The organism is Mesotoga sp. Brook.08.YT.4.2.5.2., from assembly GCF_003351125.1.
Classification (GTDB): Bacteria; Thermotogota; Thermotogae; order Petrotogales; family Kosmotogaceae; genus Mesotoga.
In genome coordinates this window covers 1-57,671 of sequence record NZ_JPGZ01000036.1, presented here as the reverse complement: position 1 = coordinate 57,671, position 57,671 = coordinate 1, and the positions used below count along the sequence as shown (strand labels likewise).

Genomic DNA, 57,671 nt, shown 5'->3' with positions numbered 1-57,671 from the left:
AAGTTCCTGAATCTCCGGATACATGTAACTCCACTTCAGTTCTGCCCAGTTGCCCATGAAGTTGAATGCCCAAGATGCGACATTATAGTCGAATTCCTGAAGGCTACCACTGTCATAAGCATAAGGAACGTCCGTTATTCCACAGTACATCGGCACAAGAATCGTTTCGTGAGGTGCAGCTGCTCCCCACCATACTACTCCACCGACAGGATCAGGAAGCCAGTCTCTCGACTGAGTGACGAAAACGTACTCACATCTGAAGATAGAAAGGGCTCTTTCCCAGCTTCCCTTTATTAGCTTACTGGAACCGGCATAGCGATTAGGATTGCCGAATGGACCTGCTGCAAGCCCTTCAGTAAGATCGAATTCTGTTCCTTCGTAGTGATCTCTGAAGAGATCAATAACATCTGCAACCGACAGTTTCTTGTCAGGTACGATAGAGAATGGGTAGTCTTTTGTAAAACTGTCTTCTACCCAGGGAGAAAGTCCAAGAGATGGAGAGACTCTGTCGAGAACTCTCCATGTTCTTCTCAGACTGTAGTAAGGCATAGAGTACTCGCCTGTACTAACAGTCGCCATCCAGTCGATAGGACCTGTGCTGGGATCGTACCAGCCGGCTTCTGTTGCAACATCGATAAGATTCGGCGAGAACATATTGTCAGGGCTTTCAGGATCGAGTTCTCTTATCCTGAACATGTTCGATTCTACGAAGACTTCTCCATCTGGAACCTTCTTCGCCGCCCAAAGTGCACTCTTCTTGTCTGGCGATGCACAGATTTCGAAGACCCAGGCTTCGTTTGGGTCTGTTACTGTCAGTGTTTCTCCCCAACCGTAGTAACCGTACTCAACGGCAAGCGCACCCATGAGTTCTATTGCTTCTCGGGCTGTGGTAGTTCTCTCCATTGCAACTCTCGAAAGAGCAGCAACATCGAAAATACAATCTGCACTTGGCTGCGCATAGACCTTCGCAGAACATGTACATTCACCGATTGCCAGCTGATGTTCATTGATTACGCCATAAACTGCATCAAAGTAGCCAAATGTGTGCTCGACCTGATCGATGTAACCCAGAGGCTCTGTTGCCGGAAGGTCTGGATCGTTGTAGGTCGGACCCATATCTGCACCGACATAACGTGGATATGGCTCGATGAAAGGATATACTGCTCTCTTTGCTCCCGCTTCATAATCTGCGGGTGGAACATAGACGTACCTGAAATCACAGAGGCCACAGTCAGCTGAATGGCTCGTCATTACTGAACCGTCAACAGACGCACCCTTAGTAACGATGATTGTGGTACATGCAAGGCCAATACTGACTATTGCAGCAGCCACAATCAGGACCAATAGGATCTTACGCAAATGAAACCCCTCCCAACTAGATTTTATTGGGGATATACCCCAGTTTAAGGTCGCTAGACCTCATCTATTTTCCTAACGAAATCAACCAAATATCTTTTCCGCCCTTGTTGCTTTCTACGTCTCCGTCAGATGATGTTGAATAACCACAGAAAATATGCTTTTCATCTGAACTGACACCCGAAAGAATTAGATCGTCTGCCGATCCACCTACCGATAATGATTCGACAAGCTCACCGTTTTCCTTTATTACAATTATCCACCCATCGTTCATACCTAGAGGATCTTTGACGTCAACATTCTGTGAAGTTGTGTGACCTGCAACAAGAAAGTGTCCGTTCCCGAATCGCTGAACCACGCGTGCTATATCTGTAAAGGTTCCTCCATAATTCTTCGCCCAGATTTCTTGCCCAGCTCTGTCTACTGTTACAACGTAGAAGTCTTTCCCTCCGAGTCCGCTGGAAAACATAGATACTCCAGCATCCTGTTCACCAACAATGATTATTGTGTCCTCAAAAATCATCACATCGTAACCATCTTCGAGATACATACCACCGTAACTCTTATAGGAAGAAAGGACTCCTTCATTATCGATGACCGCAAGTGCAGCCTGTTCGTTAACGTAATTACAGCTAATTCCTACGTCTTTGTAGGTCGTATAGCCTACAGCCAGTATCTCGCCTATGTCAGTAATCGTTAGCTTTCGAGCAAGATCTTCGTTGTTGTTTTCTCCATCTATTGTCCACTGCTTCAGAAGCTCTCCTGTAGAAGCGATCTCAATTATCCAGAAATCTTCTCCCCATACATGTCCTCGAACATCTCCATCTACCGATCTCGTGTAGCCTGCAACGACCACATTTCCCGAGGGCCTCTCAACAACATCGTAAGCATGGTCCTGGCCACTTCCCCCGAATGTCTTCTCCCAGAGTAGTTCACCTTCCGAGGAAAGCTTGATTATCCAGAAATCTCCAAGCTTGTTACTCACGGAAACATCGCCGTCTGATGATTCTGTCATGCCAACAACGATGAAGCCGCCGTCTCTTGTCTCAGCTATCGCTTCTGCAACATCAGAATCACTACCACCGAAAGTTCTAGACCACAACACTTCAAAAGAGCCGTCCATTTTCACTACGAGAAAATCCTCTTCCCCTTTTGAAGTCCCGAGATCTCCGGTAGTCGAAGTTGTATATCCTGCAATCAGAATACTTCCGTCTTTGAGCAAAACCAGACCGTTTGCAACGTCATCGCCTTCTCCTCCGTAAGCAATCGAATACTCAACACTAATCTCTGAAAATGTAAGTGCGCTTAACATAATAACGGCTAACAAAAATACTCTCTTCATTAATCCTCCTGTTAGTCACAGCACCTGCCGCCGCCGAAATCCCTTTCAAAGATTGAAACGAGATCTACAACAACTGGCAGCTCCACCAATATAGGGGTATCACTTTTCAGATATGGCAAGTATTGATCAGTGGGGCTCTCGGCTACTATAAGGACATCTAGAAACGGAACGATTGTTCGGACGAACTCTTCCTTTACGGGATCGTTTCCAATCCCTTCAACATCGATGTCTATTGCTAGAACCTTTCCTCCAGAGCTCTTCACTGAAGAGGCAAGCATCTCAATTCTAATGATATCTTCTGCTGATCCCCGTTCAGCGCCTCCAACAATGACAACAAGAGTACGATATGGAGTTCCGGTAACGTAGAATGGATGGAAAAATTCGTCGGGTAGCTCTCTCCCAATCCTGTATCCAGCACCAGAAGCGAGATCTTCGACTGTCGCAAACCGCGAATAGTCACGAGCAATCTGAAGACTGTCACAAAAATAGGTTATATTCTGAAGTTCTATGCTCTCGCCCCAAACTGTCATTAACAGAGGATCTTCAATAACGGGCAAAGGTTCGACTGTCAGAGAGCAAAGAATTGAACCAGCGAAAAGAATCAGCATAACCGTAGCAATTTTCAACAGTGCCATCCCCAAAATAAATAATAATCAGTCCAAGAACGGAAAACTCATTAAGTTAGGTTGTAAAACTTTCTTATAATCATTATAGCAAAGCCTTATGCCATTTTGCCCGCTTGCTCCAATCGATACACAAGTTTTAAATAGGAGGAAAAAGCTCTAGTTTCTGACTCCATGAGTGAGATTCCCTTTCAAAAAGACTTCCTGGCTCATTAAACACTTGCATCAACTTATTGACATGTCCCACATGGAACCACAGTCGCGGCTTAAGAATCGAGAAATCGACTTCAAATGAGTCTATAGTCATACGATATCAAGAACGCTTCAAGAAAAGAAGGGCGAAGATTACTCCGCCCTTCGATAGAACAATAGTACTATCTTCTGGTTGTATCTCCATAACCAACAGCTTCGAGCCACCAGGTTGGGTACCCTGCAGTAGAACCATTCACATAACCGTCGTTCAATGTGTAGATCAGTTCATCAGCGAGTTTCCACCATCTATCCACAACTCTATTAGCAAGACCGTTGCTGTAGTTCGTGATGAAATCAATCGCTGCTTCTGGACTGCTCTTGTAAAGTTCGAGCGCAACCTTTTCGATCAGTGGCTGATTCGTGAGGAACTCAGTTTCAAACTTCGTGTATTCCTCTTTGATAATCTCTATTGCGACATTGTATCTCAGATCGGCTAGGTTAGAGACGTGGTTGAATGCCCACCATGCAGAACTTCTGTCGAAGAAATTCCTTGCTCCCTGACTGAATGACTCGGGAACACTGGTAGCGCCAGCGTAGAAGGGAATGTATACAGTTGAATGAGGCGCATCTTCGCCAAACCATACCAGTCCACCGATTTCAGCAGGCATCCAGTTTCTTGCCTGTCCAACGATTACATAAGAACACCTGAACATGGAGATTGCTCTTTCCCAACCGTCGTAGTTGACACCTTCTGGCCTTTGACTGGAAGAGGTCGCATATCTGTTAGGATTGCCAAAAGGACCCGCGGCAAGACCAACCGTGAGATCGAATTCTGTTCCTTCATAATGATCGCGCTTGATCATCATAAGATCGTGAACAGAAACCTTCTTGTCTGGTTTGACTGACAGAGGGTATCTCTCTGCCCAGGGATCAAGCTCAAGTGATGGGGCTAGAAGATCCAGTACTCTCCACTCTCGTCTTGTGTTATAGAATGCATTCTTCGGCCCATAGGCTGCATAGAAGAGGAAAGTCCCTTCTCCGTCCCACAGTCCTAGATCGATAGCGGTTGAGTAGACATTTGGAGAGGCCATGAAGTAGTCGGTGTTCTCAAGATCGATTTCTCCAATCCTCGATCTGTTGGCGTGAACGAGAACATGATCGTCCGGAATTCTCTGTGCAACCCATACCGCTCCGGGTTCTTCGCTCCCAGGAGACCAGAAGGGTCCAGGACCACAGATCTCAAAGAGCCATGCCTCTTCTCCGTCGATAATTGTTAGTCCTTCGCCGCCATCGCCATATCCGTACTTCTCGGCTAGTTCTCCCATTACCTGTATAGCTTCCCTCGCCGTAGTGGCTCTCTGAAGACCGAGAACCTGCAACTGCTCGATTGTCATCCATCCCTGAGAGTTTCTAAGCGCTCTCTCACCACTCCAGGTTGTTTCTCCCATTATTACCTGGTTTTCGTTCATGAATGGATATCCTATGTGGAAGTAGGTGTACGTTACCGGTGCCTGAGGTATTTCTCCCACGTAAGATACAGTCCTTCCGGGAATACCCGCCTGACAGAGACCCTTGTAAATGCTTACGGTCTCGCCCTCTTCATGTACTCCACCGGGAATAATCTGAATTCTGGCATCGTAGCTGCCATCACAGGTGTGTGTGGTCATCGTTGAACCGTCAACCGATGCATCCTTTCCTACCAGGATAGAGGTGCATGCCATTGCGGTTACGCCAAATCCAACAAAAAGCACTAACAAAACAATAAGTACACGTCGCAATTCTTTCACTCCCCTTTCACAAAATGGGGGTCGGTCTATGACCGACCCGGAAAATATTCCAGAACTAACTTAAATCAAGGAAGCCTAAGAATCAAAGAGTCTGCTAGATCCCAATATGCTTCCTCTACCTCGATCATCAAGCTGGAAACGTAGCTAGTTAGGAATTCAACTGCCAGATCCCTATCGGTCTTGTAAAGCTCAAGTGCTGTAGCCTCAATTGCTGGCTGGACTTCGAAAATCCTTTCCTGAAGAGGTTTTCTGACAGCATCTACTCTCGGCATCATGTCCTGATACCTGACTCCGGATAACCTGTCGACAGTATAGAATGCCCAGAAAGCATCATCTCTGTTGATCTTGCTGTCCCCTCTGTTTATTGTGGTCCAAGATTCAGGAACGCTGGTCGTCGCACAGAATAGAGGAACAACAACTGCTTTGTGGGAATTTCCAAGACCAAACCACGAGACCGCACCAATCTCAGGTGGCAACCAGTCTCTCGTTTGGTTTATGAAGAAGCAGCTTGTACTCTGAACACCGATGTTCCTTACGCTCGGAATTCCAAGAAGATTTCTGAATTCACTTCCTGGCTGTGGCGATGCCAGCCCACTCTTCCTTATCTCGTCTCCGTATTCATATAACCAGGCTTCATTAGCTTCCATGTCACCAGGTGTACCAGTCATAACATCTCTGTAGAGCTCAATTATGTCATATACCGAAACCAGTTCATCAGGCTTCACAGAGAAAGGATAGTCATCAGTCTTGTCATAGGACCAGTTACCGGAAGGATTCAAAGTGCTGAAAATCCTCCAGAGCCTGGAACTCCACTTACCTTTGATGTTTCCGTAAACATACTTCCAGACAAACGGTTCACCACTAGCGGGATCATAAAGACCGAGTTCGATGGCTGTGTCGAGATAATTATCGGAGATATAGAAGTCTTCCTCTGGAACGGCCGGCGGTCTTTTTGTCTCAGGATCTATTTCTCCAATCATACTGTAGTTGACAACAGCCGAAATATGTTCATCGGGGACACGCTGGGCAGCCCATACGGCTCCTGGACCATCTCCTGGCTTCCAAAGAGGGCCTACCCCGTAAACTTCAAATACCCATGCCTCCTTGCCATCGGCTATTGTGATGCATTCCCCAAGATTGCAGGATTCGCGGTAACCATACTCTTCGGCAAGTTGCCCCATAAGCAATATAGCTTCCCTTGCAGTAGTACAACGTTGTAGTGCAAATGCCTGAAGCTGCTCAACAGTCATTATTGCTTCGGGACTATTCGCAGTTGCTCTTGCTCCTCCCAAGGTTGTCTCGCCCATAAGAAGTCCCTTTTCGTTGCCAAAAGGATACGATGTCAGGAAGTACTGGTAAGTATGCTCCACCTGCGGAATTTCGCCCAGTTTCTCGAGTGGCCTTCTATCCGCGTAAACTATCCATTCCCAAACAGGTGTCATGCTTCCCGGTTCATGGTCTGCTGCAGGCTGTATCAGAATCCTAGAATCATATGTCCCGTCAACTGTCTGCGAACAGATAACAGAACCATCAATTGTAGCCATCTTACCAGCAAGTATATCTGTGCAGGCAATCAGACTTGCGTAGAAAACTGACAGTACAAGAACAATCGTTACTAGTATCTTTCTCACCTAAAAACCCCTCCCTTTTGAGGAAAAAAACTCAACAATAATGATGCTTTACCGGTCATTCATAGTAAATCTTACTTGCACTTGCTTTAGATGGATCCTGGAAATAGAAGCCGGTACCGTTACTAACTACCTCGTCGTATCTCGGAACTCCTCCGACAAGTACCTCCTTTCCTGGATTGAAATCGCTCCATAGCTCGAGAACCATGAGAGTCGTGGAGCAGTGTCTGCCGACTCTCACATCGATTGGCCAACCTTTCTCGTCTATCTTCTCGTAAAGCAGACCGTACTTTCCGGCTGTCATAACAAATTCATCCTTACCTGTTAACAGAAGCGCCTCATCCGTGATTCCCCTAACCCTGTCCAGGAAAGGCTCGGGAGTCTCGAACAGAAGAGATATCGCGTCCGAATGATCCCCCACTTCTCTATGAGAGAGTCCGTGAAGGCTAGGAGGAGAGAACTCCATCCCGATCCTGAATTCCGAAGAAGTGAGAATCATGGAAGCCAGCCCCGCTATGTCTGCGGCCTTCTGATGAGCAACTATTGTGCTTATGACAGGGTACTCAAGCTCGGCCTCATGTAAGTCGATGAAAACGTCAACTCCTTCTTCCCTTATAAGATTCATGAAAGCGTAGTTAGTCTGTTCTGTGATCATTCCGTTCTCCCTGCCTGGCCATGTTCTGTTGAAGTTACGAATGTCCATGTAGGCAAGAAGCTGACCACTTGGATAGTGGACGTACGTCTCGGGATCCGGCCACGAATCGAGAGGGCTTGTCCATCTGTCTCCCATTCGGTATTTGCTCTCTCCCCAGGGTGTTTCGATCGTGTAATACATGGGATATGCGTCCCCCGGTCTGGTAACTCGTGATCCACTCTGGTTTGCAGTTATGGCTACGATCAGCCTTCCCTTGCTTGGCATGGCGTTCTCGACTAATATCTTTGCGGCTAGATTCGTCGCTGGTTCCTCTGGATGAGATCTACCAATCACAAGTGCCGTTCCACCGGGTACACCACTATCGATTATGTAGATATTGGTGTCGTTTATGGTGCCTTTCAAGGGCGCAAAATAGTCACCAAGAGTCTTCACATTGGTTACCCCCGGTCCAATTACAACTGGCTCCCGGAAGTTTCTGTGGTTGTAGAACTCGATCCCCGCAATAATAAGGGCAATCCCGACCAATGCAGTTGAAACTATTTTGACAATCATCAGGTTTCTGTCAGTCATACCAGCACCCCCTACTTGATTCTCAGGATTCGCAGGATGAATGGCATTAACATGACAGAAAAGAGGATTGCCTCCTGAAAATTCTTGGTCTTGATCAGGTTTCTAGCTATAACGAAAACTACAAAAGCGATTATCAAGTAGTAACAGACACTGATTATTGTATAAAGAACAGCCATTAACAACACTTCCTTTCGGCCATGACATCACCCGCCAACCAAGAAGGAAAGTTCATTACTGAAGATCAAGAACAGTGTAGTGATCAGCAGAATAAACCCCATTGGAACAAGCGAAGTCTTCAAGAAATCCTTATAGTAGTGACCCTTGAACTTGAGCTCCATAACCGTTGCCCTTCCAACAACTGCAGTAGGGGGAAGAATATCTCCCACTGGCCACATTACTGCCATTGCAGAAAGAGCGATTATTGCGTCCATACCTTTCATGTTGAACAAAAGTATAAGGGGAACTCCGAGAAGCGGTGCAACCGCGTATTGGAGCAACCCTTCAGAAACAGGCAATATTAGCCAGAGTGCAGCAAACAGAACCCACATAGGCAGTGTCACTACGGCCAGAGAGATCAACCCTCTTGCGCCACTCAAAGCCATTATCTGTATCAAAATACCCACAACTATCATGATTCCTACAAGAGGGATCAAAGTGTTTATAGTGTTTGTCGCTATTTTTAGAATCTCCAACTTCTTGGGACTGAGGAGAATCGCAAATACAGATGCTACAACGAACATGAAAGGCAACCCCAGCGTAGGAATTGAGTGGGGCCATATCCGTCCCGCCATGATCAAGAATATTAGGACCACGAAGGGAATTCCTACCCTTATCCAGTTCATCTTCGCAGGCGGTTCAGGCAGCTCCTTCAAAGCTTCTCCTAACTCTACAGGCTTGCCCTTTCCTCCCAAGAAGAACATCGCAAACAGAGACCCCGCAAGCGACAGGACAAGGAGCGGAATGAAGAAGCCTACATAAGGCATGTTAGAACCTGCGGCTGCCATCATCGCCCAGAGGTTAACAGGAGGTGCGGCGGCACTCATTGCAGCACAAACGAAAATTATCGCTGCTACTCGTTTCTCAGATATTCCCATGTAGGTGAGAACTGTCCCAACCAGCGTACCGACCGTGAGCACTGTGGTAGCACCAGAACCAGTCAAAGCACCGGGAATTAACAGGAGAAGAGTCAGGAAGAAAAGGCAGAGCGCTCTGCTCTTGTGGAAGGCAGTAACTATACGCCTTACCAGAAAGGCGACTCCCCCGGACTCCTTTATCAGATTCATGAAGAAAGTAGCAGTGATAAAGATCAAACAGACATCAAGATAAGTGAAAGAGCCTTCAACCAGATGACGAACGGGAATAGCTCCACCAGAATGTACAATGGCCGCTGCGATTGCAGCAACTAACATCGAGAGTTCAACACTAAGTTTAAGTGCCTTTGCAATCCCGAAAGAGACGGCAATTACGGCAAGTATTAGACCAGCGTGGAAGTACACCAGGACACTCCCCCTTCAGAACCGACCATGAGGTCGATTGCAAAATGATTCATTGTTTCACTCCGACTCAAACAGCTCTTTTAGAGCGGGACCGATGTCCAACGATTCCTTCACCTTGATCAGAGGTATTCCATTCTTTTCAGAGTAGTTCGTGAAGAAACCATCTGAATCGCTGTCAGCGATGACAAGAATCAAATCGGATTTTGGAATGACTGTATTTATCGACCTTTCGTCAGTAGAATCTACACGGCGCGCCATCCCCTCAATGTGTGCACCAATAATTGTCATTCCGAGTTCTTTAGCCTTAGAAATAAGAGCTTCAACCCTTTTAACCTCGAAATTCATATCAATACCGGCGGCTCCCATTCCTTTGAGGCTCGTTCCTGTGGTTATAACCAATGTCTTTGGAGCATTTTCTCCTGCCGCCATCTCGGAAAGCTGTTCGGCAGTCAAGAGATCCTCCTGAACACAGGCGATCTGGCTTCTTGTACACACCAGTCTGAACATCAAAGCACCCGGACTCTGCCCCATAGTGGTTACAACCATAGGTGGCTGAACGACCGGCATCTCAGTCTCCACTGAGAAAAGGGCAGAGCACGGCAAAACTAAAATCAGCATTACTAGAAATCCCAGGATAATCTTTCTCACAAAAAACACCCTCCTTTTAAAACTATTGAACTAATATACAGACTACCCATTCTGGCAAATAATAGACCCAAAACGATACTCTTGAAGGCTGCCGAAGAATATAGAAACAAACAATAAAATAAGTACGTAATCCTTATCGTTTACAAACTTATTCTACCATCTCTTCAATCTCTGACAAACCATGATCTGTCAAGATGATCTCCAATGTAGCGCAACTACGTTCGATTATCACTTCATAGTTAATTGATGTGTGATAAGCCAATCGGCAAATGCATTCTTGTTTAATTCTCTGCTTTCATTAGCTTTCGATCCAGTTAATTACCCGCATTGTTATGTTTATGGAAATTCTGCAGACTCATCTCATGCGTGCTACCATGGAAACCAAAAATCTCTTTCTGGAGGGTTTTGATGAAGAGCTGGAGGGTCTGGGAAGGTTACGAATACATCATGTTGAAACCAGGCGAGTTGAAGGGCATAAGGGATGCCATAAGATATTATGACCCGAAAGGAAAACTTGTCGCGGTACAGGTACTACGAAAAACAAGCGAACTGGGGCAGATGAAGATTACATAATCATCCTTTAATGCAGGTTCCCATATTCATATCCTGAACAATTATCAGTCCCATAGAATACATAACCAGGCATAAAACGAAATACAGCCCAATAGGGATTAGTACTCTCAAGACTCTATTCGAGGTTCTGGAATTCAGTTTTTCTACTAAGAAATTGACTGAGAGAATTATAGCCAAAACAAGAGTGTACTCGACTCCAAATAAGAAGAACGGTAAATCGTTTATCTGGTTAACACTGAAATAGGCTTGACCAACTTTCTCCCAGAAAGGCCATGGTGTGAACATCAAATGGCTGATAAGATAGACCGCCCACGTTCCAAACACAATCGGCAAACTCTTTGAGGTCTTCAGATAGTATTTCGAAAAGAGATAGGCGCCTATAACTATTCCCGAAAGATGCACAACGTCATAAACTATCTGGAGCATGTATACATGGTCAGAAAGATCGAGAGTTGAGAGTGCCGCAACAAGAGAGATTCCCATTGTCGCCATTGCCCCCTGTTTTGCCCACTCCCACCCAAACAACAGAGCCAACCAACCAATCAAGAATACTAGATAACATAGATAGATCAGATTATGTAAGTTGTTCGTCGAAAAATAAGTAATCCCGCCGTCAGAAGTGTGCTCGTATTTCATATCAAGAAGATCGAGATCGAAATGCTGGTTTGGTCCACTGTAACCGCAATCTCGCCACTCGTAAAGCCACCCATCCCAAGTTAAGTAGAAGATAAGAATTAGAATCCACAAAACCATGAAAAAAAAACCGAGCCTTCTCTCAAATATGTTTTGGTTTAGCTTCATAATAACTCCCGCCGAAAAGACTAAAGATAATCCTGATTTTATCATGATAGAATGCATAATAGAATTCATCCATTGGAGTGGTTTTCTTGTCTCTTGACTGGATAGATGTGACAGACATTGACATCAAGACTCTTCTGTTGTTGGAAAAGCACAATATTTCTCATCTTGAAAGAAACCATTCAGATCAAAGATCGCTTGCAGTGGTTCTGAAGGCCAATCCAGAAATTCTATGGTATTTCAAGATGATTCTGCCTGAGAGGGCTGAGACATTCAAAAGAATGGTAGAAAACGTCTCGGAAGACCTTTCTCGAGAAGAGATCAGAAAAGCAGAATTGGAGTTGCTGAAGAATGTGAATGACTGGATAGTGTACGCCGTTGATCCGTCGGTGTACGACTCTCTCGAATTCACGAAGTGGGATAACAGATTATTGACTGACTTAGTTAGCTTTAGAGGCAAGAGAGTCGTCGATTTGGGTGCGGGTAGCGGCAGACTGTCATTCTTTGCGGCGAGCGAGGGCGCATCAGTCGTTTATGCCGTTGAGCCAATGAGAACTCTGAGGGAGTACCTGAAGACAAGGGCAAGAGCGAAAGGATTAAGTGACTTCTATGTTGTGGATGGCTTAACAGAGGATATTCCCTTTGAGAGAGATTTCGCAGATGTTGTTATTTCCGGTCATGTCTTTGGTGACTTCATGGAGAAGGAATTCAGTGAAATGTATAGGGTAACAAAACCGGAGGGCGAAATCGTTCTGTTTCCGAGTAATAGAGATTCAGACGATCGTATTCACTCTTTTCTTCTCGAGAAGGGATTTGAATGGGGCAGATTCAAAGAACCTGGTGCGGGCCTTGTGAGATGGTACCTATTTAAGGTGAACAAGATATTACCTTAAGGATTTGTCTCTGAAAAACTCCCAGATCATTTCGCTGGCTTTTATTGTGGCCTCAGACGAGCTGTTGAGAGCATCTAGTCCTTTTTCTCTCCCCGGCCAGGTGTGATCACCGTCAGTTATCATATAGAAATGGACAAGACTCCTCTCGTCTTTCCCGGTGTATTCTTTCAGTATGACCAGTCCATTTTCATGCTGTGTCTCCTGTACGGTACTTGCTCCCATCTTGGTTGCCCAGAATTCCACAGATTCTTCTACCGGGGGAAAATACATTCCGTTGGCTTCGGAGCTGCTCGAAAAACCTCCCTCAAAGGGTATTATTGGGTCTTTCATCCCATGGAACACTATCAGCGGAACTCCTCTATCCGGAGGATGTATCATAACTATGGAATTTTCATCGGTTCCACCTGCCGGAGAAGAAGAGACAATTGCGCATGCTGCAAATAGCTCAGGATAGCATGATACAAGCCGATAGGCGAGCATACCCCCATTAGAAAGACCGACAAGATAGACTCTGGTCTCGTCAACGGGATAACTGTTAATTATTTCGACAATAAGCTCGTAAATGTACGAAACATCATCAACATTGTTCTCCATAGCATATCCACAACAGAAACCTGAGTTCCAGCTCAAGAAAACGCTGTTCAAAGGGCCTGTTCCCTCAGGATAGACTGACATGAAACCCTCTTTATCAGCAACTTCCGTTATTCCGTAAGTGTTCTTTGTGTAATTGCCATTGCCAAAGAGGCCATGAAAGACAAGAACTACCGGCAACTTCTCATCTTTGATTTCCGGAGGTAGATGAATTATGGTTTGTCTCGTTCTGCCGTCATGCTCTATCGTCATAACCTCATCTACTCCCTTTTTCGTGCCACTGACGAGGGAGAATCCCATGGCCAGAAGAGTGCCGATTATCATCATTGTCTTGAACACTTAGCTACCCCCCGTTCACCTTTTAATTACAACAGTTGATAACATTTCAATACTAACATTTGTTAAGCCAGAACAATTCCTCAGTCTCTCCAGAAAATCAAACACGTTGTCTGAACAAATCCTCTTCATAACTCTTACTAAACGGCATTCAAAAAGCGAAAGCCTCTCCCTTGCGTAATTTGTCGAGCGAATTTCCATAGCCTGAAACAGTTAGTTCGAAGCTGTATTAAGCTTGCCGAAGGATGGATCTCTGAGGTTAAGAAGGACTATGTCTCCGTCCGATAGAAATGATACGGGAATCTGACTAAAAAATGTAGTGGTGACGTATCTACCCATAAAAGTCGGAAAGAGACCGAGGATAGAGATGCACGAAGCCGCAACTTCCCCTGCCGCCCCTGAAACAAGCTTGAGCGAGCGTTCTTCGAGATCAAAAACCTCAGAACTGGCATCTGTACTTCCTGATACCCCTTTCAGAAAGAAATCCCTAACATCGCTTTCGAAGACGTAATTCTGTCTGGACCAGATCCGGCAGTGACGAATCTTCTTTAACTTATCCCGCAGCCCTACCGGTGAAGAGATTGTCGAACCATCCATTACTTTCAGAGTGCCGAAGAGACTCTTCACAAACTCATTTAACCGGCTAATCGCCTCCCCCTCTCCCAGCGCTTCTGCAGTCACCGTATAATATCCTGTCAGTCCATTCAGTATTATGTTACCCTTGCCGGCGAGATCACTTATGTGCTCCAAAGCAGCAAGACCTTGAAAACCGTATCCCCCGACATGTATCTTCAAAGCGTCACTCCGTTCAAGTCACATCCGAGCGTTTCTTCATACGATTCATTCATGATATCAATAAAGGATGAGAAATCCATCAAATCTATACTCCTGGTCATAACGGGAGAGATCAAAACATCTGCAGCAGCTATTTCTCTCTGCAAAATCAAATCGGCTCTGTATTCATCCATCACTCCCAATATTGAATTCGAAGTATTGAAGTAACCCTATTCGATGAAGAAAGATCTACGGCAACTAAGAAAGTACTATTCGCCTCTCTTGCGACGCTTACAGGAAGATTGTTCGGGATACCGCCATCGGCAAGTGTTAGGTCTCCTTTCTTTTCAGGTTTGAATAATCCTGGAATAGCCATTGATACTCTAAGAGCTTCATATATACTTCCATGATTGTGGATGCAAAGTTCAGCGGAATCCATGATTGTAGATGTACAAATAAAGGGGATCTTTGTATCGGTGAACCTGTACCCCCAAGCGCTTCCTAAGAAGTCTGACGTATCTCCTGGAGGGAAGAACTTCTCTAAAAGTGTTCACATATGAACACACGATCGCACTTAAGATCGGCAAGTGCGTTCTTGCCACTGATTTCGTTAATGAGAACCATCTGGCCGCCTTTCTGCAGGTCCTCAACGTAATTTTCCAGAGGCTATTTGAATCAGCCAATATTGCATATCCCGCCCCGACTAGAGCATCAATCCTTACTCCAACTATGAGGTCGGGAATGAAACCCTTCTCTTCAAGCGCACGAATAACCCCAACGGAGCTGCACCTTTTGCTCCTCCACCTCCCAGAACCAATGCTCTTTTCATTTCGACACCTCTAAGTAAAAACCACCTATGAAACACCGTTTCATTGTTCATATATTGTTGGCCGTACGCAACTTCCAGAATTGTTCCAGCTCAGTCAGAATCTAATAAGCGCCGCTACAAAGTAGATTACTGGCGCACGAATCTCTACTCACTCCTCCTTTAGCCAGGGTTTTAAGTTCACGGGGAGAAGCTCTTTCTATCAATATCGCCGTCCCATCTTCGAAAATCCAGCGCTGTCGATTCCCTTCAAAAACTGACTGCATACCTGTATCCGGCGCAACAATGACTCAATTCTTGCCACTATCTATTCCAGTACCACATCTGCCAATCGCTTAAAATGAGCCTCCCTGAACCAAAACAGGCGTACCTGACCTCATTTGCTTATCTTCAGAAGGGCCGCCAGAGAGTATAGCGGGTTTTTCTCGGTTATCCTGTCAAGTTCTCCGATAATCTCGTCTCTCGAGGTTTCTCTTATGGGTATGCCGCTTTCCAAAGAAATCGCAGAGGCTACACCAATAACCTGTCCCATGCCTGCTGACGTCAGCATTATTCTACCGGCGCTTTGCCCTTCAAAATCACTTGAGAAACATCTGCCTGCCATATTTAGATTGTCTAAGTCGCTGCTGATGAGTGTTCCTAAAGGTATCTCATAATAGTCAGAATATGAAGGTACTCTGCCTTTGACTTCCGGAGTAATCTTCTGAGTTTCAGGGGAATGGACATCTATTCCATATGTTGCTTTGGCGACACTGTCATAGAACTTCCTATGCAATCTAAAGTCTTCTCCAGTGAAGATATAAAGTCCCCTCACTCTTCTGCTCTCTCGAATTCCAATATCGCCTGCAATCTTCTCAATTCTTGACTTTTCAAATCCCCGAACGTACTTCCTAGAAAAGGCTACAAGTTGGTCGATCTGCTCAGAACATTCGAAGACCGATTTGCTCAATTCGAAAGGATTGACAGGACCTTTACCGAACGAGTGAGTTGTGTTGACGGATACTCTGTCTTCCCCGGGAAGTTCAATGAAGAAAAAGTAGTCGTGAAGATTGTTAAGTCCACTCTTTCTAGCCTTTTCGATCTCTTCAAAGTAGCCCGCAACTGAAAGAGGCTTCGAATCTGGTGTCACCCATTTGAAGAAGTTGCTTCTTCTACGACTGACGTCCTCCCTAATTCTCTCGAAGTTGATGTTACTCATAGTAAACATAAGTGTTGAGGCCTGATTTGCCCCATCAGTATCACCGGAGAAGAGCGTAGCTCCTGCCATTTGGCCTAGTGAGGCGTCACCCGTAGAATCAAGAAACATCTTTGCTATTGCAGTGAACTCCGCACCTGAAGAGGAAATGAAGCTAACTTCTTTAACTGTTCGCTCGGAAGAGGAAACTCTTGTCGGAAGTGAATGAAGTACAAGTCAAACTCCAGCCTATCACAGCTTTTCCAGAAAGATGATCTTCAGAATCTCTGAATCGAAGGCGTTTCTAAGGATTCCCCCACGCTCATGCAGGAACCAGGATTTCGCCAAAAAACCTCCCCTAATAGCACCGGTACCAGCGAACGACGATTCTCCGATACCAGAATGAGGACCAAATCATTTTGCTGTTCTTTAGTAACGTCTTCCAATCTTCATAGCTTTGTCTGTTTGTCCCGTTCGCATTCAATTACTCAACGCAGAACCTATTGACGAGTCTCTTATTTCCAATTCCGACTCCAAGAGTCTCCACATTGCTTTCTCTTGATCTTCCTTCTCTTTAGTAGAGACCGTCTTGAACCTCTTCATATTAACATCAGCGGCAGCTAGATGCTTTCTGAAAGGAGAACCCAAAACTCTAACAATTCTCTTTATCTTTTCTCAAGACTTGCACGCAAATTGAGGTATCTTTCTTGACGGGTCCCTCGACCATTCAAAGTGATTAGAACCAACACAGGTCTTGGCTTTCTTTGATCTGGGAGAGAGACGTATAATTATCTGGTCTCAATCATTCTTTCTCTAATTCTCACTTCAGTTTCTGCCAAATTCTACGGGGGGCGATTCAGAAACGTGTTGTCACGCTAGCACTTGTATTGACGACACTTCTTGTGTTCTCTGGATGTTACGTGGTTTTGAAATGTGTTGACTTTGGGGAATTCACTGTTCGAGCATAATATCATAATGATGACGTCTTTTCTGAACTGACAACACGGATGGTTATGAAAAAACCCTTCTTCTGGTTCAATGGAACTCCCACTCCAAACGGAGTAATGACCGTTACAAATGCAGGTATGGCGGGACACTCGGGAAAGGATATCAAAAAGGATATGAATATGAACAACGTCACGATCTCCTTCAAGTTCCCTGTCAATCCAACCGGCCTTATTCTCTACTATGGAGAGTACGGTGGAAACATAAATGTGGAAATAAACGGGGTTCTCGAAAACGTACAGGACTTCTCTGACATCGATGGAAAAGTAATAGGCGGAGTGAATGTAACTCTGACAAGCGTAAGCGGCCCCAAGGGAGTACTGAATCTTCAGGGAATGATCACATCTTTTTCGATAGGAGGTCAGGAACTCTGGATAGACCACATTTGTCCGAGAAAATAGAGTTATCGAAGCTCCACACTTCTGATGCCCCTTAATCTCGACAAACCAACCATAAGATTCTTGATTTTTATAGCATCGCTTTTGCTTATCTCAATTAGCAATGTGAGGTTTTCTTCATCGTCTTCAACTTCCATAGATTCTACTGTCAATCCATTGTCCTTGAACCATTCTGAGATTCTTCTGGACATTTCCTCAGTATTACTCGCAACTATTAGGATTCTCGGCAGATTTCTTCCGCCGGTGAAAAGCTCTATCCTCTTCAGAAAAAGCACGATCATTATTGCGAATACGGTCACTACGGTGGACAATAGATATTCACCGCTTCCGAATCCCATGCCAACCGCTGCAGTTACCCAAAGCGTTGCTGCCGTTGTAAGACCCTTGACCGAAAAACCCTTTTTCAGGATCGTTCCCGCTCCCAAAAATCCTATTCCAGAGACAATTTGAGCCGCAACTCGGCCAGGGTCACCGTGTTCTGCGGTTACAAATACTGTTGTAGAAAGCACCGTAATGAAAGCAGCACCAACACAGATGAGAGAGTGTGTCCTGAGTCCTGCCGGCTTGTATATTCTCTCTCTTGTCACTCCTATCATCGCTCCTGCAACAAGAGCACAGAATAGCCTCAAACACAGATCCAAATATTCCAATTTTCAACCCTCCCTTAAGTTACGATTATAACCTTTCCCTCCGATAAGTAAACACAAGAGAACAACATTTCTACACCAATCGACATTGTTTCGACTTCTCGTATGATCTCTTCCATCAGGCTAAAACGCTAGATCATATCTGCGTTTTCATGAGTTACCGAAGTCGGAATGTGATTCTTCCTTTAGGGCCACTTTCCAAGAGTAACGTAATGCTCTCTTCACTTCCAAAATGCTATTATTGGTTGGAAGGAGTGATAGATGTGCTGATTCCCGTAATCCTCGCAGCCGGAAAGGGGAGAAGACTGAAGTCGGAAGTCCCTAAGCCCCTGGTCAAAGTGAAAGGCAAGCCGATGATCGTTCACATCCTAAGAAAGGTTTTTTCAGTATGCGATAGCGTCAATTCAATAGTAGTAATAAATCCGGACTTCGAAAGCGATTTTCGGAATGTGCTCGATAGCAATACCATACTTGCATATCAAGATTCGCCTAAGGGAACTGCAGATGCGCTGAAAAGAGCACTTCACTTGGTCCCGGAAGGTTCTGAGATTCTGGTGATGTATTCTGATCTCATTCTGATCACGGAAGATTCCCTTAAGGCCCTTGCTGAACTCCATAAGAGTAATTGCTGTGATATAACATTTCTTTCCGGAGTAACCGAAACCAAATTTCCATATGCTCTTGTTGAGCGTGACGAATACGGTAAGGTAATCTCCTTCAAGGAAAAAAAGATTCCTGACTTCCCGCCTCCCTGGGAGTTCTACATTGGACCAATAATTCTGAGAAAAGATGTGGTCGAAGAATATATCGACAATCTGATACCAAATAAGGATACCGGAGAAATTTACATTTCCGATATTGTGTCTCTATCGTTGATTGAACATAAGTCTGTATGCGGCTTTGTAACCGAGAATCAAGAGGAATTCTTGGGGGTTAACACTCCTGAGGATCTTGAAATTGCAGAAAAACTTCTCTCCGACTGAACCTTTTTCTCAAGGGTGAAGTCTCATTACCAGAGACCAGAGAAACCACAGGCACAACCCCTTTAAAATGTAAGGCAAACGAAGGCGACATGGATTACCCCTGAGTTACAAAGACCGGGACAGAGTCCCGGTCTTTCCTTGTAGCGACAATCCGGATCAATACTTGTCTAGATCAGTGAACTGATCCCATTCTTCAAGATGGCTGAACTCTGGCGATTCGGTCCAGTCAAGGCCCTTTCTGATAAAGTCCATTAGATTCTCAAGAATTATCTGATGCTTGTTTTCCTCGGCTGCCAGTTTAAGAAGTATCTCCTTCTCAGATAACTCGTTTGTTAGTCTTGCCTGATCAAGATAGAGTTTGATGCTTTCCTTTTCCATCTCTACCGCATGCTCGTATGCATCAAGATTCGTTGCATCGATTTCGAAACACTTCTCATCCTTAAGCATCTCCGAGAACATATTCCTGGTAGTCTTGAAAGTGTATGTTCCCTTATACCTGTAGTTTCTGTCCTCAAAACCCCTTATTATCTCATAGTGCCTCTGCTCATCTTCCGCAAGCATCTCGAATAGCTTCTTCAACTGCTCGTCTTTAGCGCATTCTGCCTGTTTTGCGTAATAAGCCTTGCCGTCCTTTTCCAACTTAAGGGCATAATCGATAGCGTTCATCTAAAACCTCCTTTGGAGAATCGCAAAAACAGAAAACCATCCGATTCTGACAAAAAGCGGGCGGCGGTGAACCACCCGCAGAATTCACATTGAATCAATCAGAGGCAAGTCTCTTGTATGTTTCATACCTTTCTTTAGCGTCTTTCTCAGCCTTCTCGAACAATTCATCGGCAATATCGGGGAACGTCGATTTAAGAGCGCTGTATCTCACTTCACCCATCAAGAAGTCGACAAACGACTCTTTTGGTTCCTTCGAGTCAAGAATGAAGGGACTCTTACCCTGTTCCTTCAGAAGAGGATTGTATCTGTAAAGATGCCAGTAGCCTGAAGCAACAGCTCTCTTTTCCTGCTCTTGAGTTTTTCCCATTCCGATCTTTATTCCGTGGTTTATACATGGTGAATATGCAATGATTAGAGACGGTCCAGGATATTTCTCAGCCTCAGTGATCGCTTTGATCACCTGATTCTTGTCTGCTCCCATTGCGACCTGGGCCACATAAACATATCCATACGTCATTGCCATCCTGCCTAGATCCTTCTTCTTCGTTCTCTTTCCAGAAGCTGCAAACTTCGCTACAGCAGCTCTAGGCGTAGACTTGGAAGATTGACCACCGGTGTTTGAGTATACTTCGGTATCAAATAGAAGAACATTGACATCTTCCCCTGAAGCAAGTACATGATCAAGACCGCCGTAACCGATATCGTAGCCCCAGCCGTCTCCACCGAATACCCACACGGATTTCTTAATTAATAGATCCTTTCTTTCCTCAATTTGCTTCAAAAGAGCGTTGACTCTCTCGTTTCTTGATCCCTTTGATATCACATTGAGAATGCCAAGAGTAGCTGCCTTTGAGGCTTTTGCATCGTACATTCCTTCAAGCCAAGCCTTGAAAGGCGTCTTCATGTCCTCGGGAATATCCTGCTTCAGAAGCTCTTCCATTATACCGGCAAGCTTACTTCTGCCGTGCTTGACCGCCATCGCCATCCCAAATCCATATTCGGCATTGTCTTCGAACAGAGAATTCGCCCACGCCGGCCCTTTGCCGTTGCTATTCTTGCAGTAAGGAGTTGCAGGAGCCGAGGCTCCCCAGATTGAGGAACAACCGGTCGCGTTGGCTATAAGCATTCTATCTCCAAATAGCTGTGTAACAAGCTTGGCATAAGGTGTTTCACCACAGCCTGCACAAGCCCCTGAGAACTCGAGGAGAGGCTTGGAGAACTGGCTCCCTTTGAGTGTCTCAACATTCATGACATCCTTCTTCTCAGAAACTGCTGTAGCAAATTCCCAGTTTGGTACTTCTTTCTCTGTCTGCGTATCAAGAGGTTTCATGACTAGAGCCTTATTTGGAGACGGACAGATATCTGCACAGTTACCGCAACCCGTGCAGTCTAGCGGCGAAACCTGAATCCTGTACTTCAGCCCCTCGAAAGTCTTTCCACCCATTGCTTTCTTAGCTTCGAAGGTTGCAGGAGCCCTATTTTCCTCTTCTTCGTTTATCAAGAACGGCCTGATCGCTGCATGTGGGCAGACATAGGAGCATTGATTACACTGAATACAGTTGTCGATCTGCCATTCCGGAATCATGACCGCAATGCCTCGCTTCTCATATGCGGACGTCCCATTTGGGAACTCTCCGTTTTCTCTACCAACAAAGGCAGATACGGGCAATTTGTCTCCCTGTTGCCTGTTCATGACATCTGCGATGTTTCTCACGAACTCAGGTCTTCCAGATTCTTCTTCTTTAACTTCTTCTTTCGCACTCTTCCAGGATTCTGGAATCTCTATCTTCTTCAATGCCTCAATACCGCTATCTACTGCCTTGTAGTTCATCTGTACTACCTTCTCACCTTTCGTGCCGTAAGACTTCACGATCGCGTCCTTTAGATACTTAACTGCGTCTTCTATAGGTACGACATTTGCCAGTTTAAAGAATGCCGACTGCATTATCGTATTTATCCTCGTGCCAAGCCCAATCTCCATTGCAATCTTAGTGGCATCGATGCTGTAGAATTTGATCTCGTTTTCGACAAGGTATTTCTTCATACCGGCAGGAAGATGCTTGTCAAGCTCCTCGAAATCCCAGCTAGTGTTAAGAACGAAAATGCCGCCCTTTTTGAGTCCTTCAAGCAATTCATATTGATACACATAGGACTGTTTGTGGCAAGCAACATAATCTGCCTCATCTATAAGGTAGGTGGATTTGATTGGCTTCTTGCCGAATCTAAGATGCGATATCGTAACGCCTCCAGACTTCTTCGAATCGTATGCAAAGTAACCCTGGGCATACATATCGGTATGATCGCCGATTATCTTTATTGCATCTTTGTTAGCTCCGACAGTCCCATCGGAACCCAAACCCCAGAATTTGCAGCGAATAGTGCTTTCTGGAGCGGTATTTATTCTCTCTTTGATCTCCAGAGAAGTGTTGGTAACATCGTCTACGATACCTATCGTGAAGTGGTTTTTCGGTGTCGAGAGCTTCAGATTGTCGTAAACTGCCTTTATCTGAGAAGGAGTTGTGTCCTTGGAACCGAGTCCGTATCTTCCCCCATAAACCTCGGGAGCGCTCTTTTCACCATAGAAGAGAGTCTTCACATCTTCATATAGTGGCTCTCCAAGAGAACCCGGCTCTTTAGTTCTGTCGAGAACTGCTATTCTCTTGACTGATTTCGGGAAAACATCATAGAAGTGTTTTGCAGAGAACGGTCTGTAGAGATGAACCTTGATGACTCCTACCTTTTCACCCTTCTTCATCAGGTAATCAATGGTCTCCTCTATCGTATCGGTGACAGAACCCATAGCGATAATAACGTTTTCTGCATTGGGGTCACCATAGTAGACAAAAGGCTTGTAATCTCTGCCTGTGATCTTCGAAATCTCTTCCATGTAATCGGCCACAATATCAGGAACAGCGTCATAGAATCTATTTGATGATTCCTTCGCCTGGAAGAAAATATCGGGATTCTGGGCCGTCCCCATCGTCTTGGGGTGATCTGGATTGAGAGCCCTGTCTTTGAACTCCTTTAGCGCTCCATAATCGAGAAGTCGCTTAAGGTCCTCATAATCCATAACCTCAATCTTCTGAACTTCACTGGAAGTTCTGAATCCATCAAAGAAATGAAGGAAAGGAACTCTCGACTTGATTGCAGAAAGATGTGCCACAGAGCCAATGTCCATGACTTCCTGAACACTTCCTGAAGCCAGCAAAGCAAATCCTGTCTGTCTCGTAGCCATTACATCAGAATGATCACCGAAAATCGAAAGCGCGTGACCGGCAACTGCTCTAGCACTGACGTGGAATACACCGGGCAAGAGTTCTCCAGCAATCTTATACATGTTCGGGACCATTAGCAACAATCCCTGTGACGCCGTAAAAGTAGTCGTCAGAGCTCCAGCAACAAGCGAACCGTGAACCGCACCGGCCGCTCCGGCTTCAGACTGCATTTCTATAACGTCAACCGGCTGCCCAAAGATATTCTTCATTCCATTTGCTGCCCAAGCATCTGCAAGCTCCGCCATAGATGACGAAGGCGTAATGGGGTAAATAGCCGCAACTTCCGTAAAAGCATAAGCAACATGGGCGGCAGCGGTATTACCGTCCATGGTTTTCATTACTCGTGCCATCCTAAACCTCCTGTAATCCTGAAATTGATCTCATATCTATTGGAAAACATAAAATTATATTCTGCGGCAAACACATAGAATATCAAGCAAGAAATCTGGCTGCTCATTAACATTATAGAACATCTTTTCGCTGCTTACACAGATGTATCTTTTCGATTTGACAAATCAAAGATAATCTCTGTAATGTGATGGTAACAGTCATTTAGGAAAGACACAAGGTGCGATTGCCGTCTGAAGATAAGAGTTGGTCTCCTGAAGAAGGTCTCATTTGACCAAAGGTTTTATAGATCATTTCGTGTTGCTTCCAAGAAAATTATCGCCCTTCGGCATTTCACCGTTAAACTTCAGGGATTACACAAAGCGAGTGCAACTGCTGAAGATGAACTAGTTCAGATCGGTTGTCTGAAGCCACGCAATGATATCGTTTCTTTCTGAACAGTCTGGAAGCATTTCAATCGCTTTCATTATGGCAACTCTGGAAAACTCAACTCTGATTAGCTCTCGTTTCAGTTGTTCAATGAAATCCACATCCATCGAGTCTGAATAAACTATCACGTCGGATATAATTCCCTTCTTCGATGTAAAAAGCAGCTCGATACCTCCCCAGGAAAACCTATTGCCAATTTTGAAATTGAATTCCGGACTCTTTCCCAATAGCCATTCCTTAGAAGAATACTTTCCGTAAAGCGACTTCACATCGAGTGACTTCCTTAGTTCGTCAAAATCCAAGACTTCGTGTATTCTGCCGTATTCTTCAGCGAACCCCATATACATTGCCTCTTTCATTCTTTCTATGGTAAGGTCAGGTTTCAGCTCTTTTAGATTCACTACTCTAGAAACGACAGACTTAACTCCCTTCGATTCTATCTTTGCTCTGGAGACATTCAGATATTCAGAAAGTCTTCTCGTATCTACATCAACGAGGATAGTTCCATGGTGATAAGAGGCATACTGTCCATGGTAGAAAGCATTTCCAGAGAACTTCCTTCCCTCCGCGAGAATGTCATTTCGACCACTGAAATGAGCATCTATACCTACCGATTTTACCCCGTCCACAATTACCGATAGTTGCCTGTGAAGATCGTACTCTCTTTTTGGCAAGAGGAAGGTAAAGTTGAGGTTTCCAAGATCATGAAAAACCGCACCGCCTCCGGATAGTCTTCTTGCTAACTTACCACCATCTCTGTGAAGGTTGTCCAGCCTGCATTCCTGCCAAGCGTTCTGGTTTCGACCAATCACTACCGTGTTCTCGTTTTGCCATAGGTAAAGAACAATGTTTTCTTTGGCAAATGAATTTAGAAGATACTCTTCGACTGCGAGATTCAGCCAGGGATCAAATGAGTCAGATTCAACAAATATTGTACTAGGGATTTTACCTACCTCCGACACCAAGAGTTTCGATTTCTCTTCTCACATACATGTAATTCGCTCCTGTTAGATAGCTTCTTGGATCTCTACACTGATCGTTAGAGTCTACGATCTCGAAGTGGAGATGAGGCCCGGTTGCTCGTCCTGTCTCTCCAACTCTGCCGATTAGCTCCCCCCTGAGAACTCTCTGCCCTACATAGACGCTTATTCTGTTAAGATGAGCATACCTTGTCTTGGTGCCGTCATAGTGTTGGATTATTATATTCAGTCCGTATCCTCCGTTTTCCTGGGCTTCTATAACCGTTCCATCCTTCGCAGCAAAGACGGGAGCGTCCTTCTGGACTGCTATGTCCATACCGGAATGAAAGGTTGAGGCGCCGGTGAATGGATCTTTGCGCCAGCCGAACTCCGAAGAAATCTTCCCATAGACCGGCCAGGTGAACTGTGTACCGGGATTTGCATTGCCGCACACGTTTATCGAATCAAGCGGAATGAACAGACTTTGGCCGGGATATATATAGGAATTGCAGCTAAGATTGTTTGCGACCATTATATGCTCTGCAAGCGCAAAAAACAGCCGAGCAATGTAATCGATGGAATCACCGTACTGAACCTCATAGAAGAAGCCATCTCCAGTAGGAAGGTAAATGAACTCACCCGGTTCCAGCTGACGGGGATCGCTAATGCTGTTCAAATCGAGGACAGTGCTTATTCTCAGGTTATAATCCCTGATTATATTGAAGAGACGATCACCTGGCCTGACCAGGTATTTGATAAAACCAACTCCAAAGGCAGTTGCTAGGGAAAACATAAGTATAATGGTAAGCGTCAAGAGAATCTTAGCTCTCATCTGAAACCCCCAAACCATTTTTTATCCGCAAAATGATACAAAGAATTCTAGTTCATTTGAACTGATAGTAATTTTAATAATATCACAGCGACAGTCCTTAAAAGAAGCTCTCTCTTGAGTAGATTTAATTATGATGCATTACGGCTTCCAACAAACAAATTCCAGCTCCCGAAGTCTCGGTTTCTTCTTTGGACGAAAAGCCAAGTGGGCTTTGATTAAACTTAAACCAACATTTACTTCGAGTCTTGCAACTACTTGAGACTGTCATAGAACGGGATATCTCCAAGATAATCCCCTGTCTTCTTCATCTCATCAGTCCTGATAAATACTCCTTTTTCGGTCTCAACTTTTCTCAACTGAGAACCCATCTTCCAATTCCCTTTTTCATCTTTACAAATCAGACAAAACACGAATACGTCGCACTTATCAATGATCTCTTCGCGTGTCCACTCCTCACCATATTCGTGGGTCTCCCCCACATTTGGATGGATAAGTGCCGCCTCAATTAGCCAGGTCCCATTTCTGTCAGAGTAACTAGCTGCCGAAACCCAATAATCTATCTTCTCAAACATGGTCTTCCCCTCCTTATCTCAGGATACAAAAGTTCTCACCTTTTCTGCTACTCTTGAGGAGAGAGCATCTTCTTTGGAGGTGAAAAGCGTGACTTTTGTCAACGACACTTCGCGGTCACCAAGAGCGCAAGTTAGACCTATAGCGCTTGAAAGAGTCAAACTTGAGGGATTCGTAAGCAGATATCAGGAACTTATGAAGTCGACGAGTCTCTCTCTTCAATATGAGTATCTGGAATCGACGGGAAGAATAGAAAACTTCAGAAAGGCTGGACGGAAATCGGAAGGAGTCTTTACCGGGTGGTTTTTCAACGATTCCGATGTATACAAATGGATAGAGGCGGCTTCTTATTCGCTACCGTATAATGAAGATCCCGAAATCAGGGAGAGAATCGAGTCACTGATAACACTTATTGAGGAAGCTCAGGCTCAGAACGGCAACGGATACATAGACACTTACTTCATAGGTGATCGGACTTCGGAACGCTGGAAAGACCTTAAGAACATGCATGAACTCTACTGCGCGGGTCATCTTATTCAAGCAGGGATAGCATATAAGAGAGCTTCAGGTGATGAGAAGCTTTTCGTAATCGGCAAGCGAGTGGCCGACGAAATTCTGGAGACTTTTCATGACGACGACAGTGAAGTTACTACCGGGCATCCCAATCTAGAAATGGCATTGGTTGAGCTTCATCGCGAAACCGCCGACCGTGCTTATCTGGAGTTCGTGGAAAGACTCATAGATAATCGCGGAAAGGGCTATGTAGGTGGTGACGAGTATCATATTGACCATGCTTCCTTTAGAGATCTCAAAGAACTTACTGGACACGCAGTCAGAATGCTTTACTTACTCGCTGGAGCGGCCGACGTATTTCTAGAGACAGGCGATGAAACACTCCTCGCAGTTCTCGAAAGACTCTGGGTCGATCTGATCGCGCGAAAGATATACATCACGGGCGGAGTTGGCTCAAGATATGAAGGAGAATCGTTTGGCGAGGCGTACGAACTGCCAAGCAGAAGAGCATACGCGGAAACGTGTGCCGCAATTGGAAATGTATTCTGGAATTGGCGTATGTATATGATTTCCGGCGACGCAAAGTATCTCGATGTAATGGAGCGGACTTTCTACAACGGTGTCCTTTCTGGAATCTCTCTCGACGGTAAACGATATTTCTACGTGAATCCTCTGGAGGATGCCGGAAAGCACAGCCGAGAGGAATGGTATGAATGCGCGTGTTGCCCCCCCAATATCGCAAGATTGCTCACATCCTTCGGGGGCTACATTTACGGTACTACTTTGAACGAAATAAGAGTCAATTTCTACGAGGAGAGCAAGTCTGCAATTCCCTTTAGGGACGGTGAGGTGACGATCATCCAGAAGACAGCCTATCCTCATTCCGAAGAAATCGATCTTATTATCTCCACCGATCTAGATACAGACATCTCGATTCTCCTAAGAATTCCTGAATGGACCGAAGGGGAGTTTGATCTTCAAGTAGACGGCGTGAAACAGAAAACAAGACCTGAAAGAGGTTTTGTGAGACTTGAAGGCAACTGGAAGGGCAAGACAGAGATTTCGCTCACATTTCCGATGAGAATCAGGTTGATGACCTCTAATCCACTTCTAAGAGAGAATACCGATAAAGTTGCTGTCCAAATCGGCCCGCTGGTTTACTGTGCTGAAGGCGTAGACAATCCTTCTTTTGATGTGCGTACGTTGTCTATCCCTTCGAGAAAAAACTTAGAACTCTCACGAAGCGATACGCTCACGGGAAATCCAGTCACATTAAGTGGAAAGGGAATCGCTTATGATATTAACAACTGGGACAAGAAGCTTTACAACTCGCTCGGTTCTGTGAAAAGCAAGAGCGAAAATGTAAAATTCTCTCTTATTCCCTATTATGCGTGGAATAACAGAGGAAATTCACCGATGTGTGTTTGGCTTCATATGCACTAGAGATTCCTTTTCGTAACTCTGACTGAGGATTCGTACTAGCGTTTTGACTTTTCGGTTTTCGCGTTCAACTTGAACTGGACACGGATCGATAGGATAATAGTTGAGTTAAGACTCTTAGTGTATCTTCTGGAGTGTGAATGATTTGCGAAGTATTCTTGCAGTCTTTCTATTGGTTCTGTCAGCAGTCTGTTCATCGTTTTCTGGACAGATAGTCTTCAATGGGAACCTTATCTATTACGAGATAGAGGGGACCGAAGGGGAACTAGTAGTAGTAATAAGTGATGGGCCCGGTCTTGACAGCTCTTACATGACGGGTATCTTCCAGGAAAGAAGAGTCCTAAGGTACGATCACCTTGGAAGCGGGAAATCGGAGAATTCGTCCTCTATAGACATCGACTTCCAGTACTATATATCTGAACTAGCCGCACTAATATACTCCCTAGACCTAAACTCTTTCCATTTAGTTGGTCATGGCTTTGGAAGTGCAGTAGCCGTAGGGTTAGCTCTGACAAATCCTCCCGGACTCCTCAGTCTTGTAGTGGTCAATCCAAGACTTAACTATACCGCGATTGATCTGGCAATATCCGAACTAAGAGAAACGGAGCCAACGAATGGGTTCGACAAATACAACTTTTTGCTTGGCGGTATTTCTGCTGAAGACAGAGCCAAAGGTATTACGGACGATCTGATTAACAGGGCGACCTACAGCCTCTTCTGGGGTGAGGATCCAACCTCGATTGAAGGCAGACTTCGTGGACTGGACTTGTCTTCAGGTTTACCCGACCTTCGAGTGCCTATTTTGGTCTGCGTTGGGATCAAGAGCTTTCCGGGGATCGCGCATACCTCAGCCTACCAGTCTGGAGCTCCGAACAGCGAATTTGTGACATTCATGAACAGCGGTCACTTTCCAATGATTGAAGAAAAGGCTGCTTTTGAGTTGATCGTCGACGGCTTCTTCAAACGGGTTGAAGAGAACTCGAGCACAGGAATACTCCCGAAAACAAGCCGTGAGATTCTTCAAGGAAATCCTGGAGACAGAGTATTCGGTCAGGAAGACCTGGAGAGAAACGTGAACATGCAGATAAGTGAGGATTTTACTGTCATGCTTCCTTCAAGTCCTGGAGCTGGCTATTCGTGGAAGATTAGTAACTTCGATGAAGACATGTTGAGGCTCATTTCAGATCCCTTCTACGAAGAACCAATAGAACAAGGCAACGGCTACGATGTGTTTAGCTTCAGAGTGGTTGGGTCCGGATCAACCCGAATCACGTTTTCATTCGGCTCCATTTGGGACGAGACTCCAATGAGAACTTGTTCAATGTCGCTAGATGTTGAAGAGTATTCTGTCGAGCCCCTAACCATTACAACTCCGGATTCTGGAAAAACCTTCATTGTTGGACTGAACGAACCGGTCGAGGTAGTACTAGAATCACCAGTTGATTCTGACCTGAAATGGCGAATAGCATCAACAAATCCCGGAATCCTTAGACAGCCGGAAGAAAGCGAAACCAGGGTATCTGAAAATCCATTGTATGCAGCGAAAGTAATCGAGCAAGTATACTATTTTGAAGGAATGAACTACGGTACGGCGTCTGTTCGCTTTGACTACGGGAGTTCCTGGGAGGATCTACCTCCAGAAAGAACATTCGAGGCCACTATAGTAGTCGCAGAGCCCGTTAGAGAGTGTATTATTATTCAGGATTCGGACAATGGTAGAACAATTGAGATTGGTATACAGCAAAGCGTGTTTGTTAAGCTAAAAAAAAGCAGCGATGAGAATTCCGATTGGCAGATCTCTTCTTGTCCCGGATTTGAGGTAATCAGCGGTCCCTATGCAGAAGAGTATATGGACGTCCGATATACGATATTTCATTTGAAGCCCACCGGCCCGGGGGAAGTCCTGATTGAGTTTGCCTACGGAGGGAAAAATCCGGAAGCCTCGTCTGCAGAAACATTTACAATCAGGGCACAAATCGCCGAAAAGACGGAACACCTGCTTAAGCCTGGTGATGAAGACCACGATGTCGGCTCAAACTAAAACCCGCAAGATGCAAAACTAGCAGCGCTAAAAGAGGAGATTTCGATGTTCATTCAGAACGCAAGTCGATTTCATCGAAAACTACTCTGTATCCGCTACCTCTCGGGCTACAGCAATATGGTCCAACCATGACCGGGATCTTGCCATCATCCTCCAATAGTCTCGCCAGACGTAGCTGAATCCAGCCGTCTTGCCAGAAGCAAACCGAATAGTCAGGCCCCTTTCTGTCAACACGAACCCTAAACTCCTTCGTATCGGCTGGCACATTCTGAGTTGACCAATCCGAGTAACCCGAGTTCGTAACGACCGCACCGAGTTTTGATGGGTCTGAGCCTTCAAATTCAACCGAGCTCTTGAGCCAACAAGAAGGAGAGATTCTTACCATCACACCAGCTTGATCATATTGATTGACCGGCAGAAACTTCACTCCAACTATCAGCGAGAAATCTCCCATCAAAGAAAGATGTAAGAAGTGCCCGTTATCGTTTCTAAACCCATAACTCGTCCTCTGCCAGAAATCCGTTTGTGAATCCGCATCAATCACAAGTTTCTCACCATCCAGCTCCCAGTTGCTTGGTTCATTGAACCATTTGAAGTACTTCATAGCTTCCTTATTAAATGAAGACAACCGCATATGATACCTCCCGATTTTCTTTCTGGATTATATCGCGACAAGATCGAAACCCGTAACCAATAGTATATAATTGCTTTGAATCATTAAGACTATCCTAACTTTTCCTGTGCTTTGCAATACTATGTGTCTTTTGAAAGGAAAATAATCTGTAGACTAGATTTTCCTTCTAATCATGTTGTTTCGAGTTGCTCCGAGAAGACCTTAACACCACTCACAAAAACACAAGACATTCACCCGGAGTGATTCAGTTCATAGGCAACTGAAATACGAGATCGTTCCTGATGCTTATTTGGAAATGGTGGAGGTCCCGGTAATACTTTTGTCAGTGGAAGTCAGAAGGAATTGTCTGCCAATCGAGGTGACTTATGTACTGGAAATACGCAATCAAGAGAGTTTTATACGGATTTCTGATGTATTCAATCCTAATCTTCATCTTTTCTGCTCTATTCAATACAGTAATGGAGCAAACTCTGAGAGCGCAGATAGAGGAGCAAATCAGAGGCGAAACTATGAGGATGACAAGTCTCAACGAGAGCCAGCTTGCAAATTACGTCGCAAACAGAAGAAACGACCTGTACTCTCTATACCGGCTGAACAGACCTGTCGCTGAGAGAGTAGTGTGGCGAACATGGGACACGCTGACATTCAATTTTGGGAATTCTACAATCATTAGAGCTTCAGATGGCAGCAGGAGCGTATGGAGTGTTGTTTCGGAGGCGATCCCAAAGACACTTCTTCTCTTTTCGGTAGCTATGATGGTAGACATTGTCCTGGGCCTGCTTCTAGGACTGAAAAAGGCACAGAAAGCAGGCGGGGTTCTAGACAAAAGCACTTCGGTGGGAACTATGGTGGTATTTGGCATGCCATCATGGTGGTTGGGAATGATAATGATAATGTTCTTTGCTTACGGAGTGAAGATCTTTCCTTCAGGTGGTCTACATTCTACTCCTCCTCCAGAGGGAATTTCGTATTTCTTCGACCTTCTCTATCATCTAGCTCTTCCGGTACTGACACTTGTTGTCATCGGGTTCTGGGGAAGGGCTTTCCTTACTCGAAACATAGTCCTCGGAGTCCTTCAGGATGATTACATCATGGCAGCAAGAGCAAGAGGTATTCCTGAGAGGAAAGTTCTGTACGGGCATACAATGAGAACATCTGCTCCACCAATTGTAACGATGTCACTTCTCGCTCTTCTGGCATCTGTAGGAGGCAATATAGTGTTCGAGGGCATTTTCTCCTGGCCTGGAATGGGCAATCTGTACTGGATTGCTTTGCAGCAGAATGATGTTCCGGTCCTCATGGGAAACCTGGCTATTACGACCGGACTATATATTTGTGGTCTTGTGATTCTTGATCTTATATATGGCTTGCTTGATCCAAGGATCAAGGTAGGTGGTAAACAGTGACTATTAGCGACTTCAGAAGATCATTAGGCGGTTTTTGGAGCGAGTTCAGAAAGGTCAAGTCAGGCATAATCGGGGTAATCTTTCTTGTTATATTCATATTTATCTTGATCTTCGAACCGGTTATCGTCCCCTATCCCGAAGCAAATCTGAAGTGGAGGGACATAACTTATTGGCAGGACCTGCCGGCTAGCGCTCCGCCTTCATGGATCAATATATTCGCTTCAAAAAAGAGAGCTGTTTCCGAGAGTATTGAGGAATACTCGTTTTCTGAGACTATGGCGGGAGCGATGAGAATACAAGAATACGTCTTCGAATACGATTATTCTGCTTCAGTTGCTCCTTCAGATATCGTATTTCATGCCTCGGGAGTCGGCAAACCAACTGTAGTTATTGCGATCGAGAGACCGGACGGTTTGACGATCGATCTATATAGAAAACAGCTTGAAGTGTCCCCTACTCAGAGTCTAAGAGTTTCGATAGACAGATCGTCTCAGACTTCGGCCATGAATTTTGGAAAGAAGTATTCCCCCTCAGAAGGAGTCCAGCTTCAGACCATAAAGACTACTGATGTTCTGTTCTCTAAGGCTCAACCGGGCATATTCAGAAGCCCTTCGCCATTGGTGGGAACATACAAGTTGAAGGTAACCCTTTTGCTGCAGAAGGCCGACGAAAACATCGAAGGAGCCTTTGTAAATATTGCAGGCAGAGTGCACGGTATTCTTGGAACGGACAACTCCAAGAGAGACATATGGAGCGGAGTAATCGCAGGCGTGAAATGGGCTATGCTTATCGGACTGCTCACTGCCCTCATCTCAGTATCCATAGGTGTCGTATATGGTGTCATAAGTGCATACGTCGGAGGTTGGAAGGACTCACTCATGCAAAGGATATTCGAGATATTCATAAGCGTTCCTATGCTTCCCGTTCTCATCGTCATGAGCGCAGTCTTCAAGCCGAATATATGGGTAATGATAGGAATAATGTGCATCTTCTACTGGGTAGGACCGGTGAAGACAGTCAGAAGCATGGGACTCCAGATAAAGGAAGAGACCTACATAGAGGCCTCAAGAGCTCTCGGGGCATCTAATACGAGAATAATCTTCAAGCATATGGTGCCTCTGCTTATCCCTTACGCCTTCGCCTCTATGGCGCTCAATGTCCCAGGTGCTATCGTTGTAGAGGCTACGATAAGCCTTTTGGGTCTTGGAGATGCAACTATTGTTACGTGGGGACAGATACTCCAGGCAGCCAACAGCGGCGGAGCTATGCTGAGTGGGATGTGGTGGTGGGTAATACCACCAGGACTGGCGATAGCCTTCATGGGTATGACATTCGCATTTGTAGGGTTTGCAATGGACAAGATACTTAACCCGAAACTGAAGACGAGGTAATGACTATGGATAACATATTGACAGTAGATAACCTCAAGCTTTACTACTACACGAGCAAAGGCGTCGTGAAGGCCGCAGACGATATCTCTTTCTTTCTCAAGAAGGGTGAGACTCTCGGTCTAGTAGGCGAGTCCGGTTGCGGAAAGACTACCACCGGCTTCGCCCTGCTTAAGATGCCCACTCCCCCGGGTAAGATCGCAGGCGGGAAGATAGTGGTCGACGGTATAGACATTACTCCCCTGCGTGAGAATGAAATGAGAAGGAACATCCGCTGGGAGAAGATCTCCATGGTCTTTCAGGGCGCTATGAATACCCTCACTCCCGTCTACACCATCGGAAAACAGATGATGGAGACTCTGCAGGAACACAGAGAGATGGAGAGAGACGAGGCGAGAAAGAGGATAGAGAAGTATCTCAACCTGGTCGGTCTCTCCAGCGACATAGTTAAGAGATATCCACATGAACTCTCAGGTGGCATGAAACAGAGAATCGCCATCGCTACCGCTCTCTTTCTAGAACCGAAGGTGATAATCTGTGACGAACCCACCACAGCCCTGGATGTTATCGTGCAGGCTCAGATAATAAACCTTCTCAAAGACCTGAAGGAGAAACTCGACCTTTCCTTCATCTTCATAACTCACGATCTTGCAACTGAGGCGGAAGTGTCCGACAGAATAGCCGTTATGTATGCCGGAAAGATAGTGGAGATAGGAACAAACCAGCAGATATACGGAGAACAGGGGCCCTGTCATCCCTATACAAGAAACTTGCTCGCTGCAACTCCCAGACTGCACGCGAAGGTAAGTGAATTATCGTTCATCCCCGGTGCTCCTCCAGACTTACTGGAACCTCCATCGGGCTGCAGATTTCATCCGAGATGTACCCTCGCTATGGATAAGTGCAAGGAAGAAGAACCACCCCTTATTGAGATTGAAGAGGAACACATGGTGGCCTGCTGGAGGTGTGAGAAGAGATGACAGATAAGATCATTGAAGTGAAAGACCTTCAGAAGTGGTTCCCCATAAGGAGAAGCATATCCCAGTTCTTCAAGGGTGAACACAATTATGTTAAGGCCGTTGACGGTATATCCTTCTCAATAAACAGGGGCGAGATATTCGGTCTCGTTGGAGAGTCCGGTTGTGGAAAGACGACGACGGGAAAACTAATTATGAAACTCCTCGAGCCTACACGCGGCAACATGCTTCTAAACGGAAAGGATGTCACTCATATAGAGAAAGATGAACTGAAGAGATACAGAAGGAACGTACAGATGATCTTTCAGGATCCATACGCTTCCATGAACCCGAGGTTCAAGATAAGGGATGTCATGGAAGAGCCTCTCATAATACACAAACTAGGAGAAGACAGAGACGCGAGAATGAAGATGATAGAGAAGGCTTTGAGGGAAGTCAAGCTCAACCCCCCAGATGAGTTCCTTGTGAGGTATCCCCACATGTTATCCGGTGGTCAGAGACAGAGGGCTGCTACTGCCAGGACTCTTCTTCTCAATCCCGAGCTTCTCGTTGCGGATGAACCGGTATCCATGATAGACCTTTCAACCAGGGCGGAGATACTACACATGATGAAGGAAGTGCAGAGAGACCTTGGACTGACTTATCTCTACATAACACACGATCTCTCTACTGCGAGATACTTCACAGACAGGATAGCTGTCATGTACCTTGGAAAGATAATAGAGATAGGAGATCCAGACGATGTTATAGACAATCCCGTTCATCCATACACAAGGGCTCTCATTGCTGCCGTATGTGAACCGGTCGCGGGAAAGGTGAACAAACCCAAGGTAGTGCCTATAAAGGGAGAGATCCCCTCAGCCGCCAATATCCCTCCCGGCTGCAGATTCCATCCGAGATGTCCTTATGCAAAGGAAGAATGCTGGGAGATGGAAGAACCTCAGCTTCAGGAGATAGATGACGGACACTTGCATGCCTGCAGAAGATGGAAGGAAGTCGTTGAAGAAAGCAGGAACGGGGTAGGGGTTAAGGGGTAGGAAAGAGCAAAGGATCGGTTCCAAGTTGCAAGTTGTGAGTTGTAAGAAAAAGCAAAAGGCCGGGGTTGGGGGTAGCGGGTTCGTGGTAGGAAAGAGTACGTTGAACCAAAAAAAGCTTCCCTGCGAAGCAGGCATTGCTATCACTGATGCTCTTATCGGTGGACGGATCCTTGCTCTTGGACGGTCAACGGATTGCGGCTCTTCTCACCGTTCAGCGGTACTTAGATGCGAGATCCCGTGCAGAAACATCACGGGATGACCCTTAACAGAAGGTCTTCGTTCTTAGGTGTTCAGCGGCTCTCCCCAAGAACGGCTTCTAGCGATCTAACCGGGCCCTAGACCCCAGACCCGGTTCTTCCCTGCGCCTCATACCCACGAAGTGGTACTGGCCAGGCGAAGCCTGAATGGCTATTTTGTTGCCTCCTGCCGAAGGCAGCATTGCGCCTTGGCGTGATCTTCGCCAGCCTTGCGTCCCCGGATGCTTCTCCGGGCATTGCGACCTGGGCCGTTCTTGCCCAGCCCTGCGTCTGATGTTTTACTCCAGCATCGCTTCCTCGCGCCAGCGAGCATCGCTTCCTGATGAAGTCGGCATCATTTCTGCTTGTCCTCTCTCTTCTCGGAGAACGGTGGACCGTTGACGGTCAACTATGAACCTTGCACTCTCGAAGCCAAGCTCTCGACAACGCTCTTTCTCGGCTGATCTTCACGAAGGACGGTCATGTTCTTGGACGGCGGAAGACGGTTCTTCACAGCGTTGAACGGATCTTTACGGCGAACTCTCTATCAATAAGACATCTCCAGAATCTTCTTCAAGTCTTCGGTCTTCAGGTCTCCTGGAGTCACCTCAACCAATCCGCCCATTGTTCTCATTGCGTCTTCAGCTAATCTGCCAAGCATAGATCTCTCGACTCCAAGCTCCTTAAGAGTGATATCGATTTCTACACTTTTCTGAAGCCTATGAATGAGTTCTATTGACATTTCAGAGAGCCTGTTGATATCTATCACGCTTTCTGGAGCTCCCATTATCTGAGCCACTCGCGCCAGTCTCTCTTTTGTATGAGGCCTGATGTAATCAAAGAAGGCAGGTCCTGTAGCACAAAGCCCCGCACCGTGTGTAACATCGTAATGAGCACTTATTGGGTGTTCTAATGAATGGTTTGCAATACAGCCCGATAGTGTTTCACAAATGCCGGCGGCAGTACTCGCCCAGGCAAGAGCAGTCCTGGCTTCAATATTATTCCCATCCGTGTATGCTATTGGTAAATAGTGATTTATTAGCGCCATTGCTTCCATCGCGAGAAGATCAGATGTCGGTTGATGATTTGTATTTATGTACGACTCAATTGCATGATAGAAGGCATCCATGCCGGTAGCTGCCGTCTGATAGGGAGGCAAGGTCTTCATAACCTCAGGATCCACAACGGAAATGACAGGAAAAGTCTGGTCGAATCCAACGCCTATCTTCTCGTTGGTTTCACTGTTCGTCACAACCGCAAAGGGGTCAGACTCGGTTCCTGTTCCGTGAGTTGTTGGAATGGCGATGATAGGGAGCGCAGCTTTCGGAACTCTTCCTCCTCCAGATCCGGTGTACTCCCAACATCGGCCACCATCTTTGGCCACCACTGCAATGAGCTTTGCCGAATCTATTGGGCTGCCTCCGCCAAGACCTATGACCATATCGCATTTTTCTCTGTTGGCAATTTCGGCGCCTTTGTCGACCGTTGATGATAGTGGGTTAGGTACTATATCATCAAACACAACACTTTCGATTCCACTTTTCTCCAAGATCGAGATCACTTCATCAAGAAGACCTGTTTTCTTCGTACTACTTCTTCCTGTTACTATCATTGCCTTCTTGCCCAGATTTCTGGCTAGTTTGCCTACCTTATTCACCGTACCCACACCAAAGACAATCCTTGTCGGCAGAAAATACTCAAAGTTCATCGTTTTATCCATTTCTTCGACCTCCCAATTTGCTACTTCATGATTTGACGGTAATAGTCTTAGATTGTTATATAAGAGACTCAAAGGTTTCTCCGGCTCGAAGCTCACAGACTTTGGCAGAAAACCTTCGCTCAATTGCCTTTATAACTTCATCCCCTGTACAGTGCCCAATGTGGAATTTCTCAATTTTAAATCCCTCTAAATAGTTGAAAATCCCATCAAGCTCCTCCTTTGTTTTGTGAAGCAAATGTAGGCCCCCAACCACAGCCTTCACCTCTCCATACTCAGAGGCTTGCTTGATTATGTTTCCAATACCCCTGTGAGAACAACCGGTTATTACCGTTACAATACCGCTCTCGACAAGAGCAAGAGAAAGCTCATCACCGAAGAAATCGCGAGTTTGCTTTCTGCCATCAACCTTGTTATGTTTCTCCTCAGGCCTCTCATCTGTGGCAAAAGGCGCTGCGGTCATTACATAGAGATCCTTTTCAATCTCCTTCGAAGAGCATACATTTTCTACTGACGCCCCAAGCTCTTCGAATTCTGCTCTATTAATTTTGGGACTTGACTCCACTTTACCGCTATACTTCGGCTCAAAACCACCTTCACCAATCAGTACTCTCTTTCCTCCAGACTCACGAAGTACGCTCTCTAAACCTCCAAGATGGTCGTAGTGACCGTGGCTGATGATAATCATTTCGACCTCAGACAAATCTATACCAAGTTTCGCTGCATTCTTAACAGCAACGTCTGTAGATCCGGTATCGAACAAGTACTTTTTTTTGCTTGATTCAATGTAAAAAGAGATACCGTGTTCAGACTCAAACCCTTTAAGAGCTTTGTCGTTGCACAAAACAGTTATCTTCATGTCATTTCTCCCTTCGCCGCCAAGCTCTCTACTCAATTCCCACTGTACAACAAGCTTCACCAACTATTCGGATCATATATCTATCTTTCTCAACTCCACCTGCAATCGACCAAGTTTGTACTATTGCGCATCTGATAGTCGTATCTTTCAAGATTCCTTTCCAATAAACCTCTTCAAAGAAGCTGACAACAAGAATTCCAAGAATAGTGCAACTACGATTACCGGTCCGGGAGGCATATCAAGCGCATAAGAAACGAATATGCCTATTATGCTAGCTACCACTGCCAGGCTCACAGAGAAAACGATCATACTTCTGAATGAGCGAGCGATAAGCTTCGCGGCCACTGCCGGAATGACCAGAAATGCCGTAACCAGTATAATTCCTGCAATCTTGACTGAGCTTACAACACTCAAGCTGATTCCTATTAGGACTGCATAGTGAATAGCGCCAACAGACACACCGTAATGCTTCGCCATTCCCTCGTCATACGAGTAATATAGAAGCTCTCTGTAGAATATCGTGAAGAAGGCCATAGCGACAAGGTTAGCTGCGATAAGCAGCCAAACGTCTTCAGAAGTAACCATCAGGATGTTCCCGAAGAACAGGCCCATCACATCCGGTGTGTATCCTCTTACAAATGAAAGCGCGATTACTCCCAGAGACATCGAAAGAGGAAGGAGCATTCCGATTACGCTGCTTTCGGACAACTTGTTCCTCCTGGTAAAGTAGCTTACGGCAATTGCAAAGACAACGGCGGTAATTGCCGCCATAAGCAAATAATCCGTTCCGAGAAGTAGGCCGAAAGCAATTCCTCCAAATGTCGCATGAGCTGCACCATCTCCAATGAACTCTATCCTTCTTAGCACAACCACACTCGAGAACACTCCAGTTAGTGAACTTACGAGAATGGCGGCCACTAATGCGTTTCTCAGGAAACCGTAGCTTATGATGTCCTTCACAAAATCCTGAATCATAAGTGGTGCTCCCTTTCGAAGTGATCTCTCGATCTTATGAAAAGGTCGAGGTCGCCAGAAAAAGCTGATTGCAGTTCTTCTGGTCGTATCTTGTCAGCAGATGTGTGGCAATGAAGGGTCTTGTTAATACACATCACGGTATCACAAGCTTCAAAAACCATTCCAATATCATGGCTCACCATAAGTATTCCCATGTTTTTATCGTTCTTTAGTGACTCAAGCAACCTGTAAAAGGAGGCTTTTCCCATTTCGTCCACACCGGCTTCAGGCTCGTCCAGTATCAACAACTCCGGTTCTGATGCCAATGCCCTCGCAAGCATCAGCCGTTGATACTCGCCGCCGGAGAGTGTACCGGCTCTCCTTTCCTTCAGATCATATATACCTACCCTTTCTAGAAGATCCTCAACTTTCTTCCAATCGCACTTTCTCAGGGGTTTCAGGATTCCGCGCTCTCCATAGAGACCCATCGCGGCCACTTCCTTAACTCTTATTGGGAAGTCTCGCTTTCTTTCGGGGCTCTGAGACAAGTATCCAATTTTCGCTGAAACAGACACCTTCCCCGAATAGTCGCTCAGATCACCAACGATCGCTTTAATTAGCGTTGTCTTTCCGGCACCGTTTGGACCAATTATTCCTACGAATTCTCTTCTGGACACTTCGAAAGACACGTCCCTCAGGATCCAGTGGCTGCCGATCTTGTAGCTCAAGCTCTCTACTCTTAGGATTCTACTCTCCATCAAAGACCCTCTTGATCTCTCCGAGATTCCACTGCAACAGCTCGATGATGCCGCTCATTGAAATTCCAAGACTGTCAAGCTCCCCGTGTCTTACAGATGTCTCGGCCGTCAGAATATCTATGGCTCTCTTAGAGTGCTGGTACTCCGCAAAGATACCAACAACTTCCTCGCCCCTCACAAAATCGACAAGTTTCTTTATCTCGCCTATTGTAGGCTCATCTCCTATCCCTTCTAGAACCGGTTCGAGTCTCAATCCATATCTTCTGAAGAAATAGGTAAAGCTGGGGTGTGCAACAATGACTACGCTTCCACGAAACTTCTCAAGGTATGAATTTGCCTCTTCATCGAACTCCTGCAGATCATCAATAAGCTGCGCAGCATTCGCTGAAAAGTACCCAGATTTCTCTGGTGCGATTTCTGAGAGCGCTTCAACTAGAAAGGGTATAACGTAATCAGTAAGAATCACTGGATCAAGCCAAATGTGAGGATTCACGTGATGGTCATGTTCCTGTTCTTCGTTCTGCTCTTCTTTCTCCATGATAAGCTCCTTGGGCAAGAGATTCCCAATGTACACAACCGTCTTGCCTCGGGAGGCGAGATCGTCCAGATGTCTTTCCAGGAAAATCTCAAGATCTAGGCCGTTTGCGATTACCAGGTCCGCTCCATCCAGTCTTCTTATGTCAGAGATCTTTGGAGAGAAAATGTGGGGGTTCTGACCCGGCCCTATAAGAAGATCTACCTGAGCATTTTGACCCACGATTTCCTTTACAATCAAATAGTAGGGATTAATCGTTGCAACTATCCTGAGCGAAAAAACTGTACCCGAAAGTAATGTAATCAGCAGAAAAGCAATCAATATTACTCTTCTTGTCATACTCTGCCCTCCTCAACATCGGAGACGATCTTTCTCCTGCAATCCCCGCAGATTCCAATGAAGTAAAACACATGGTTAGTAATCGTAAAATCTCGGTTTTCCGCAACTCTCTTTGCAAAAGAATCGACAAAGCACTCATAGAAAGGCTTAGTTTTGTGGCATTTCTTGCAGTGCAGAAAATGAACTGGCTCCCTCTGACTGCTGAAATAGAATCTAGTCTCGCACTCGAATGATATCGAGCGGATAAGACCCTCGTCCTCAAGAAAGGAAAGACCTCTATAAACGCTTGAGAGATTAGGTTTTTCATCAAGCATTTCATGAATTGAATCAGCGCTCAACGGCAATTCAGATTTATCTATGATCTCTAGAACTTCTCTTCTGAGTGATGTCATTCTCTTCAAAGGGCACCTCCTATAGGCAAACAATTCGCGCAAATCATTTGCACTACATTTTCGCACATTTCTCAATTTTTGTCAATTCTTGGTTTGCGGCATTTTCTTGTGAAGAGCTTCAGAAAGCCTCCAATGGTAAAAGAGGAAGAGTCTTTGCAAGCTGAGCTACTCCTATGATCTCTATTCCCGGGTCTCTGATCAGCATCAAAGCCTTACCAGAAGTATCCTGCCAGACTTCTCCATAGACTCTGATCCTCTTTCTATAGAGCACCTGCAGATCTGCCTGATCGAGCGCGAAAAGCGATGCCTCCTCTGACCTGATTCGAACCACAATGTCATCGCCCACTAAGGTGAGACCGTTTACCGACGTTACTTCGAATTCCACCCAGATCACTCTTCCCAAAAAACCCCCTGACTGGTAAGAATAGAGATTTCCTCTCACAACTGAAGCATCAAATACAGGAGACTGATCATAGAAAGTGAAGATCCCCCTTCTACTCCTGAAAGCTTCTCTGTAAGCATTCTTTATCTCAGATGAATAATGGGACGTGTCCTCATAGGTAAGAGGTCTGGCCAAACCTTGCCTAACTATATCAGAATTTATCAAGGTACCTTCCGAGTCAAAAAGATACGCAAGGTGTCTGCCGTATGTATCCTTTCCATGAAGCTCAAGGGTAACTTTTCCACTCTCGCGTGTTATCATTTCCAGATAATCTTTCGCTTCATCGGCAAACTGGCCCGCTGGTTTGCTGCCTGATCTAGTTTCCGGCGCATCTATTCCTATAAGCCTTACAGTGCCGTTTAGCGCCTTCACCGTAACGGAATCGCCATCAATTACCGAGGTAACCGTAGTGACAAGTCTTGAGCGGTCGCATGCCTGCAGGAGAAGGAGTGCAATCAACAACAGGGAAGCCATGGCTAACGCAGCTCTTTTCTTCAATATCCGCTCCTCCTTTCCAATATTAAGACATCAGTACCATTATACCGACAAGTTCGGAGATCTCTCGCCTGCATCTGTTTCATGATTAAGCTTTCTGAACAGATACCTTATTCCTACTAACAGAGGTTACAATATGACTGAGGCTACGATAAGTACGTGCAGTACAAAGGTGGTGTGATAATGAGACTGGATAATCTCTCTGAGAATATTCCGGATCTTTTTCTCGAAGCTCTAATGGGAATTGAAGATGGAATAGCGATTATCGATGAACACTCAAATACGGTATTTGCAAACAACGCTGCGTCTATCATGATAGAAGACATCAAAGAAGAGATCTCGAAGAAGATAAGAGAAGTTAAGCACTCAAGCGAGGACTCATTGGAGTTTCATCACATTAGACGTGCTGGAAGGTGGTTAAGGTATTATGTAAAGAGACTGTCGGTGTCGGAGAGAGTTTTCTTTCTCTTCGTGGTTGAAGATATCTCCGACTTGAAGCTGGCCGAACAAACTATCTCCCAACTGGCTCACTTCGACGGCGAAACCGGTCTTCCAAATTACGTGCTTTTCAGAGATAGAGTTAACATGGCGTTATTCAGGAGCAGAAGAAATAACTCCTCCTCTATGGTCGCTGCCTTCGAGTTTGTGAGCAAAGGAGTGGTATCGAGTATCGAAGAATCAACGATAATCGATATGGCACACTCGCTGGTGAGAGGGATTAGAAAGAATGACACGCTCTGCAGATTCTCAAGAAGAGAGTTTCTACTTCTAGCTGAAGATCTGAAGGATTACAGAAATGCCAGCACAATACTTCGAAAGGCCCTCAACGCATTCAAAATCTGGCAAGAAAACTGTGGCGAGTTCTCTATGGAACTAAGAGCGGGATTTGTATTGCTCCCGAGAGATGGTGTTGATGCCGAGCAGCTTGTCAATAAGGCCTTCGCTTCAATTCAGAGTTCAGAGGCAAGAAAATGAAGACCTTGCTCACCATGACCTCGCTGATCTCAATACTGCTGATCGCGCCTTTTTTAATACCGGTGAGCGATCTTGAAGATACTGTGGTCCCAAGGCTTCTAGCCGATGAAGACAGTATGTTCGTCACGATCAATAATGCAGACATCCACTACAAAGCAAAAGGAGAAGGCAAACCCCTTTTAATGCTGCTACATGGATTCGGAGCAAGCACTTTCTCATGGAGAGAAGTGATCGGTCCTCTCTCTGAAGAGTTCTCTGTTATTGCTTTCGACAGACCTGGATTTGGCCTGACCTCAAGACCACTTGGCGAGGATATCAGTTCTTTCAACCCATACTCTTTGGAAGGACAGGTTGAGTTAACAGTATCGCTTATGGAATATTTGGGATTCGAAGAGGCAGTACTCGTTGGTCACTCGGCCGGAGGGCTTACAGCTCTTGAAGTCGCGGCTCAACACCCAGAAAAAGTGCTTGGCCTTGTCCTGGTTGACGCGGCGATCTACACAGAAGACACAGACAGTTTCTTGTTCAAGATACTTACGAGCACTCCTCAGGGAAGGCATTTGGGGCCGCTTATCTCGAGAACTCTCTTGAGAAACTCAGACAGTATCCTGGAAATGGCGTGGTATGATCCGGAAAGACTGACTGATGAAATACGTGAAGGTTACAGAAAGCCGCTTAAGGCATCAAACTGGGACAGGGCTCTCTGGGAACTTACACTCGCAAGAAGACCTTATGACTCCTCAAAGGTACAGAGCGTAAGAATCCCATCTCTAGTCATTACTGGCGACTCTGACAGAATTGTCCCTGTGCAGGACTCAATTAGACTGGCCGAAGAGTTGCATTCTGCCGAGCTCTTCATCCTTCCCGAAACCGGCCATCTCCCACAAGAGGAAAGTCCAGCTCTTTTTCTGGAGATTGTCATTCCCTTTGTCAGATCGCTGATTGAAAAAGACTAGATTATCGGGAACCAGATAAACTCAGGAGCAAGTAGATGCAGAAAGAACGAGAGCCATGTGACGATCATCAGAGCTCTGTGCAATGGCCTCCACTTATTCTTCATAGCAGGAACGTACTTGCCCAGAAGGTAGACTACGAACTGGGCCAAGACGCTTAAGAAGACCAGGCTTCCGCTGTAGAGAATGAAGCCGCCGGTTGCCAGGTATCCGTGTAATAAAGCGGAAAGCATAAGCACAGAGCCAGTCCAAGGGTGAACAATAGCAAGAAATCGAACCTGCTTCACGAAGGCCGCTCTCGGAGGGTTTTCAAGTTTTGAAGAGCGTTTTAGGATTGACCGCCTAAGAATAAACAGTGATGTATTAAAGAGCAGTAAAATAAAGTTGAACCATCCGAGAAATCTCATAGTATCAAGCAACAAAGACACCTCCTCCATAAATCAACACCTACAAGATACCAGCGTGATATAGAAACCGGCACTATATGACACTCACTGTTTTTCGGTAATCATACTCTTGGCATGTTTCTTTACTAACAGTTCATTATGGTCTAATGAGTGTAGCTCCGAAAATGTATTAGGGAGAGGTGCACTATGTACTATTCTAAGGAAAGCGCTAGAGGTAAGTTTCTTCGGTCCATCGGTGAAATGTACCCATACACAATCAAAAAAAGGAAGAGAATCGACTCCTGGTCCTTCAATTCAAGAAGAGTCTCCCCGGAGTTCAAGTGGTCTCCCGATAGCTTTCCGGTATGTTTTTCAAGGGAGATCGAACTCCCGCCAATTGATGCTGATGAGCAGCTCATTCTCAGAAACTGGTTTGGTGGAGAATCACTAGTGAGAATCAATGGAATTACCTATGGAGAGATCAATACACATCACAGAGAGCTCGATCTTTCCGTTTTTGCCGGCGAAGTGGTCCTTTATGAAGCGGATGTTGTTCCCAAGGGGCTCTTTGGAAGCAGTATCAAAGAACCTGTGTTCTCAGAGTCCGATCTACTTATTGTTGATTCAGATATCAAGCGAATTATAGGGAAGCTTAGAAATCTGATAGAGCTTTTCACCTATACTGATGATGAAGTTCTCGCTAGTAGTCTCTACAGAATTCTGTCGGATAACTTAGCCGGAATAAGAATCCCGAGAGATTCATCCGGCTACTGGAAGGCAGTTCTAGATGATCCGGAGATCTCTGGCGAGGTATCGGCGGTATGGCTGCCTGAGGAATTCACTAGATCTGAAGGTCAACGACTTAGTGAAGAAGATCACAACACATTCACTGAAGCAGAGAGAACTGTTGAAGAAGAACTTGCAAATCTCAAGAGACGCTTCCCTAGTCGGCTTACAATGACGCTTTCTGGTCATGCACACATTGACTACGCGTGGTTATGGCCGCTAGAGGAGACTAGAAGAAAGATACTCAGGACTTTTTCCAATTCTGTGAGGCTTGCAAAAAAGTATCCCGAGTACATTTTCTCACAGTCTTCCGCTGCTATGTACAGAGATGTAATGGAAAGAGACCCCGGTCTATTCAAGGAAATACAGCTCCTTGTGAAAGAAGGTCGCTGGGAGTTGCTGGGTGGAATGTGGGTAGAGAGTGACACCAACCTGCTGAACGGCGAATCTTTGGTAAGGCAGTTTCTCTACGGTCAAAGATTCTTCATGGAGCATTTTGGAAGAAAGTGCAGCACTGTATGGCTTCCAGATGTCTTCGGATTCTCCTGGATTCTGCCTCAGATTATCCGGAAGGCAGGTATGGACTCTTTTTTCACAACGAAAATGACCTGGAACGATAAGAATAGCCTCCCCCACGATCTATTTGTGTGGAGAGGAATAGACGGTTCTGAGGTAATCTACCACAGCTTCAAGAATCCATCCAATGGATACAACGGTCTTCTGGAACCAAAAGACATCCTGACAACTGCAAAGAACTTCAAAGACCAAGATTTGTTCCCAGAAACCGTCTTTTCATTTGGCTATGGTGATGGAGGCGGGGGACCTACAGATGAGATGATCGAAAACTACAGGTTTCTCAAGGATCTGCCTGGAATGCCCGAACTGGTGATGAGAAGCTTTGAGAGTTACTTTAAGCGGGCAGAAGAGGTCTCTCGCTCGTTTCACGTACATGACGGCGAATTGTATCTTGAGCTTCACCGTGGCACTTACACCTCTCAGGGAAGAATCAAAATGGCTCACAAAGAGTGTGAAGATTTGCTAAGACTTGCGGAGATGCTTGGCGCAATCTCAGGCTATAAGCCCGGGGAGATCGAATTACTATGGAGGATCCTCCTTCAGAATGAGTTCCATGATATTCTGCCTGGTTCATCAATAAAGGAGGTATATGAGGACGCATTGAACGAACTGGATGAAGTCCATTCAGCCACATCGTCAATGGTTCAGGCCTCTTTTGATCGATTGACGGACGAAGACAATATGAAACTGACAGTCTTCAATCCGAGTTCTTTCTGCAGGAAACTTGAATTCACTGCACAGGGTTCGAAAGAGCCGTTTTGCCCTACGGGTGAATTCTCTTGCCAGTTGTTGGATAACGGTGATACTTTGTTCTTATCAGAGCTGGAAATTCCTCCCACCGGCTTCGTAACAATAGAGTTCTCTAATAAAGAGATCGTGAACCCGCACACAGAATATCACGACTCAAAGCTGATGGAAAACGAATATCTCACTGTTGAAGTAGATCCAGAAGGAATAAGTGTTTATGACAAAGAACACTTAAGAGACGTATTCGATGGAAAAGCCTCAATAGCGACTTTCAAAGACATTCCCTCTTACTGGGACGCATGGGACATCGAAAGAGATTATCGTAACACCGCAGAGAGCCTGAAGCCTTGGGTGATTAAGAAAACTGAATTCGGCCCAATAAGAGAGACAATCAGATGCGTCTTTCAGGCGGGGAAGACAAGGATAATCCAAGACATTTCTCTTTACAGAAACTCAAGACGTGTCGAGGTAAAGAACACAGTTGACTGGCATATGAGAAGAACAATGCTCAGAGCCTTGTTCCCCTTGAAAGTCCTCACAAGACAGGCAAGATATGACCTTTCATGCGGGTTCATTACACGACCCACAACAGAAAACGATGTAATAGAACAGGCGGCTTTTGAGGTCCCCGGTCATAGATGGGTAGATCTATCAGAATACGATTACGGTATATCGATATTGAACGACGGGAAGTATGGTTACGGAGTAAGAGGATGCAATGTGTCCCTTAACTTGCTTAGATCTCCAGTATTTCCCGACTTCACAGCAGACGAAGGGCGTCACGAATTCACATACGCTGTTTTTCCTCATGAAAGTTGCGATCTGCTCAAGACAGTTCAAGAGGCAGAATTACTTAATACAAGACTACTTACGAGTAAGGGGTCTTTCAGGGCGAATTCACCGATCTTCGAAGTGAAGGCGTCGACTTTAAGGATTATGGCCTTCAAGATCGCCGAGAATGGGAAGGGTAGAATACTCAGGGTATGTGAGCTGTTAGGATCAAGAGGCACAGCTGTGATAAGGAGCACTCTGGATTTTGAAAGGGCCTATCTCACAAATCTTCTCGAGGAAAGGATAGAAGAGCTGGATGTTTCTCATAGCACCTTCTCTCTGAACTACGAACCTTTCGGGATCTATACGATCCTGCTGGAATAGTGGTTTTCCGTAAATACTAAGAGTTCCCCGCAGTTCTTTTCAGAAGCCAGGCCATATTCTGACCAAGAGTTCTCATAGTTCTTATACCCTCTCTGTCGCCTTGAAAATCTCCCTTCTTCCAGGCAATTGAGAGATTCCAATATGAAGATCCAGGTACTATCATCTGAGAGATAAGGAAGAGGTGATTAATTGAATCGAAAGCATGTACCGAGCCTCCTCTTCGAACGGCTATGACAGCGGCTCCCACTTTCCGCTTAAGCATTGCATCATTAGCAAGAGCAACCATTCCCACTCTGTCGATTAGAGCCTTCACTTCAGGAGACACATCGGCAAAGTAAGTCGGAGAACCTATGATGATACCGTCGGCTTCAAGCATCTTCTCGATGCAACCATTGACGTAATCGCCGCCTATTATGCATCTCCTATCCTTCGTCTTGAAGCAGACATTGCAGGCAGTGCAACCTCTTACGGAATTCCCACCTATCTGAACCGCTTCGGTATCGATTCCTTCTTCGCGCAGTACACCTAGGACTTCTTCAATCATCTTTGACGTATTCCCGTCCCGGCGAGGACTTCCGTTGAAAGCCACAACCTTCATATCAAACCTCCCAAACCCATGAAAAATGGAGGGATTCAACCCTCCACAAATCTAACATCTGAGAGCCCTCTTATTCAACCCTTAATTAGTCTCTTGGCTTCATCAATAGAGGGGATCTTGCCTGACAAAACGATTTTTCCGTCAATTGCTACGGCCGGTGTCGAAACAATTCCCTTCTCCATTATTGCCATCATGTCCGTTACCTTATCAACTTCTGCATCTGAACCTAGCTCTTCGACAGCCTTTTTCATGATCTTCTCAGTTTGCTTGCATCTCGGACAGCCTGAACCAAAGATTTCGATCTTCACTATACGACCTCCTTAATCCTAAAATAGATTTCCATATATGAATCCCCAAAACGTTGAGAAGACAACTACTAATCCAAAGTAAGTGAAAGCTCTCTTCTTTCCAAGAAGGCGGGTGATAACAATCATGCTGGGCAAACTAAGTGAGTTGCCAGCCATGAAAAGCGCCAGTGCAGGACCCTTACCCATTCCTAGAGACATGAGCGACTGGACGATAGGCACTTCAGTCAGAGTCGCAAAATACATGAATGCTCCAAAGACAGATGCGAAGAGAGTTGAGCCGAGTCTGTTACCTCCGAGAAGCGATTCTACGAAGCTTTGCGGAAGCGCACTGGAAATGATTCCTGCCGCAAAAACCCCAAAGAAGAGGTAAGGAAGAATCTTCTTTGCAAAGTCCCATGTTTCACCTATCCACTGATTTCTCAGTTCTCCCTTGAAACGTATAGCCATCACAAAAACTGCAATAGCGGAGATAATCAGTATTGATGCCTTAACAATCGGATTGATAGCCAGACCGCCAACAATTAGGAAAGTCATTTGCAGACCCAGAAAAGCAATCGCTTCGGGCCAGGAAATCTGATCATCCGATTCCTGAGTCGCAAAACCTCCCGATCCCTTCTCTCTGAAGATGCTCTGCATAGTTAATCCAATGACAATCGCTGAAGTCGAGGCCCCAACGATTCTCACAAGTGCTATCTCCCAGCCGATCGCGCTTCCAGTAAGAAAGATCGCAGCAACGTTTATCGCCGGACCGCTGAAGAGAAAGGCAACTGCCGGTCCTAGACCAGCGCCCCGTTTGTAGATACCACCGAAAAGAGGAAGAATCGTACACGAGCAAACTGCCAGAATTCCACCAGAAACGGCGGCGATTGGGTATGAAATGATCTTTCGGGCGTCGGGACCCAGTAGTTTTAATATTGCGTCTTTCCGTATAAATACAGTGATAGTTCCCGCTATGAAAAAGGCAGGTACAAGACAGAGAAGTACGTGTTCTCTTGCATATGAACCAAGCATTGTAAATCCGCTGATTATCGCATCCTGCACATATTGGCTTCCAAAAGGCAGAAAATAGAAAACCAGAAAACCAGTTGCCAGCAATCCGAACTTCGTAACCTCTTTCTTCAAATCTTTCTCCATCTCAAAAATGCCTCCTATTCACTAAGGCCGGTACACTGTGCATATATCGCTTCAATACTTTCCTTTCCGGTTATTATTTCGAGTATTACCGCCATAAGAAGTATTCCCGGAATGTTTATCACCAGTCTGAGCAGAGCGAACCCTGCTCCCATTGATCCCATCTCGAACATAAACATCGGAATCTTAGTTGTTGACCATGCTCCGATGAAGATCAGCACATTCGAAAACTTCACTCCTTTCTTCATGAAGACCGCTGCTATTGGAAAGGCTCCATATAAAGGCCCCGCCGCAGCCGCTCCAAGAAGAAAGGAAAGTACTATTCCCTTAATACCTGATTCTTCTCCCAGATGTCTGATAATCCTTTCTCTCGGAATCCATACATCGAGAAGGCCCAATAGGATAAATATCGGAGGAATAACAGACAACATCTCCAGAAAACTCGATCCAGTAATGCTCAAAGCGCTTCGCCCGAGCTGATTGTCGGCGGCAAATACAACTGAAACGACAGCTGCCATTACTAGTGGAAAGACATACCTTTTCGCCTTCATCCCAAAATCATTCCCATAAGACCTGCCACTATAAACGAGAATCCAAATGCCATCACATTTCTAATAATCGTCAGTCTGCTCCCGAAATACTTCTTCTCCACTGGAAAAGTTGCAACTCCAACCATCATGAGAGTGGAGATGAAAAGAGCTATCTGAGTTATCCCGGCACCGTTATCTACCAAGATGGCCGCCGTAGGAAAAGCGACAAAACCGGGAATCAGCGTGATAGACCCCACTATTGAAGCTATCATCAACCCCCAAACTCCCGAACTTTCTCCCAGCAGCTGCGAGATTGTCTCGGGATTCAAAAGCGCAATGAGTAGCCCAACAAAAAGCATAATTGCTATAAGTTCAGGAAGGATTCGCTCAAATGATATCCAAGCCTTCTTGAGAGCCAACAATGTCTTCTTGCGGCTCTTAATGAGAGAAACCAAAAGAAGCAATCCAGTAACTGCATATATGATAACGCTGTACATGGGTCGCTACTCCGTTTCTTCCGAAGACTCATCAGTAATAGAGTGAGCAAGCTTAATAATCTCCAGGACCCTACTGTCTGCTATGCTGAGCTCCTTTCTCGTACCATTCCTTTTCTCAACAATAAGCTTCGCATCGACTAAGGCCTTGACATGTCTCGAGAGAGTTGTTTTGTCTATGGGGAACAAGTCGTCGAACTCGCAGACGCACAGAGTACCTTCTGAAAGACGCTCCAGTATTTTCAAACGCCACCTGCAACCTAGTGCCTTGAAAAGCATTACTGTCTTCTTGTTCATCGAGATACCTCCTGTCAAGATACACTCATAGAATAACCGATATTGCATTGTTGTGCAACAATGAAACTTAACGTTCCGAAAAAGCTCGGAAAACAATCGGCGAGTATCATATTCATATATTCGAATGTGAGAATATTGGAGGCAGTATATTGGAACAGAAACTTGACCTTTTCACCAAGTACCTTACAGTGTGGGTGGGGTAGCTATGTTTCTAGGGGCCATACTGGGTAACATTCTTCCCGGTCTATCAAATTCCCTTGGGAACTGGCAAACCGCAAATGTGTCAATTCCTGTGGCAGTAGTCCTGCTCTTCATGATTACCCAATAATGCTAAAAATCGAGTTCAAAGAAATAGTCTATGTGCAGAAGAACTCTAAGCCTCTTCTGGTTACATTGATAGTCAACTAGGCGATAAAGATTCTCTTCTCTCCCTTTATTCCTGAAAGACTTGCCAATGAGTATGTTGCAGGGATGGTATTGCTTGACTGGCTCCGTGTACTGCCTATACACACTCTCTTATTCCGTGGCTGCTTCTTCTCTTTATCCCAGTAAGATATTCCCTCATAAACGTAGGTAACCCCTGTATCCTTATTTCTTACATGAATACGATGAGCCATGCATTCTCTCCTCTCAATAGGTATACACTTATACCTAATAAATGCACGAAATGCAAGCCCACAAGATACTGTAACGAAGATGCTCTGTTGCCTTCGAAGAAACCTAGTTACAAAACAAGCGGGATGTCAGGTTGTTATAGGTGCTGTGCTTGTTTCAAGCTTGACGGCGGCTCCCGGTCTGTCTAGATTCCTCCAGAAATACATGGGAAAGTTAGTCGGTCCGATAATGATCATCCTTGGTATGTTTCTTCTTGAACGCTTAGTTTCAGAAACAAGGGGAGAGACCTGGATACAAAATCACAAGAAAAGATCAAGAGCAAAGGCCTGCTCGGTGCCCTGATCCTCGGCTCTCTGTTCGCCCTTACCTTCTGTCCTGTATCGTCTGCATTGTTCTTTGGAAGTGTAATTCCACTGGCCGCCAATGAACAGTCCAGACTACTAATCCCTGCAATCTATGGTATCGGCACAGGCTTACCTGTTGTGGTAGTCGCAGTTGGAATTGCCATAAGCACCAAAATGGTTGCGAAGATGTTCAGCCGAATCACCTGATTCGAGTACTGGGCGCGAACTATTACAGGAGAAGTTTTCACAGTCCTGGGAATCTACCTGAGCAATACAAAGATTTTCTTGTGAAACGCTTCACAAACAGTGGTCGAAAAATTCGTTCAAGTCAAAACTGCTATAATCTCACTCCAAACCTTGAAAGGATAAGCAAAAAGAAGGCATAGCCCGCCATCATGATTCCACTGGATAAAGCAAGCGCTACGTAGAAATTGATGCCTCTTCTAAGAAACAACGGCATAGCAACAAAGAAAATCAGAGAAGGAAGAACAAATAAGAGAATACCGGTGGAAAGTTCTGCAACTTTACTTGGATTTTTTGTATCGTTGTAGAGCCAGAATAGCGCCAGCATTGAAGTAAGGGGTAAAGAAGCTATAAGTCCTCCAATGTATCCGGACTTCTTGCTAACTTCAGAAACAAGAGCGATTATTATCGATGACACAAGGATTTTGACGATGTATCTCAACAAACTTGTTCACCTCCGCTTCGATCATTCTTCTTGCCCACGTTGCCAATTGTTTTGAATAATCTCCTATTACTTTGCTCCTGAGATTCTACTGCACTATCATACGCCGGTTTGACTCAGCTCGTTATCAATCGATCCTTCGTAAAAACAATCACGATTAGTCCTCCAGCTGCAATGAGTGAAGCCATCATGATGAACATGACGAAATAAGAGTATTCTGCAACCGTTCCGGCCAGTAAAGGCCCCACCATGAAACCAATCGCTCTCGCTGACCTAAGCAGTCCAAGAAACTCGGCCCTTCGCTCGGGTGGTGAGCTCAAAGATATCATAGTACCAGCACCGTTAATGAAAGCACCAAAGGCAATTCCAAGCGAAAAGTAACCGAGTGCTATCAAGACCCAGCTCTGCGCCATCGCAAAGAAAAGCATCGTGAATATTGTAAGGCCGATACCGATCAATGTGCTTTTCCTGGGTCCTATTCTGTACATTACTCTACCGAAGAAGATATGGGAGAATATTTGCATGAAAGGATTTACCGATGTGATTATCGCCGTTGCCGAAGCCGACAGACCTATCCTTTCCGTCATGAATATCGCAATGATAGAAGTCGCTCCTGCAGTACCTAACTGCCTTAAGAATGTTCCGACATAGACCGCCCACAATCCATTCTCCCAGAGCGGCGAAGAATCCTGCTTAAGAGGGAACAGTCTGTTCAGAAAACCCTTTCTGCGGGCCACGGTGTGTTCTTGATCCCTCAAGAAAAGAGCCGGAATCACTGCTAAAAAAGCTATTGTCGCGTACCAGTTGATCGTCTGGGTTACAGTAAGAAATACTAGAAGCATAGAAAGCAGTAGCCTGCCTGATAACATCCCCATTGAATTGGCGGTGTTCAGTATCGATAGCTCCCTTGAAGTATTTCTGACAGAGTCTCTGGAATGCTCAGTGCTGAGCGCCATTGCTATGGGCTCAAATCCAGCTGTGAAGAATGCTATCAAAGCAGAGAACAATATGAAAACTAACGGTATCTCGATAACGGAATAGGCAAAGTAGAGAAGAGCAGAAGTCAGAACAAGCACTATCATTAACGGTTTTCGCCTCTTCAGGCTGTCCGATATTGCTCCCCATGCGGGCGAGCCAAGAGTCTCAACCGCTCCCCTAACTGTTGTTAGAAGTCCGACCATAAGAAGAGACGCTCCCAGCTCCCTCAACTTCAACTGAAGTAGTAAGCCGAAGCCGAACATCACGAAGAACACAATGAGGGATGTTAGCAAAAGTGGAAGACGTTTGTTGAACAACGGAAACTCTCCTTTAGTTTGATTTGCTTACCAATTATAGCTCTTCAATGACTACTCAAATCCAGTCTTATGGTTCAGAGAGCTTATTACGGTTGATCTTGGAAATCTTCTCTCGAAACGATCAAAGTTCGGGATCTCTTCTCATTGCTGTAGACTCTTCTCCAGAAGAATTGAGAATTCACTCATCCCGACAGCCTTAGACCAATTGTGATAATCGCTGTCAAAGACACATTCAAAAAACGTTTCATCAACACCTTCTCCCGACAGATCATTCGTGGCAAATGAAAGCAGTTTCTTCGCAACACCCTTTCCTCGAAAATGTGGCATGACAAATACGAGTTCTATATATCCAAGTAGATTATATGTCATCAAATCCTCGAAGACAGAGTAGATAAGTATCCCGACAGCTTTCTCATCTCGCCTGCAGATGAGAATTCTGCCCCCTGAATCCAGAGTCTCATTCAACGTGAAGAACAGCTCGCTTGGAGTCATGGACATCTGGCTTCTCAACACTTCAGGAGAAGAAGAAATCTCGAAAAAAACACTTCTCAAATCTTCACGTATACCGCGCATTACCTCTAGCCTTCTATCGGCAACATGGTGTGTTCTGCCGACACTAAAGCAAATCTTCTTCTCTTCAAACGCCAGAGCACTGCTTAGAGGCAAGTCTTTTGATTCGGCACTAAAGCAAATCTGCTTCTCTTTAAACGAGGCAAATACTATTCCACCGACAAGAAAATCATCCCACACTAAAGCAAATCTGCTTCTCTTCAAACCCGTCGCTCTTGAGAAGGCGCCATCCTGCTCCAAGCCTGTATGTATTTGCTGTGACCGTCAAGTAAGAGGATCTCTTGAGTTCTTCTAAAGAAGCACTAAGCAGAAGCTTCCCTGCTCCTCTTCTCCTATATATGTCGCTCACAAACAGGTCATAGATGTGACCGGATCTTCCGAACGCGAGTCTTTCATCGATCTGGGGACCAGAATGTACATGTCCTCGATTTCTTCGCCGCTCCTGAGAACTATCAAAGAGTCTCCTCTCTTGAGAAAGTCGGAGTATACTTCATCCATCGGTCTTAGATCCGGAAGTGAATGCCTCCCGCTACTAGACTCGGCAATTGAGTAATACATTTCCTTCATGATCTCGAATTTCTCTTCTTCAGATGGTCTATCGATTAGCAGATTCTGCATTTTCGCCCGCCTTTAGATAAGATAGATGCTCCTTTTTCTTACTCTCTCCTGTATGATTATAGTAACTTAGCAAATGGAGGTGTAGTAATGAAAAAAGTGTTATTGATTTCTTTGCTCGTCGCATTCGCTCTAGTTGCCTTTGCACAATCGGAATTCATGATCCCAATGAGTGCGAGCGACTTCAATCTGCGAGGACCGGTCAAGACAGTTAAGATAGTTTATCCAGAAGACGAGTTCTACATGGAAGAGGATTTTGCGTTTCCGTCTTACGAGATGCTCACTTTCGATAGATCGGGTAGACTTCTATCACAGATTTCTTCTGACAAAGAAGGGAACGAAATCAGTGCGATTCTGTTCAACTATGACGCAAGCGGAATGCTAGCTTCTATTACCGGAAGAGAAAATGGAGTTGAAGAATCAGTTGAGCAAATAACCATCGAGAATGGGAGGATAGTGTCAATCATTGTAGAAGATGGAGAGGGAGAATCCACCATCATAATGGAATACGACGAGTTTGGCAGGTTAGTCGCTCAGAAGATGTCTGGAATCAGCGAGGGCGAGGAAATCGAAATGACGATATCGATGGCTTACGATGAGAGAGGCAATCTTGTCGAAGAGGGATTTGGCATGATGGGAATGGATCTAACCAGAACCTTCTACGAATACAATGAGAAGAATCAGAGGATAAGAGAATCGGAGTTCATGTACATGTTTGCGATGCCCGGAGAAGACGTAGAACCAATCGTGTCTACTCTTGAATACAACGAAATGGGCGACGTATCGATTAAGATCTCCGATAGCTACTGGGGAGATGAGAAGGAAGCGGTCGTGTACGAGTATGAATATGACTCAATGGGCAACTACATCTCTATGGTAGCCTACTATGTCATGAACATTGCCGACCTTGAGACAGATGGTTGGAAAGAGATGGCGATGATAGAGCAGGAAGAGACAAGGGAGATTGAGTATTACTGATTAAAATGACAAATCGCAAGAGGGTGGAAACACCCTCTTTTTATTTCGAAGCAACCAATTTCATTTTCCTCGTGTTTGCTGCGACTTATTATACCCACTTTTGTTTTTAACTCGCGACGATACTCACATTCAACACAGAATTTTCCCCGAAACATTCGAACAATCGAATTTGTAACGTAATCGACCGTTGAGCGAATCTATATATAGATATCGTTCTTTCGATACTATAATCTCCGTGCACAATGATTTATTGACATATAGCGCATATAAGATGGCGGAACTTCCGCATGAGGGGAAGGTGATGCTATGCGGCTGAAAAGAATAATGTTAATAATGGTTGCTGCTCTTATTGCAATGCTTCTTATATCTTCCTGTATTCCCAAAGACCCTGTCGCCGCCGCCACGAAGAAGTTTATCCAGTTCATACAGGGAGAAGGAGAACCGGAAGACCCGTTTACGGGTGTGTATTTAGGAGAAGTCGAACAGGGTGATGTTATCGGTTCCGAGTCAGTTGGAGGCCAGCAGCTCCAGTTCCAGCTGCAAGGGATAAACGAAGCCGGTTACTTCTTCTATCTGGACAAAGCACCTGGCGCATTCTATGATCATCTAGGTAAACTCGTGGTTGTCTCCAAGAAGGGCAAGATTATCTTCGAAGAAGATACTGAGGGTTGGCCAACACTGAACGGAAACATAGTGGCAGCAATGACCAGCAGAGAAGTCTATGCTAATGCCGTTATTTGGGATAACTGGCAAATGATCAAGCCGATAATAAAAGTGATCGATATTGATTGGTTAGTGAGGTTTCTCAGAGTAAAAGGCGCTGTAATTACCAGTGGGATTACACCATCACAGAATCTTTATGCAGAGGCTCGTGACGTTAGAAACCTTATGTCTGACGCATTCAAGGCCATTATGGGTTCTGACAGAGTACGTGACGTGAAATATGTCGCGGGAGCGGCCGCTCCAAACTGGACTGCCGTTCAAGCTGCAATGAACGATCTCTTGACTACTGAAAAAGTGGATTACATTACCCTCTACTTCATTGCACATGGAAACACTAATCTGATGAACCTCGGAGGAACAACTTTCTACGCGA

Annotated in this window: 56 protein-coding genes and 2 pseudogenes (1 of these 58 running past the window's edge); 16 read left to right on the top strand and 42 right to left on the bottom strand. The window is 45.3% G+C overall.

The window, feature by feature from the left end; genetic code table 11:
* The 9 genes from Q502_RS09870 to Q502_RS09840 all read right to left on the bottom strand — a co-directional run.
* Window positions 1–1,359: the 5' portion of a dipeptidase gene (locus Q502_RS09870; protein WP_099829779.1), read on the bottom strand. The gene continues 303 nt to the left of window position 1, outside the view; the window shows 1,359 of its 1,662 coding nt (coding positions 1–1,359); the start codon lies at window positions 1,357–1,359; its stop codon lies beyond the left edge, outside the window.
* A 64-nt stretch (window positions 1,360–1,423) separates the two neighbouring features.
* A complete protein-coding gene (locus tag Q502_RS09865; protein ID WP_219724926.1) occupies window positions 1,424–2,698 on the bottom strand; it encodes a hypothetical protein in 1,275 nt (424 codons plus the stop codon).
* A gap of 11 nt (window positions 2,699–2,709) precedes the next feature.
* Window positions 2,710–3,333: a DUF6305 family protein gene (locus Q502_RS14325; RefSeq protein ID WP_243392306.1), complete on the bottom strand. Its 624-nt coding sequence runs from the start codon at window positions 3,331–3,333 to the stop codon at window positions 2,710–2,712.
* Window positions 3,334–3,695: 362 nt separating this feature from the next.
* Window positions 3,696–5,291, bottom strand: a complete 1,596-nt coding sequence (locus tag Q502_RS09860; RefSeq protein WP_099829777.1) for a dipeptidase — start codon at window positions 5,289–5,291, stop codon at window positions 3,696–3,698.
* A gap of 74 nt (window positions 5,292–5,365) precedes the next feature.
* Window positions 5,366–6,931, bottom strand: a complete 1,566-nt coding sequence (locus Q502_RS09855; protein WP_099829776.1) for a dipeptidase — start codon at window positions 6,929–6,931, stop codon at window positions 5,366–5,368.
* A 55-nt stretch (window positions 6,932–6,986) separates the two neighbouring features.
* Complete coding sequence (locus tag Q502_RS09850; RefSeq protein ID WP_099829775.1) at window positions 6,987–8,153, bottom strand: succinylglutamate desuccinylase; 1,167 nt, start codon at window positions 8,151–8,153, stop codon at window positions 6,987–6,989.
* Window positions 8,154–8,164: 11 nt separating this feature from the next.
* Window positions 8,165–8,329 (bottom strand): hypothetical protein, encoded by a 165-nt coding sequence (locus Q502_RS14320; protein WP_165775359.1) that lies wholly within the window; start codon window positions 8,327–8,329, stop codon window positions 8,165–8,167.
* A gap of 27 nt (window positions 8,330–8,356) precedes the next feature.
* Window positions 8,357–9,649, bottom strand: coding sequence for a C4-dicarboxylate ABC transporter (locus tag Q502_RS09845; protein ID WP_099829774.1), 1,293 nt, complete (start codon window positions 9,647–9,649; stop codon window positions 8,357–8,359).
* A gap of 57 nt (window positions 9,650–9,706) precedes the next feature.
* Complete coding sequence (locus Q502_RS09840; protein ID WP_099829773.1) at window positions 9,707–10,297, bottom strand: DUF6305 family protein; 591 nt, start codon at window positions 10,295–10,297, stop codon at window positions 9,707–9,709.
* Window positions 10,298–10,705: 408 nt separating this feature from the next.
* On the opposite strand from Q502_RS09840, the gene Q502_RS14315 reads away from it, so the two are divergent.
* The gene (locus Q502_RS14315; RefSeq protein WP_165775358.1) at window positions 10,706–10,870 is read left to right on the top strand and encodes a hypothetical protein; all 165 of its coding nucleotides are present in this window, start codon (window positions 10,706–10,708) and stop codon (window positions 10,868–10,870) included.
* On the opposite strand, the gene Q502_RS09835 is transcribed toward Q502_RS14315, so the two are convergent.
* Window positions 10,871–11,728, bottom strand: coding sequence for a hypothetical protein (locus tag Q502_RS09835; RefSeq protein ID WP_258553712.1), 858 nt, complete (start codon window positions 11,726–11,728; stop codon window positions 10,871–10,873).
* Window positions 11,729–11,757: 29 nt separating this feature from the next.
* Between Q502_RS09835 and Q502_RS09830 the strand changes: the two genes are divergently transcribed.
* Entirely contained in the window at window positions 11,758–12,561 is an 804-nt protein-coding gene (locus Q502_RS09830) for a methyltransferase domain-containing protein (RefSeq protein ID WP_108702525.1), read from the top strand.
* Here the strand turns inward: Q502_RS09830 and Q502_RS09825 are convergent.
* The 5 genes and pseudogenes from Q502_RS09825 to Q502_RS09810 form a co-directional block, all read right to left on the bottom strand.
* Window positions 12,553–13,491: a PHB depolymerase family esterase gene (locus tag Q502_RS09825; RefSeq protein WP_099829771.1), complete on the bottom strand. Its 939-nt coding sequence runs from the start codon at window positions 13,489–13,491 to the stop codon at window positions 12,553–12,555. The two genes, Q502_RS09830 and Q502_RS09825, sit on opposite strands and share 9 nt — an antisense overlap.
* Before the next feature lie 210 nt (window positions 13,492–13,701).
* Window positions 13,702–14,283, bottom strand: coding sequence for a hypothetical protein (locus Q502_RS09820; RefSeq protein ID WP_180977897.1), 582 nt, complete (start codon window positions 14,281–14,283; stop codon window positions 13,702–13,704).
* On the bottom strand, window positions 14,280–14,456 hold the full coding sequence (locus tag Q502_RS14765) for a hypothetical protein (RefSeq protein WP_243392304.1): 177 nt from the start codon (window positions 14,454–14,456) through the stop codon (window positions 14,280–14,282). Before Q502_RS14765 ends, Q502_RS09820 begins: the two co-directional genes overlap by 4 nt.
* The gene (locus tag Q502_RS14760; RefSeq protein WP_243392303.1) at window positions 14,456–14,638 is read right to left on the bottom strand and encodes a hypothetical protein; all 183 of its coding nucleotides are present in this window, start codon (window positions 14,636–14,638) and stop codon (window positions 14,456–14,458) included. The genes Q502_RS14765 and Q502_RS14760 overlap by 1 nt, the downstream gene beginning before the upstream one ends.
* Window positions 14,639–15,464: 826 nt before the next feature.
* Window positions 15,465–16,487, bottom strand: a pseudogene (locus Q502_RS09810) (FAD-dependent oxidoreductase); the annotation flags it as partial.
* Between the two features lie 788 nt (window positions 16,488–17,275).
* On the opposite strand from Q502_RS09810, the gene Q502_RS09805 reads away from it, so the two are divergent.
* Window positions 17,276–17,668: a hypothetical protein gene (locus Q502_RS09805; RefSeq protein ID WP_243392302.1), complete on the top strand. Its 393-nt coding sequence runs from the start codon at window positions 17,276–17,278 to the stop codon at window positions 17,666–17,668.
* Between the two features lie 2 nt (window positions 17,669–17,670).
* Here the strand turns inward: Q502_RS09805 and Q502_RS09800 are convergent, their stop codons facing one another.
* On the bottom strand, window positions 17,671–18,315 hold the full coding sequence (locus Q502_RS09800) for an MgtC/SapB family protein (protein WP_099829768.1): 645 nt from the start codon (window positions 18,313–18,315) through the stop codon (window positions 17,671–17,673).
* 260 nt (window positions 18,316–18,575) lie between these two features.
* Between Q502_RS09800 and Q502_RS09795 the strand changes: the two genes are divergently transcribed.
* Window positions 18,576–19,295 carry a sugar phosphate nucleotidyltransferase gene (locus Q502_RS09795; RefSeq protein ID WP_099829843.1) on the top strand — a complete coding sequence of 240 codons (720 nt, stop codon included), beginning with the start codon at window positions 18,576–18,578 and terminating at the stop codon, window positions 19,293–19,295.
* Between the two features lie 156 nt (window positions 19,296–19,451).
* On the opposite strand, the gene Q502_RS09790 is transcribed toward Q502_RS09795, so the two are convergent.
* The 5 genes from Q502_RS09790 to Q502_RS09770 all read right to left on the bottom strand — a co-directional run bounded on the left by Q502_RS09790 (window position 19,452) and on the right by Q502_RS09770 (window position 26,376).
* A complete protein-coding gene (locus tag Q502_RS09790) occupies window positions 19,452–19,961 on the bottom strand; it encodes a ferritin family protein (RefSeq protein ID WP_099829767.1) in 510 nt (169 codons plus the stop codon).
* Window positions 19,962–20,055: 94 nt separating this feature from the next.
* Entirely contained in the window at window positions 20,056–23,586 is a 3,531-nt protein-coding gene (gene nifJ, locus Q502_RS09785; protein ID WP_099829766.1) for a pyruvate:ferredoxin (flavodoxin) oxidoreductase, read from the bottom strand.
* 384 nt (window positions 23,587–23,970) lie between these two features.
* Window positions 23,971–24,975 carry a lipoate--protein ligase gene (locus tag Q502_RS09780; RefSeq protein ID WP_243392300.1) on the bottom strand — a complete coding sequence of 335 codons (1,005 nt, stop codon included), beginning with the start codon at window positions 24,973–24,975 and terminating at the stop codon, window positions 23,971–23,973.
* Complete coding sequence (locus Q502_RS09775; RefSeq protein WP_099829764.1) at window positions 24,959–25,804, bottom strand: M23 family metallopeptidase; 846 nt, start codon at window positions 25,802–25,804, stop codon at window positions 24,959–24,961. Before Q502_RS09775 ends, Q502_RS09780 begins: the two co-directional genes overlap by 17 nt.
* Window positions 25,805–26,055: 251 nt before the next feature.
* Window positions 26,056–26,376, bottom strand: coding sequence for a hypothetical protein (locus Q502_RS09770; protein WP_099829763.1), 321 nt, complete (start codon window positions 26,374–26,376; stop codon window positions 26,056–26,058).
* A gap of 88 nt (window positions 26,377–26,464) precedes the next feature.
* On the opposite strand from Q502_RS09770, the gene Q502_RS09765 reads away from it, so the two are divergent.
* Together Q502_RS09765 and Q502_RS09760 are read left to right on the top strand one after the other, a co-directional pair.
* Entirely contained in the window at window positions 26,465–28,330 is a 1,866-nt protein-coding gene (locus Q502_RS09765) for a glycoside hydrolase family 127 protein (RefSeq protein ID WP_099829762.1), read from the top strand.
* 142 nt (window positions 28,331–28,472) lie between these two features.
* Window positions 28,473–30,368, top strand: a complete 1,896-nt coding sequence (locus tag Q502_RS09760) for an alpha/beta fold hydrolase (RefSeq protein WP_099829761.1) — start codon at window positions 28,473–28,475, stop codon at window positions 30,366–30,368.
* 49 nt (window positions 30,369–30,417) lie between these two features.
* Here the strand turns inward: Q502_RS09760 and Q502_RS09755 are convergent, their stop codons facing one another.
* Window positions 30,418–31,002, bottom strand: a complete 585-nt coding sequence (locus Q502_RS09755) for a DUF1349 domain-containing protein (RefSeq protein ID WP_099829760.1) — start codon at window positions 31,000–31,002, stop codon at window positions 30,418–30,420.
* A gap of 365 nt (window positions 31,003–31,367) precedes the next feature.
* Here Q502_RS09755 and Q502_RS09750 point away from each other — a divergent pair, with 365 nt between their 5' ends.
* Genes Q502_RS09750 through Q502_RS09735 form a run of 4 tightly spaced genes read left to right on the top strand, consistent with a single transcriptional unit; the run spans window position 31,368 to window position 35,810 of the window.
* Window positions 31,368–32,408: an ABC transporter permease gene (locus Q502_RS09750; RefSeq protein ID WP_099829759.1), complete on the top strand. Its 1,041-nt coding sequence runs from the start codon at window positions 31,368–31,370 to the stop codon at window positions 32,406–32,408.
* The gene (locus Q502_RS09745) at window positions 32,405–33,799 is read left to right on the top strand and encodes an ABC transporter permease (protein WP_099829758.1); all 1,395 of its coding nucleotides are present in this window, start codon (window positions 32,405–32,407) and stop codon (window positions 33,797–33,799) included. Before Q502_RS09750 ends, Q502_RS09745 begins: the two co-directional genes overlap by 4 nt.
* A 5-nt stretch (window positions 33,800–33,804) precedes the next feature.
* On the top strand, window positions 33,805–34,776 hold the full coding sequence (locus Q502_RS09740; protein ID WP_099829757.1) for an ABC transporter ATP-binding protein: 972 nt from the start codon (window positions 33,805–33,807) through the stop codon (window positions 34,774–34,776).
* Entirely contained in the window at window positions 34,773–35,810 is a 1,038-nt protein-coding gene (locus Q502_RS09735) for an ABC transporter ATP-binding protein (RefSeq protein ID WP_112109553.1), read from the top strand. Before Q502_RS09740 ends, Q502_RS09735 begins: the two co-directional genes overlap by 4 nt.
* Window positions 35,811–36,593: 783 nt before the next feature.
* Here Q502_RS09735 and Q502_RS09730 read toward each other — a convergent pair.
* From Q502_RS09730 to Q502_RS09700, 7 genes are all read right to left on the bottom strand, one after another.
* Window positions 36,594–37,766 carry an iron-containing alcohol dehydrogenase gene (locus tag Q502_RS09730; protein WP_102818826.1) on the bottom strand — a complete coding sequence of 391 codons (1,173 nt, stop codon included), beginning with the start codon at window positions 37,764–37,766 and terminating at the stop codon, window positions 36,594–36,596.
* A 55-nt stretch (window positions 37,767–37,821) separates the two neighbouring features.
* Window positions 37,822–38,622, bottom strand: a complete 801-nt coding sequence (locus Q502_RS09725) for an MBL fold metallo-hydrolase (RefSeq protein WP_102818835.1) — start codon at window positions 38,620–38,622, stop codon at window positions 37,822–37,824.
* Between the two features lie 147 nt (window positions 38,623–38,769).
* Entirely contained in the window at window positions 38,770–39,597 is an 828-nt protein-coding gene (locus tag Q502_RS09720) for a metal ABC transporter permease (RefSeq protein WP_102818825.1), read from the bottom strand.
* A complete protein-coding gene (locus tag Q502_RS09715; protein ID WP_102818824.1) occupies window positions 39,594–40,334 on the bottom strand; it encodes a metal ABC transporter ATP-binding protein in 741 nt (246 codons plus the stop codon). The genes Q502_RS09720 and Q502_RS09715 overlap by 4 nt, the downstream gene beginning before the upstream one ends.
* Window positions 40,324–41,208: a metal ABC transporter substrate-binding protein gene (locus Q502_RS09710; RefSeq protein ID WP_102818823.1), complete on the bottom strand. Its 885-nt coding sequence runs from the start codon at window positions 41,206–41,208 to the stop codon at window positions 40,324–40,326. Before Q502_RS09710 ends, Q502_RS09715 begins: the two co-directional genes overlap by 11 nt.
* Window positions 41,205–41,600: a Fur family transcriptional regulator gene (locus Q502_RS09705; RefSeq protein WP_258001668.1), complete on the bottom strand. Its 396-nt coding sequence runs from the start codon at window positions 41,598–41,600 to the stop codon at window positions 41,205–41,207. The genes Q502_RS09710 and Q502_RS09705 overlap by 4 nt, the downstream gene beginning before the upstream one ends.
* 118 nt (window positions 41,601–41,718) lie before the next feature.
* The gene (locus Q502_RS09700) at window positions 41,719–42,540 is read right to left on the bottom strand and encodes a thermonuclease family protein (RefSeq protein WP_258001659.1); all 822 of its coding nucleotides are present in this window, start codon (window positions 42,538–42,540) and stop codon (window positions 41,719–41,721) included.
* 180 nt (window positions 42,541–42,720) lie between these two features.
* On the opposite strand from Q502_RS09700, the gene Q502_RS09695 reads away from it, so the two are divergent.
* Together Q502_RS09695 and Q502_RS09690 are read left to right on the top strand one after the other, a co-directional pair.
* Complete coding sequence (locus tag Q502_RS09695; protein ID WP_102818821.1) at window positions 42,721–43,512, top strand: diguanylate cyclase domain-containing protein; 792 nt, start codon at window positions 42,721–42,723, stop codon at window positions 43,510–43,512.
* Window positions 43,509–44,468 carry an alpha/beta fold hydrolase gene (locus tag Q502_RS09690; protein ID WP_099829748.1) on the top strand — a complete coding sequence of 320 codons (960 nt, stop codon included), beginning with the start codon at window positions 43,509–43,511 and terminating at the stop codon, window positions 44,466–44,468. The genes Q502_RS09695 and Q502_RS09690 overlap by 4 nt, the downstream gene beginning before the upstream one ends.
* Here the strand turns inward: Q502_RS09690 and Q502_RS09685 are convergent.
* The gene (locus Q502_RS09685; protein WP_243392298.1) at window positions 44,465–44,893 is read right to left on the bottom strand and encodes a hypothetical protein; all 429 of its coding nucleotides are present in this window, start codon (window positions 44,891–44,893) and stop codon (window positions 44,465–44,467) included. The two genes, Q502_RS09690 and Q502_RS09685, sit on opposite strands and share 4 nt — an antisense overlap.
* Window positions 44,894–45,058: 165 nt before the next feature.
* Between Q502_RS09685 and Q502_RS09680 the strand changes: the two genes are divergently transcribed.
* Complete coding sequence (locus tag Q502_RS09680) at window positions 45,059–48,115, top strand: glycoside hydrolase family 38 C-terminal domain-containing protein (RefSeq protein WP_099829746.1); 3,057 nt, start codon at window positions 45,059–45,061, stop codon at window positions 48,113–48,115.
* Window positions 48,116–48,131: 16 nt separating this feature from the next.
* Here Q502_RS09680 and Q502_RS09675 read toward each other — a convergent pair whose 3' ends face one another.
* From Q502_RS09675 to Q502_RS09645, 7 genes are all read right to left on the bottom strand, one after another.
* A complete protein-coding gene (locus Q502_RS09675) occupies window positions 48,132–48,713 on the bottom strand; it encodes a flavodoxin family protein (protein WP_099829745.1) in 582 nt (193 codons plus the stop codon).
* A 74-nt stretch (window positions 48,714–48,787) separates the two neighbouring features.
* Entirely contained in the window at window positions 48,788–49,021 is a 234-nt protein-coding gene (locus Q502_RS09670) for a thioredoxin family protein (protein ID WP_099829744.1), read from the bottom strand.
* 18 nt (window positions 49,022–49,039) lie between these two features.
* Window positions 49,040–50,155 carry a permease gene (locus Q502_RS09665; RefSeq protein ID WP_099829743.1) on the bottom strand — a complete coding sequence of 372 codons (1,116 nt, stop codon included), beginning with the start codon at window positions 50,153–50,155 and terminating at the stop codon, window positions 49,040–49,042.
* 14 nt (window positions 50,156–50,169) lie between these two features.
* A complete protein-coding gene (locus Q502_RS09660; protein WP_099829742.1) occupies window positions 50,170–50,703 on the bottom strand; it encodes a permease in 534 nt (177 codons plus the stop codon).
* Window positions 50,700–51,179: a permease gene (locus Q502_RS09655; RefSeq protein WP_099829741.1), complete on the bottom strand. Its 480-nt coding sequence runs from the start codon at window positions 51,177–51,179 to the stop codon at window positions 50,700–50,702. Before Q502_RS09655 ends, Q502_RS09660 begins: the two co-directional genes overlap by 4 nt.
* A gap of 6 nt (window positions 51,180–51,185) precedes the next feature.
* Window positions 51,186–51,473: a helix-turn-helix transcriptional regulator gene (locus tag Q502_RS09650; protein ID WP_099829740.1), complete on the bottom strand. Its 288-nt coding sequence runs from the start codon at window positions 51,471–51,473 to the stop codon at window positions 51,186–51,188.
* Window positions 51,474–51,877: 404 nt separating this feature from the next.
* Window positions 51,878–52,090: a hypothetical protein gene (locus tag Q502_RS09645; RefSeq protein WP_114794149.1), complete on the bottom strand. Its 213-nt coding sequence runs from the start codon at window positions 52,088–52,090 to the stop codon at window positions 51,878–51,880.
* Between the two features lie 285 nt (window positions 52,091–52,375).
* Between Q502_RS09645 and Q502_RS15095 the strand changes: the two genes are divergently transcribed.
* Complete coding sequence (locus Q502_RS15095) at window positions 52,376–52,639, top strand: sulfite exporter TauE/SafE family protein (RefSeq protein WP_099829737.1); 264 nt, start codon at window positions 52,376–52,378, stop codon at window positions 52,637–52,639.
* A gap of 130 nt (window positions 52,640–52,769) precedes the next feature.
* Here the strand turns inward: Q502_RS15095 and Q502_RS09630 are convergent, their stop codons facing one another.
* The 5 genes from Q502_RS09630 to Q502_RS14305 all read right to left on the bottom strand — a co-directional run bounded on the left by Q502_RS09630 (window position 52,770) and on the right by Q502_RS14305 (window position 55,600).
* Entirely contained in the window at window positions 52,770–53,120 is a 351-nt protein-coding gene (locus tag Q502_RS09630) for a DUF3147 family protein (RefSeq protein WP_099829736.1), read from the bottom strand.
* Between the two features lie 113 nt (window positions 53,121–53,233).
* Complete coding sequence (locus tag Q502_RS09625; protein ID WP_099829735.1) at window positions 53,234–54,412, bottom strand: MFS transporter; 1,179 nt, start codon at window positions 54,410–54,412, stop codon at window positions 53,234–53,236.
* Window positions 54,413–54,553: 141 nt separating this feature from the next.
* Window positions 54,554–55,186 carry a GNAT family N-acetyltransferase gene (locus Q502_RS09620; protein WP_243392297.1) on the bottom strand — a complete coding sequence of 211 codons (633 nt, stop codon included), beginning with the start codon at window positions 55,184–55,186 and terminating at the stop codon, window positions 54,554–54,556.
* Window positions 55,152–55,331, bottom strand: a complete 180-nt coding sequence (locus tag Q502_RS15090; protein WP_165775357.1) for a hypothetical protein — start codon at window positions 55,329–55,331, stop codon at window positions 55,152–55,154. The genes Q502_RS09620 and Q502_RS15090 overlap by 35 nt, the downstream gene beginning before the upstream one ends.
* Window positions 55,328–55,600 carry a hypothetical protein gene (locus Q502_RS14305; RefSeq protein ID WP_165775356.1) on the bottom strand — a complete coding sequence of 91 codons (273 nt, stop codon included), beginning with the start codon at window positions 55,598–55,600 and terminating at the stop codon, window positions 55,328–55,330. The genes Q502_RS15090 and Q502_RS14305 overlap by 4 nt, the downstream gene beginning before the upstream one ends.
* Window positions 55,601–55,687: 87 nt before the next feature.
* Between Q502_RS14305 and Q502_RS09610 the strand changes: the two genes are divergently transcribed.
* Both Q502_RS09610 and Q502_RS09605 read left to right on the top strand, forming a co-directional pair.
* Window positions 55,688–56,575: a membrane-binding protein gene (locus Q502_RS09610; RefSeq protein ID WP_099829733.1), complete on the top strand. Its 888-nt coding sequence runs from the start codon at window positions 55,688–55,690 to the stop codon at window positions 56,573–56,575.
* Window positions 56,576–56,881: 306 nt separating this feature from the next.
* Window positions 56,882–57,671, top strand: a pseudogene (locus Q502_RS09605) (hypothetical protein); the annotation flags it as partial.

What these genes read in the sequence shown, in the direction of transcription:
- Q502_RS09730 (WP_102818826.1), bottom strand. Translation starts at nt 37,766, where the DNA reads ATGGATAAAACGATGAACTTTGAGTATTTTCTGCCGACAAGGATTGTC.
- Q502_RS09775 (WP_099829764.1), bottom strand. Translation starts at nt 25,804, where the DNA reads ATGAGAGCTAAGATTCTCTTGACGCTTACCATTATACTTATGTTTTCC.
- Q502_RS14320 (WP_165775359.1), bottom strand. Translation starts at nt 8,329, where the DNA reads ATGGCTGTTCTTTATACAATAATCAGTGTCTGTTACTACTTGATAATC.
- Q502_RS09655 (WP_099829741.1), bottom strand. Translation starts at nt 51,179, where the DNA reads ATGTACAGCGTTATCATATATGCAGTTACTGGATTGCTTCTTTTGGTT.
- Q502_RS09660 (WP_099829742.1), bottom strand. Translation starts at nt 50,703, where the DNA reads ATGAAGGCGAAAAGGTATGTCTTTCCACTAGTAATGGCAGCTGTCGTT.
- Q502_RS09710 (WP_102818823.1), bottom strand. Translation starts at nt 41,208, where the DNA reads ATGACAAGAAGAGTAATATTGATTGCTTTTCTGCTGATTACATTACTT.
- Q502_RS09705 (WP_258001668.1), bottom strand. Translation starts at nt 41,600, where the DNA reads ATGACATCACTCAGAAGAGAAGTTCTAGAGATCATAGATAAATCTGAA.
- Q502_RS09680 (WP_099829746.1), top strand. Translation starts at nt 45,059, where the DNA reads ATGTACTATTCTAAGGAAAGCGCTAGAGGTAAGTTTCTTCGGTCCATC.
- Q502_RS09650 (WP_099829740.1), bottom strand. Translation starts at nt 51,473, where the DNA reads ATGAACAAGAAGACAGTAATGCTTTTCAAGGCACTAGGTTGCAGGTGG.
- Q502_RS09750 (WP_099829759.1), top strand. Translation starts at nt 31,368, where the DNA reads ATGTACTGGAAATACGCAATCAAGAGAGTTTTATACGGATTTCTGATG.
- Q502_RS14765 (WP_243392304.1), bottom strand. Translation starts at nt 14,456, where the DNA reads ATGGATGAATACAGAGCCGATTTGATTTTGCAGAGAGAAATAGCTGCT.
- Q502_RS09720 (WP_102818825.1), bottom strand. Translation starts at nt 39,597, where the DNA reads ATGATTCAGGATTTTGTGAAGGACATCATAAGCTACGGTTTCCTGAGA.
- Q502_RS09610 (WP_099829733.1), top strand. Translation starts at nt 55,688, where the DNA reads ATGAAAAAAGTGTTATTGATTTCTTTGCTCGTCGCATTCGCTCTAGTT.
- Q502_RS14315 (WP_165775358.1), top strand. Translation starts at nt 10,706, where the DNA reads ATGAAGAGCTGGAGGGTCTGGGAAGGTTACGAATACATCATGTTGAAA.
- Q502_RS09645 (WP_114794149.1), bottom strand. Translation starts at nt 52,090, where the DNA reads ATGGCTCATCGTATTCATGTAAGAAATAAGGATACAGGGGTTACCTAC.
- Q502_RS14760 (WP_243392303.1), bottom strand. Translation starts at nt 14,638, where the DNA reads ATGGCTATTCCAGGATTATTCAAACCTGAAAAGAAAGGAGACCTAACA.
- Q502_RS09805 (WP_243392302.1), top strand. Translation starts at nt 17,276, where the DNA reads ATGAAAAAACCCTTCTTCTGGTTCAATGGAACTCCCACTCCAAACGGA.
- Q502_RS14325 (WP_243392306.1), bottom strand. Translation starts at nt 3,333, where the DNA reads ATGGCACTGTTGAAAATTGCTACGGTTATGCTGATTCTTTTCGCTGGT.
- Q502_RS09835 (WP_258553712.1), bottom strand. Translation starts at nt 11,728, where the DNA reads ATGCATTCTATCATGATAAAATCAGGATTATCTTTAGTCTTTTCGGCG.
- Q502_RS09755 (WP_099829760.1), bottom strand. Translation starts at nt 31,002, where the DNA reads ATGCGGTTGTCTTCATTTAATAAGGAAGCTATGAAGTACTTCAAATGG.
- Q502_RS09850 (WP_099829775.1), bottom strand. Translation starts at nt 8,153, where the DNA reads ATGACTGACAGAAACCTGATGATTGTCAAAATAGTTTCAACTGCATTG.
- Q502_RS09740 (WP_099829757.1), top strand. Translation starts at nt 33,805, where the DNA reads ATGGATAACATATTGACAGTAGATAACCTCAAGCTTTACTACTACACG.
- Q502_RS14305 (WP_165775356.1), bottom strand. Translation starts at nt 55,600, where the DNA reads ATGCAGAATCTGCTAATCGATAGACCATCTGAAGAAGAGAAATTCGAG.
- Q502_RS09725 (WP_102818835.1), bottom strand. Translation starts at nt 38,622, where the DNA reads ATGAAGATAACTGTTTTGTGCAACGACAAAGCTCTTAAAGGGTTTGAG.
- Q502_RS09735 (WP_112109553.1), top strand. Translation starts at nt 34,773, where the DNA reads ATGACAGATAAGATCATTGAAGTGAAAGACCTTCAGAAGTGGTTCCCC.
- Q502_RS09790 (WP_099829767.1), bottom strand. Translation starts at nt 19,961, where the DNA reads ATGAACGCTATCGATTATGCCCTTAAGTTGGAAAAGGACGGCAAGGCT.
- Q502_RS09675 (WP_099829745.1), bottom strand. Translation starts at nt 48,713, where the DNA reads ATGAAGGTTGTGGCTTTCAACGGAAGTCCTCGCCGGGACGGGAATACG.
- Q502_RS09865 (WP_219724926.1), bottom strand. Translation starts at nt 2,698, where the DNA reads ATGAAGAGAGTATTTTTGTTAGCCGTTATTATGTTAAGCGCACTTACA.
- Q502_RS09665 (WP_099829743.1), bottom strand. Translation starts at nt 50,155, where the DNA reads ATGGAGAAAGATTTGAAGAAAGAGGTTACGAAGTTCGGATTGCTGGCA.
- Q502_RS09715 (WP_102818824.1), bottom strand. Translation starts at nt 40,334, where the DNA reads ATGGAGAGTAGAATCCTAAGAGTAGAGAGCTTGAGCTACAAGATCGGC.
- Q502_RS09695 (WP_102818821.1), top strand. Translation starts at nt 42,721, where the DNA reads ATGAGACTGGATAATCTCTCTGAGAATATTCCGGATCTTTTTCTCGAA.
- Q502_RS09770 (WP_099829763.1), bottom strand. Translation starts at nt 26,376, where the DNA reads ATGTTTGAGAAGATAGATTATTGGGTTTCGGCAGCTAGTTACTCTGAC.
- nifJ (WP_099829766.1), bottom strand. Translation starts at nt 23,586, where the DNA reads ATGGCACGAGTAATGAAAACCATGGACGGTAATACCGCTGCCGCCCAT.
- Q502_RS09690 (WP_099829748.1), top strand. Translation starts at nt 43,509, where the DNA reads ATGAAGACCTTGCTCACCATGACCTCGCTGATCTCAATACTGCTGATC.